Below are 57,671 nucleotides of genomic sequence, written 5' to 3'. Positions count from 1 at the left end.
ACGGCGCGCCGCGCGGGTGACCACTGTCAGGTGAAGCTGGTCACGGGGGCCGGTTCAGACGCGGGCCGGAGGGTTACCCTCGCGCCGTCGTCTGGTACCCGCGACCGCAGAGCGGGACTGGAACGAGTTGAGGAGTTTTCGACCATGAGCGTCCACTGGCGCACGCCATGATGAGGCCCGCTCGCTTGGCCGTCGGCGTCGTTTCCGCGGGGCGCGTCGGCAGCGTCGTCGGCGCCGCGCTCACCCGGGCCGGGCACACGGTCGTCGCCGCTTCGGGCCTTTCCGACGCCTCGGTGCGCCGGGCGGAGCAACTGCTCCCCGACGTGCCCCTCCTGCCTCCTGACGAGGTCGCCCGCCGTGCCGACCTGGTTCTGCTTGCCCTTCCGGACGACGCGCTCGCCGGGATGGTGCGCGGTTTCGTCGCCACCGGATCCCTCCGGCCGGGGCAGATCGTCGTGCACACCTCCGGCGCGCACGGTATCGACGTCCTCGCGCCCGCCGCCGAGGCCGGGGCGCTGCCGCTGGCGCTGCACCCCGTGATGACCTTCACCGGCCGCGCCGAAGACCTCGACAGGCTGGCCACCTGCAGTATCGGCGTCACGGCGACAGAAGGTGACGAAGCGGCGTGGAACGTCGGCGAGGCGCTGACCGTGGAGATGGGCGCGGAGCCCGTCCGGGTCCCTGACGGGGCGCGGGCGCTCTATCACGCGGCGTTGGCACACGGCGCGAACCACCTGATGACACTGGTCGCCGACTGCGCGGAACTGTTGCGGGAGGCGGGAATCGCCCAGCCCGAACGCCTGGTGGCTCCGTTGTTGTCGGCGGCGTTGGATAATGTTCTGCGACACGGGGACCGGGCGCTCACCGGGCCGGTGGCCCGTGGTGATCTCGGCACCGTGCGCAAGCATCTCGCGGTGCTGGCCGAACGTGGCCCCGACATCGCCCCGAGCTACCGCGCGCTGGCCAAGCGCACGCTGGCGCGTGGCGACGCCGCCGGGCTCCTGGACGCTTCGGCCGCCGCCGAGCTCACCGAACTCCTCAGTGATCCAGCAGATCCCGCCGAAGGGCAGCAAAACCAGTGACCACACCGAAATTCGCCCGAGGCACGCTGCACACCTTCCAGCCGCCCGAGCAGGTCAGCCAGGTGACGCGTGCCCTGCACGGCGTCGGCCGCAAGGTCGCGCTCGTGCCCACGATGGGCGCCCTGCACGCGGGGCACCGCGAGCTGATCCGCCGGGCGAAGCGGCTGCCGAACACGGTCGTCGCGACGTCGATCTTCGTGAACCCCCTGCAGTTCGGGGAGGGCGAGGACTTCGAGGCGTACCCGCGTCCGCTGGACAAGGACCTCGAGGTGCTGAAGGAGGACGGCGTCGAGCTGGGCTTCCTGCCCAAGGCGTCGGATCTGTATCCCGACGGGGCCACCATCACGGTGCATCCCGGCGCGCTCGGCGACGAGCTGGAAGGCGCGGTGCGGCCGGGGCATTTCGCCGGCGTGCTGACCGTGGTGGCGAAACTGTTCAACATCGTGCGGCCGGACTACGCCTTCTTCGGGGAGAAGGACTACCAGCAGCTGGTGCTGATCAAGAAGATGGTGCGTGACCTGAACTTCGACACCCGCGTCATCGGGGTGCCGACGGTCCGGGAACGCGACGGGCTGGCGTTGTCCTCGCGCAACGTCTACCTGACTCCGGAACAGCGCGAGGACGCGATCGTGTTGTCGGCGGCACTCACGGCGGGTGCCTTCGTCGGACGCGACGGCGCGGAAGCCGTGCTGGCGACCGCCAGGCAGACCCTCGCCGCGCGGCCCGCGGTCGAGGTCGATTATCTGGAATTGAGGGGAACCGACCTCGGGCCCGCGCCCGTGGACGGTGAGGCGCGGTTGCTGATCGCGGCCAGGGTGGGGAGTACCCGGCTGATCGACAACGTCCCGGTGGTGCTCGGCGCCGCCGCGGACCATCCGGAACACGCGCTGGACGCAGGGGAATAGGGAGAGTCCACGATGTACCGCACGATGCTGAAATCGAAGATCCACCGGGCGACGGTCACCCAGGCCGACCTCCACTACGTCGGCTCGGTGACCGTCGACGAGGACCTGATGGACGCGGCGGATCTGCTGCCGGGCGAACAGGTGTCCATTGTGGACGTCACGAACGGCGCGCGGCTCGAAACGTACGTGATCGCGGGCGAACGCGGCAGCGGGGTGCTCGGCATCAACGGCGCCGCGGCGCATCTGGTGCACCCCGGCGATCTGGTGATCCTCATTTCGTACGCGCAGATGGAGAACGCCGAGGCGGCCGCGTTCCGGCCGCGGGTCGTCTTCGTCGACGCGGACAACCGGATCGTCGAGAAGGGCGCCAACCCCGGGCACGCGCCGGAGGGCTCCGGTCTGTTGAGCGGCACCGTGACACTGGCCGACGACGACACGATGACCTTCCCGGTCGCCGAAACCGCCGACGCCCGCCGTCTCGACGCGCTGCTGCACGCCGAAAGCTGAGCCCTTGCTGCTCACGGTCGACGTCGGCAACACCAACATCGTGCTCGGGCTGTACGACGGCCGAGAGCTGATCGGTGACTGGCGCATGCGCACCGACGCGCGAATGACCGCCGACGAACTCGCGTTGACCATGCGCGGCCTCCTCGGCTCACACGCGGACGCGATCACCGGGATCAGCGCGCTGTCCACGGTTCCCGCCGTGCTGCGGGAGCTGCGCGTCATGCTTTCGCGGTACTACGCCAAAGTGCCGAAGATCGTCGTCGAGCCGGGGGTGCGCACCGGCGTGCCGCTCCTGGTCGACAACCCCAAGGAGGTGGGCGCGGACAGGCTGGTGAACACCCTCGCCGCGCACCATCTGCACCCGGACACCGCTTGCGTGGTGGTGGATTTCGGGACTTCGACCAATGTGGACGCCATCTCCGCCAAGGGCGAGTTCCTCGGTGGCGCCTTCGCGCCCGGCATCGAGATCTCGGTCGACGCGCTGGCCGCGCGGGCCGCGGCGCTGCGCAAGGTGGAGCTGGTGCCGCCGCGGTCGGTGATCGGGAAGAACACCGTGGAATGCCTGCAATCCGGCATCCTCTACGGTTTCGCCGGCCAGGTCGACGGCCTGGTGAAGCGGATCAAACGCGAGCTCTCGCCCGGCGGGGCGGATCCGGTCGCGGTGATCGCGACGGGCGGCCTCGCGCCCCTGGTGCTCGGCGAGTCCGAGACGATCTCCGAGCACGTCCCGGACCTGACGTTGCTGGGCCTGCGGCTGGTCTACGACCGCAACCGCCGCGTTTAGTCCTCTGAATGGGGTCCCTGCGTGTGCAACTACAGCATTCAGAGGACTAAACGCGGCGGCGGGAAGCGATCATCAGGACCCGCCGCGTCATCAGGTCCTGGTTCCGCAGCGTCTGCTCGAGGCTCGCCCGCAGCCGCGCCGGTTCCTGCCCCGATTCCGCGGCCAGTTCCTCCAGCCGTTCGAGCGACAGCTCCACGGTCCGCCGCTGCCGCGCCCGCCAGCCGGGCGTCTCCTCGTAGGAGAGGACGTCGAATCCCGCCGCTTCCAGTAGTGGCCGGTGGTCGGCCACCTGGGGCGGCCGGTTCACCGGTTGCCCGTCGAAGTCCCAGGTCGTGACGAGCAGGCGCCCGCCAGGCACGAGGATCCGCGCGAACTCCGCGCAGGCACGCCGCTTGTCGGGCGCGAACAGCAGCGCGTCGACGCTCATCACCGCCTCGAACGACGCGTCGTCCAGTCCCGTGTCCTGGAAATCGCCGACCAGGAACTCGGTCGCTTCGATGTCCATCGCCTCCGCGCGACGCCGCGCCGACGCCAGCGCCGTCTCCGCGATGTCGACGCCGGTGAGCGTCGCGTAGGTCCGCGCGGCGACCCACAGCCCGGGACCGCCGCGCCCGCAGCCGATGTCGGCGAGCCGCCCGCCCGGTTCGAGTCGCGCTTCGGCCGCGATACGGCGCAGGTCCGTCCGGGTCACGAAGCTGTAGGTGTCCAGCTCGGCGGGGTACTCGTCGCCGTACACCTCGGCCCAGATCCGCGCGGACATCGCCGACGCGGGAGCGCCGAACGTCGCGGTGAACGCCGCCTTCCAGTCGGTCATCGCTTACGCGCCCGGAAGACGGTGGTGGTGATCGGCAGGTCGAATTCCCCCGAGGCGGTTTCCGGGTTCCGGTCGAGGAATTCCCGCGCCGTGCGAAGTTTGGCTTCGCGCTCCTCCGCCGGGGCCACCAGCATGTGCGAATGGGTGGCGAGAGTCGCCACCAGGGTCTCCGCGGTCCTCGGCTGTTTGTGGCCGAACGTCTTCTTCTCGAACGGCTCGAAGGCCTCGTGTTCAGGCAACGATTCGTAGTCGCTCAGCCAGCGCCGGCTCATCGAGGTCTTGATCAACGTGTTCAACTCGGCGAGCCAGCCCGCCGACTCGTCGTCGTGGTTCCACAGCGCGGCCACGACACCTCCCGGTTTCAGCACCCTGGCCATCTCCGGATACGCCCGGTCGAGGTCGAACCAGTGGACGGCCTGGCCGACGACCACGGCGTCCACGGAACCGCCGGGCAGCGGGATCTCCTCGGCCGTCCCGATGAGCGGGGTCACGGAGGGGAGCGCCTTCTTCAGTTCCGCGAGCATCTGGTCGTCCGGCTCCACCGCGGTGACCTCGACACCCAGCGCGAGCAGCCCTTCGCTGACCTTGCCGGTGCCGGCCGCGAGGTCCAGTACCCGTTCCGGCGCGTGCCGGACGCCGGCGAGCCCCCAGGCCAGTGCCTTTTCCGGATAGTCGGGCCGATGCGCGGCATAGGCGGCGGCCCTCGCGCCGAACGAAGCGGCGCGGCGCGCGTGCAGTTCGGGTTCGATGCCGGGACTGGATGAGTTCACGCGCTCAAGGTTAAAGGACAGAAAACCAGTCGGTCCGGAGTCGGAAAAGGTAATCCGGTTGGCGTAGGGAAGCGGCGGGTTCGTACGCTGTGCGCCATGACTGAAATCCCCGCATCCGAGGGCGTGAGCCCCGACGAAGACCTGCCGGAACAGATGCGGGTGCGCCGGGACAAGCGCGACCGGATAATCGCGGAGGGTATCGATCCGTATCCGGTAGAGGTGCCCCGGACGCACTCGCTGGCCGAAGTGCGCGAGAAGCATTCCGGTCTTCCTGCCGACACCGCCACCGGTGAGATCGTCGGCGTCACCGGCCGGGTCATGTTCATGCGCAATACCGGCAAACTGTGTTTCGCGAGTCTTCGTGAAGGCGACGGTACCGAGTTGCAGGCGATGCTCAGCCTCGCGAAGGTGGGTGAGGACGCGCTCGCGTCGTGGAAGTCCGACGTCGATCTCGGTGATCACGTATTCGTCTCCGGCGAGGTCATCACCTCCAAGCGCGGTGAGCTTTCCGTGATGGCTGACTCCTGGCGCATCACGTCGAAAGCATTGCGCCCGTTGCCCGTGGCGCACAAAGACCTGGCCGAGGAAACGCGGATCCGGCAGCGTTATGTCGATCTGATCGTGCGTCCCAAGGCTCGGGACGTGGTCCGCACCCGCGCCGGTGTGCTGCGTTCCCTGCGTGACTCGTTTCACGGCCGGGGATTCCTCGAGGTCGAGACCCCGATGCTGCAAACGCTGCACGGCGGCGCGGCGGCCAGGCCATTCGTAACGCATTCGAATGCCTTCGACCTCGACCTCTACTTGAGGATCGCGCCGGAGCTGTACCTCAAGCGTTGTGTGGTCGGCGGTATCGAGAAGGTCTTCGAGATCAACCGGAACTTCCGGAACGAGGGCAGCGACTCGTCGCACTCGCCCGAGTTCGCCATGCTCGAGTACTACGAAGCGTATGCGACCTATGACTCCAACGCGGTGATGACGCGCCAGCTCATCCAGGAGGCGGCGCAGAACGTTCTCGGTACTCAGGTGGTCACTCTCGCCGACGGTTCGGAGTACGACCTGTCCGGCGAGTGGACCACACTCGGAATGTACGAGTCGTTGTCCGAGGCGTTGTCGGAAGAGGTCACTCCCGAGACATCGGCGGACAAGCTGCGTTCCTATGCCGAAGCGCGAGAGCTGGAGCTCGACCCAAAGTTAGGCCACGGCAAACTCGTCGAAGAACTTTGGGAACATCTCGTCGGCGATCATCTCCACGAACCTACTTTTGTCCGTGATTTTCCGGTCGAGACATCCCCGCTGACCAGGCAACATCGCAGCAAGCCGGGGGTCGCCGAGAAGTGGGATCTGTACGTGCGCGGATTCGAACTGGCCACCGGATACTCCGAGCTGGTCGATCCCGTCGTGGAGCGTCAGCGGCTGGTGGAACAGGCCCGGCTGGGTGCGCAGGGCGATAGTGAGGCCATGAACCTGGATGAGGATTTCCTCCGTGCGCTGGAGTACGGAATGCCGCCGAGCGGTGGTGTCGGAATGGGGATCGACAGGTTGCTGATGGCGCTGACCGGCCTTGGTATCCGGGAGACCATCCTGTTCCCGCTCGTCCGACCTGAATAACCCGTCCGCGTGACAGATACCTCGATCGTTCTCGTAAACAAGATTTGCGTTATGTCTCGGTAGCGGGTATTAATGTCGCTAGACAAAGTCTTCTGTCCGGGGCATGCCCCGTACCAGATCATTCGTGTAAGCCCCCAGCAGGAGGAAACAGATGGCACAGAAGGTGCTCGTCTCGCTCGTCGACGACCTCGACGGCACTGAGGCGGAAGAGACCGTCGAGTTCGGTTTGGACGGTGTGAGCTACCAGATCGACCTTTCCGCGGAAAACGCGGAAGAGCTTCGTGACGCGCTGGCCCAGTATGTGGAGCACGCCCGTCGTGCGGGTGGCCGTAAGCGCACCGCCATTCGTCCGGTCGCCGGTGTGAAGGCCGCCGCCCGTCCCGCCACCGTGGACCGCGAGCAGAACCAGGCCATTCGCGCCTGGGCCCGCAAGAACGGCTTCCAGGTTTCCGACCGCGGACGTATCCCGTCCGAGGTCGTGGAGGCCTACCACAAGAAGAACTGAGGTCTTTCAGACTCGCACGCCGCCGGGAATCCGTTCCCGGCGGCTTTCTTGTTCTTGTACACGGTTCAAGCGGGCGTACTCGGTGGGCGCCCATCCGGTCACGGAGCGGAAATCCCGGATGAAGTGCGCTTGGTCGCTATAGCCCAGCGTGGTCGCCAGTTCCGCGTAGTCCGGCCGTTCCTCGGCGGCGATCCGTGCCGCCGCTTCGTTCAAGCGGTATACCTGAATCGCCCATTTGGGGGCGGCGCCGACATGTTCGGCGAACAGGCGTTGCAGGCTCCGGCGAGACAGGCCCGTCCGGCTTGACAGCTCGCCGACTCTGGTAATGGCCGGATCGGCCGCGATTGTTTCGGCCGCTTCGACGGCCGTCCTGGCCGCGGCGGTGAGCACGGGATCTTTCGCGAGGAGCAGTTCCTCGCACCGGCGGACCATTTCGAAGTCATCCGTCGCATTCCGTACCGATTCCGTCACCGATCCGGCACCGGGGAAGAGGTCGGTGAGTGGAACGGAACCGCCGGAGATCATCGAGACCGGACCGGTGAGGAATGCCCGGAAAGCCCCCGGCCGGAATCGCACGCCGATACCGTGGTCCGTGCCCGCGACGGTGTAGCGGAAAGGTCGTTTTCCCGGGCCGAACGCGCCCGCCGCGTCGCGGAAGAACGTGACGTTCACCGCGAGATTGGGCAGAACCACCTGTTCATGGGGCGGACGGCCGCTCAGGTCCCAGCGCAGCACCCAGTGGTGGTCGACGAACGGGCGCAGCTCCGGCGCGGGGCGATGCCGGACCAGGCTGAACTTCGCCTCCCGCATGGTGACGATCCCGGCCGGGACCCGGTGCCTGCTCACCGGAACAACCTAGGCCACGGCCTGACCCTGTCGCGTTTCTTCAAGACAGCGCGCCGGGTTCCGTGAACTCATGCCCTCATGTCCGAACACGCTGCCCTGATCGCTCCCGCCGCGGCGGAATTCGCCGGAATCCTGCGCGGGATCGGCGAGTCCGACCTCTCCGCGCGAACCCCGTGCGCCGAATACGACGTCCGCGCGTTGCTGAACCACCTTCTCTACTGGGGCCCCTGGCTCGAAGCCGCCGGGCGCAAGGCGCCACCGCCCGAGGTGTCCTCCGGCGAGGCCGAGGCGGATCTCGTCGGCGACGGATGGCTCGACGGCATCGAAAAGCAGACCGCGCGGCTCGTGGACGTCTTCGGGGCGCCGGAGGCATGGCGGGGGCAGACCACTTTCGGCGGCAACCCGATGCCCGCGTCGATGGCGGGGTACATGGTGCTGGACGAGTTCGTCTTCCACGGCTGGGACCTCGCCAGGGCGACCGGCGCGGAGTTCACCGTTCTCCCCGAAGTCGCCGACGCCGTGTACGCCATCGCACTGGAGATCGGTGACCAGGCGCGCGCGATGAAGGTGTACGGCGAAGAAGTGACCGTCGCGGATGACGCGACGGCGTTCGAGCGCGCCTTGGGCGTGACGGGACGTAATCCCGGCTGGACGCCTTAACGAACTCTCGGGCAGCCGCCGCATTCCGATTCCGCGGGAAGCAGATAGTTGAAGCAGCAGCTTTCGCGGGTTCTCGCCCACTCGCGGCGTCCGTCGGCTCCCGTGGTCAGCGTCAGCTTCGACGGCGATGTCAGTGGCGGGAACCGGGCTTCGAGGACCAAGGCGGCGTCCGCGACGCCGGCGCCCTCGGTTTCCGGGGTCCCGCCCAGCCGTCCCGCCGACCACAGCGCGTTGTCGAGCGCGTCCGTGGCCGCCGCCCACAACTGCCGTCGCCCGAGCCTCGTCAGCGGGCCGTAGACGTCGATGAACCGGCTCGCGTGGGCGACGAACCTGCCCCGCAGCACCGTCGCCAGTGCCCGCTCGTCCGGGACCATGACGGCACTCGGATGCGCCGAGCCCGGGTCGGTCGGCAGGCAGTGGAAGCCGTCACCGAGGACGGCGACGGAGTCCGGGTGCGGCCGTCCGGCGCCGATATGGAACGCCAGCGCGGACGGCGCCAGCGACGGGACGCGGCGTCCGTGGTGGAGCAGCATCGCGCCGGCGAGGGCCGGAACGTGCAGGTACCAGGACAGGATCCAGCTCGCCGGGGTCCGTTCGGGGATCACAGGGGCGTCCCGATACGTCTCGGCCAGCCAGCAGGCGAGCCGCTCCCGCCACCGCACGAGCCGGGCCGGTTCGCCGAGCAGGTCGCCGCAGAGGACCCAGTCCGGCTCGCCCGCCGGGACGTCCGCGCGGAGCCGGGCGTCCTCGGGCATCCTGGAGAGTGAGGCCCGCAGTCCGCCTTCGGGTGACGCCAGCGTCCGAGGATATGACACGCCGCCCTCCCGTCCTTAGGTACGGCTAACCTTACATACGATCCGTGGCTACTCCGGACGGGTGCCCATTCACCGGGCAGGCCCGTGTTCGCGCTCAGCGGACAACCCTCGTCCGGCGGAATCCGGGCGCGCGTTCGCACGTTGGGCTTGACGTAAAGGTGCAGGGCAACCGGAAGATGAAAGAGCGCACGGCCGGAGAACGGCCGGGGCGCGAACGGGCCGCAATCAGCCGTAGTGGTACGCCAGCGCGACCACATGGCTACTAGAGTGGTCTCACGGTGCTGAATCCATCGCGGTGAAAGCACGATGGAAACGGGCCGCCGTCGCAGCAGTCGAGGGAGTGCACATGTTTGAGAGGTTCACCGACCGCGCGAGGCGGGTGGTCGTCCTGGCCCAAGAAGAGGCCAGGATGCTCAACCACAACTACATCGGCACCGAGCACATCCTCCTGGGTCTGATCCACGAGGGTGAAGGTGTCGCCGCCAAGGCGCTGGAATCGCTGGGCATCGCGCTGGAGGGCGTCCGCCAGCAGGTCGAGGAGATCATCGGCCAGGGGCAGCAGGCCCCGAGCGGGCACATCCCCTTCACCCCGCGGGCCAAGAAGGTGCTTGAGCTGTCCCTGCGCGAAGCGCTGCAGCTCGGCCACAACTACATCGGCACCGAGCACATCCTGCTCGGGCTGATCCGCGAGGGTGAGGGCGTCGCCGCGCAGGTGCTCGTCAAGCTCGGCGCGGACCTCAACCGGGTGCGTCAGCAGGTCCTGCAGCTGCTGTCGGGCTACCAGGGTGGCAAGGAGTCGGCCGAGACCGGTTCCGGACGCGGTGAAGGCACCCCGTCGTCGTCGCTGGTGCTCGACCAGTTCGGCCGCAACCTGACCGTGCAGGCCCGCGAAGGCAAGCTCGACCCGGTCATCGGCCGGGGCAAAGAGATCGAGCGGGTCATGCAGGTGCTGTCGCGGCGCACCAAGAACAACCCGGTCCTGATCGGTGAGCCCGGCGTCGGCAAGACCGCCGTCGTCGAAGGGCTCGCGCAGAACATCGTCAAGGGCGAGGTCCCCGAGACGCTGAAGGACAAGCAGCTCTACACCCTCGACCTCGGCTCGCTGGTCGCCGGTTCCCGGTACCGCGGTGACTTCGAAGAGCGCCTCAAGAAGGTGCTCAAGGAGATCAAGACCCGCGGCGACATCATCCTGTTCATCGACGAGCTGCACACGCTCGTCGGCGCGGGTGCCGCCGAGGGCGCGATCGACGCCGCGTCGATCCTGAAGCCGATGCTGGCCCGTGGTGAGCTGCAGACGATCGGCGCGACCACGCTCGAGGAGTACCGCAAGTACATCGAGAAGGACGCCGCGCTGGAGCGCCGCTTCCAGCCGATCCAGGTCGGCGAGCCGTCGCTCGAGCACACGATCGAGATCCTGAAGGGTCTCCGTGACCGGTACGAGGCGCACCACCGCGTCTCGATCACCGACGGCGCCCTGGTGCAGGCGGCGACCCTCGCGGACCGCTACATCAACGACCGCTTCCTCCCGGACAAGGCGATCGACCTGATCGACGAGGCAGGCGCCCGGATGCGCATCCGCCGCATGACCGCGCCGCCGGACCTGCGCGAGTTCGACGAGAAGATCGCCGACGTGCGCAGGGACAAGGAGTCCGCGATAGACGCGCAGGACTTCGAGCGCGCCGCTCGCCTCCGCGACGAGGAGAAGACCCTCCTCGGCCAGAAGGGCGAGCGGGAGAAGCAGTGGAAGGACGGCGACCTCGACGTCGTCGCCGAGGTCGACGAGGAGCAGATCGCCGAGGTCCTCGCCAACTGGACCGGCATCCCGGTGTTCAAGCTCACCGAGGAGGAGACCACGCGTCTGCTCCGCATGGAGGACGAGCTGCACAAGCGGATCATCGGCCAGGAGGACGCGGTCAAGGCCGTCTCCCAGGCGATCCGCCGCACCCGTGCCGGCCTGAAGGACCCGAAGCGCCCCTCCGGCTCGTTCATCTTCGCCGGCCCGTCCGGTGTCGGTAAGACCGAGCTGTCCAAGGCGCTCGCGGCGTTCCTGTTCGGCGAGGACGACGCGCTCATCCAGATCGACATGGGTGAGTTCCACGACCGCTACACCGCTTCGCGGCTCTTCGGTGCCCCTCCGGGCTACGTCGGCTACGAAGAGGGCGGCCAGCTGACCGAGAAGGTGCGGCGCAAGCCGTTCTCGGTGGTGCTGTTCGACGAGATCGAGAAGGCCCACCAGGAGATCTACAACACGCTCCTGCAGGTCCTCGAAGACGGCCGTCTCACCGACGGTCAGGGTCGTACGGTCGACTTCAAGAACACCGTGCTCATCTTCACCTCGAACCTGGGTACCTCGGACATCTCGAAGTCCGTTTCGCTCGGGTTCTCGTCCGGCGGTGACAGCACCAACCGGTACGAGAAGATGAAGCAAAAGGTCAACGAGGAAATGAAGAAGCATTTCCGGCCCGAGTTCCTGAACCGGATCGACGACATCATCGTCTTCCACCAGCTGACCAAGGAACAGATCATCCAGATGGTCGATCTGATGATCGCCCGGGTCGAGACGCAGCTCAAGGCCAAGGACATGGAGCTCGAGCTCACGCCCAAGGCCAAGTCGCTGCTCGCCAAGCGCGGCTTTGACCCGGTGCTGGGCGCGCGGCCGCTGCGCCGCACGATCCAGCGCGAGATCGAGGACCAGCTGTCGGAGAAGATCCTGTTCGGCGAGGTCCAGCCCGGCCAGATCATCCTGGTCGACGTCGAAGGCTGGAACGACGAAGAGGGCGAGAAGGACGACAAGGCGCACTTCGTCTTCCGCGGCGAAGCCCGGCCCTCGTCGGTCCCGGACGCCCCGCCGGTGAGCATCGGTGCCGGCTCGACCGAAGAGAACGGTGAAACCGAGGGCGAGTAAGTCCTCTCGGTTCCGGAAGTGCCCGTCGCGGGTTCGCCGCGGCGGGCACTTTCGCGTGTTCGCCCTCCAATCACGCGAGTTACGCCTCTGATCACGCGAGTTACGTGTCCACACACGTGAGTTACGTGTCCAAGCACGCGAGTTGCGTGCCCAAGCACGTGAGTTCGACCTTCCGGACCGAGCGCCTGCGTGCGTGGAGGGCGAACTCGCGTGATCAGGCACGTAACTCGCGTGATCAGAGGCGGAACTCGCGTGATCAAGGGGCGTGAGACGATGCCCTCGGGTCCGGGAGGGGGTCAGGTGGACGTTCTGGCGATCGATTTCGGTACCTCCAGCACGGTGGGGGTGCTTTCGATCCACGGCAGGGGGACGCAGGTCGTCGAGATCGACGGGTCGGTGACGATGTCGTCCGCGATCTACGCAGACAAGGACGGCACGGTCTTCGTCGGTCGTGACGCCGAACGCCGGGCCCGGCTGGATCCGAGCCGGTTCGAGGCGAATCCGAAGCGGCGCATCGACGAGGGTGCCCTCCAGCTCGGTGACGTCTCGCTCCCCATCGCCGACGCCTTCGCCGCGGTCCTGCGCCGGGTCGGCGAAGAGGCCGAGCTGCTCCTCCAGCGTCCGCCCGCGCAGGTGCGCATCTCGCATCCCGCGGGCTGGGGCCCGGATCGCAAGCAGATCCTCCGCGACGCCGCGCTCAAGGCCGGTTTCGGTACGACGACGCTCATTCCCGAGCCGGTCGCCGCCGCCGCGCACTACGCCTCACTTGGCAACGGTCACCGGCCGCCCGGTCCGATCGCGGTGTACGACCTCGGGGCGGGCACCTTCGACTGCGCGGTGGTCGGTGTCAGCGCACAGGGGTTCGCCGTGCTGGCCGAGGACGGTCTGCCCGATCTCGGCAGTCTCGACATCGACCAGGCGCTGCTGGTGCACATCGGCCGCGAGGTTTCGCATTCCGAACCCGCGCGCTGGCAACGGATCCTGCGCCCGCAGTCGGTCAGCGACCGCCGGACGCGCCGGTCGTTGCTGCAGGACGTCCGTGACGCCAAGGAAAGCCTGTCCCGCCACCAGCAGACCGAGATACCGATGCCGGAGCCGTTCGGCGACGTGCGGGTGACGCGGACGGAGCTCGAGGCGCTCGTCCGGCCGAGTTTCCTCCGCAGCGCCGAGCTGCTGGCCACCACGATCCGCCGTGCCGGGCTGTCCCCGGACCGCCTCGGTGGCGTCTACCTCGTCGGCGGGCCGAGCCGGATGCCGTTGCTGGCGAGCCTGCTGGCGAATCAGCTCAGGATCGCGCCGACGACGCAGGACCAGCCGGAGACGGCGGTCGCGTTCGGGCTGCTCCACGTGCCGGCCGGTGGCGAGGATTCCCAGCTGACCGTGCCCGCCTTCGCGCCGGTCGCGCCGCCAGTGCGGCAGCAGCCCGTGCAGCAACAGCCGCCGCGGCGCCCGCAGCCGCCGCGCTGGACACCGCCCGCGCCCCCACCGGGCCGGAACTGGCGGAAGCCCACGGCCTACGGCGTCATCGTGCTCGCTCTCGCGGCGATCGTGACGACGATCGTCCTGCTCAGCGGCGGCGGAGACGAGCCGGTCGCTGGACCGGCGCCGGCGAAACCGGTCAGCTGTGCTCAGCCGGGGGACAAGGACGCGCAGGGGTTCACGGACTGTCTCCGCCGGATCGCCGCCGTCATCCCGCGGCGGGACGACTGCCGGGACGCGCCGGACGCGGCCGCCACGGTGGGCGCGGCGTCGGCGGTCACCTGCGTGTTCAAGGACGGCAAGGGGTCGAACGCGATCAACTACTACCAGGGCATCGCGATGACCGGCCTGGAGGACGGCGTCCGGCAGCGCATGACCAAGGGCAAGCCCGCGGAGGGCACCTGGGCGGCAGACGGGCTCCGGGGGCGCTACTTGGCGGGCGTGGGGCAGCGAAGCGGCATCGTGCTCTTCGGGACCGAAGACGCGCCGTTGAGCGCGATGCTCGTCTCGACCCGCAGCGACGGCTCCGCGCGGACGACCGCGGAGATGGTCGAGTTCTTCACGGCGCAGCTCAAGCCTTGATCAGTGCAGGGTGCCCGCCGGGGTCGAAAGATCCTCGGTCACCGAAAGCGCGGTCTCCACGATGATCTCCAGCGCCTCGGCGGCGCGGTGCACGGCCAGGCTCGGCGCGGTCGTCCGCGCGGCCTGCTCCGGCGTGTACGGCACGTGCACGAAACCGCCGCGCACGCCGGGAAAGTCGTTGTCCAGCAAGTGCATCAGGCCGTAGAAGACCTGGTTGCACACGTAGGTCCCGGCGGTGTGCGAGACGGACGCCGGAAGCCCCGCGGCCTTGATCCCCGTGACACAGGCCTTCACCGGCAGTGTGGTGAAGTACGCGTTGGGCCCGCCGGGGATCACCGGAACGTCGACGGGCTGCGAGCCCGCGTTGTCCGGGATACGGGCGTCGATCAGGTTGATCGCGACCCGCTCCGGGGTGACGTCGGGCCGCCCGCCCGCCTGCCCGACGCAGATCACCAGTTCCGGCCGGTATTCGTCGATCGCGTCGCGCAAGGTGACCAGCGAACGCGAGAAGACGCACGGCAGTTCGACGGCGACGGTGTCGTGCCGACGGCCGGTGAGCAGGGAAACCGCCTGCCACGACGGGTTCACCCGCTCACCGCCGAACGGTTCGAAACCGGTGAGGAGCACTGACGTCATGCCCTCACCCTAACGTGTGACGCCGGTCAGGCGGCCGGCTTGAGGTCCCCCGGGTAGAGGAACTCGGGCGCCGGTTTGGTGTTGCCGTAGAACCACGCGTCGAAGAAGCCCTGGAGGTTCTTGTGCGCGACGCGTTCGGCGAACTTCTGGAACTCCGGCAGGCTCGCGTTGCCGTCGCGGTGGAGGGCGGGCCACGTCTTCAGGATGCGGTCGAACGGCGCCGCGCCGATGTAGTTCTTCAGCGCGTGCAGCGCCACCGGGCCCTTCGAGTACACGGACGTGAACTCGTTGCCGGGCCCCATGTCGTACAGCTTCCCCGCCCAGAACCGATCAGTCGCCTTCTGCACGGCGGTCAGGTAACGCGCCTTGAGGTCCTGGCCCGACTTCGCCTCCGACCACAGCCATTCCGCGTACGAGGCGAAGCATTCGTTGAGGCAGACGTCCTTCCACTTGTCGACGGCGACCGAGTCGCCCCACCACTGGTGGGCGTTCTCGTGCACGATCGTCGGGACGTTGCCCGCCGCGCCCGAGTAGATCGGCCTGCTCAGCGTCTCCAGCGAGAACCCGATCGGCTCGGCGAGGAAGATGCCGCCCGCCGCGTCCACCGGGTAGCGCCCGAACTTCGACGCCAGGAAGTCGATGATCTCCGGCAGCCGCGCCTCGGCCTGCTTGGTCGACGCCGGGGTACCGGGGGCGTAGGCGTTGACGACCGGGGTGCCGTCGGACAGCTTCGTCCGCTCGAACTCCCATTTGTCGATCGCGACCGTCGTCATGTACGGCACGGCCGGGGTCTCTTCGGCCCAGACGAAGGTGGTGTTCTTCCCCGAAGCGAACTTCCCGCGTTCGCGGCCGTTCGAGATGACGCCCCATTCCGACGGCACGGTGACGGCGAGGTGGAAGGTCGCCTTGTCCCGCGGGGTGTCGTTGACCGGGTACCAGGTGGTCGCGGACCTCGGCTCGCCCGCGACGAACGCGCCGCCGGATTTCGCGTACTGCCAGCCGTTCTCGCCCAGCGCCGGATCCTCGATCGGCTGCGGGACACCGTGGTAGGCGATCTCGGCGGTGAACCGCTCGTGGTTCCGCAGCGGACGCGCCGGGGTGATGACGAGTTCGTGGTCACCGGTCCGGGTGAAGGTCGCCTTCCGCCCGTCGACCTTGACCGAGTCGACGGTCAGCCCGTGCAGGTCGAGGTTGAACGAGCTCAGCGCCTGGGTGGCGCGGCCGGTGATCGTCTGGAGGCCGGTGAGCTGCTTGGTGGCGGGCTCGTAGCCGATTTTCAGGTCGTAGTCGGCGACGTCGTAGCCGCCGTTGCCGTCCTGCGGGTAGTAACTGTCGCCCGCGCCGTCGGCGCCGGGTTTCCCGGTGTCGGCGAGGGCGGTCCCGCCGCCGAGGACACTCGCGGCCAGAACGGCGGCGATGACGGCCGTACTCCGGTACCTCATTCACACTCCCAGTCGATCGGCTGTGACTCGATCACGAACGTAACGCCGTGACCTCGGCCGCCCGCCCGGAAAGATCCTTCGTGCCCGGATAATCCCCACTTCAGTCGCCTATGGGGCTATCCGTTTGCGCGTTCTGGAAAGCTGGGGGTCGTGCGTGTGACGCTGCTGGGCCCGGTCGGAGCGGAGGCCGGTGACGGCACCCCGGTCGACATCGGCGGTGCCCGCCTCCGCATGCTCCTGGCCAGGCTCGCGCTGGACCCCGGCCGCGCGGTCCCGGCGGCGGCCCTCGTCGACGGTCTCTGGGGCGCGGAACCGCCCGCCGACGCGGCGAACGCCCTGCAGTCACTGGTCTCGCGGTTGCGCAAGGTCCTGCGTGCCGAAGACGTCGCCCTCGACTCCGGCCCCGGTGGTTACCGCCTCGACGTCGCTCGCGAGGACGTCGACGTCTTCCGCTTCGAACGGCTGGCGGCCGAGGGCCGCGCGGAACTGGCGGCCGGACGGGACGCCGGTGCGGCCGCCATTCTCGACGAAGCGCTCGGCCTCTGGCGTGGTCAGGCCCTGTCCGACGTGCTCGATGCCCCGTTCGCGCAGGCGCCGGCGACCCGGCTGGAGGACCTGCGCCTGGAAGCCGCCGAAGATCGTTTCGAGGCGGAGATCCGGCTGGGCGGGCACGACCGCGTGCTCGCGGATCTCAAGGAGGCCGCCACGCGGCACCCGTTGCGCGAACGGCTTGCCGGGCTGTGGATCCGGGCACTGTGCGCGGCCGATCGCCAGTCCGACGCCCTCGCCGTCTACGAGGAGGTCCGGGCGGCGCTGGCCGATCAGCTCGGCGTCGACCCGTCGGCCGAACTCCGGGAGATCCATCTCGCCGCGTTGCGCGGTGAGCTCGGCCCGCCGCCCGCGGCCACCGATCATCTCCCGGTCCGGCTCACCAGTTTCGTCGGCCGTGACGACGAGTTGAAGCTGGTCGCCGAGCTTCTCGCGGGTGCGCGGCTGGTGACGCTCGTCGGGCCGGGCGGCGCCGGGAAGACGCGGCTGGCCACCGAGGTCGCGACGCGGCATCCGGCGCACGCACGCGGACGCGTCTGGTTCGTGCCGCTCGCCGGCGTTCGCGACCCGGGTGACCTGCCCGGCGCGGTCTTCGCCGCGCTGGAGCTGTGGGATCTCGGTCTTTCGCACGGCGGCGATCCGATGCGCCGCCCGGTGGACGCGCTGGCCAGGGCCGTGGAGACGCTCGGCGCCGGTGAATCGGTGTTGGTGCTGGACAACTGCGAGCATCTGGTCGACGCGGCCGCGGAGCTGGCGAACACCCTGTTGCGCCGCGTGCCGGCTCTGCGCATCCTCGCGACGAGCCGTGAGGCGCTGGCCATCGACGGCGAGACGCTGTGCCCGCTCGGCCCGCTTTCCGTCCCGGAAGGCACGCCGACCGTTTCCCAGGCGGCCGAGGCGGGCGCGATCCGGCTGTTCGTCGACCGGGCGGTGGCCGTGCGCCCGGACTTCGTGCTCGACGAGTCCACTGTGGACGAGGTCGCGCAGATCTGCCGCAGGCTGGACGGGATGCCGCTGGCGCTGGAACTGGCCGCCGCGCGGCTGCGGTCGATGACCGTCGGGCAGATTTCGCGGCGGCTCGACGACCGGTTCCGCCTGCTGACCTCCGGCAGCCGGACCGCGTTGCCGAGGCAGCGCACGCTGCGGGCCGTCGTCGAGTGGAGCTGGGACCTGCTCGACGACGCCGAACGCGTGCTCGCCAGGCGGCTTTCGGTCTTCGGGGCAGGCACCGAGGTCGAAGCGGTCGAAAGCGTCTGCGCCGGTGACGGCCTGCCCGCCGAAGACGCCCTGTACGTCCTCGGCTCGCTTGTCGAGAAGTCCATTGTGGACGCCATCGCCGGAGACCACGGCGAGCCGCGGTACCGCATGCTGGAGACCATCCGGGCGTACGCCGCGGAACGGCTCGACGAAGCCCAAGAGCGAGAGCAGCTCACGAAGGCCTATCACCGCTATTACGCCCAGCTCGTCGAACGGCTGGAGCCGATGCTGCGGACGGCGGATCAGCTCGTCGCCATCTCACGGTACGACGCGGAGCACGGCAACATCGTGACGGCGCTCCGGCAAGCCATCGACGCCGGCGACGCGGAAATGGCGACTCGGCTGTTCGGCGGCACCTTCTGGTACTGGATGGTCAAGGGGGACAGCGACCGGGGCGAGGCCTTCGTCGACGAAGTGCTCACCTTCGGAGAACGCCTGGAGGACGACTTCGCGGCCGCGTTCCGGGCGATGCGTGCGATCACCGGCATGGTGCCGGGCGTCGGCGATCCCGAGGCCGTGCGGGAACTCATCGACGACTGTGTGCGGACGAACGCGCACACCCGGTTCGCCGGGCTGGCGATCGGCCTGCCCATGCTGGCCTTCTTCAGCCAGAACAAGGAACTGGCGCACCGTGAGGTCGAGCGGGCGCTGGCGAGCCCGGATCCGTGGGCCAGGTCGGCGGGGTCGTGGGCGCAGAGTTTCCTTCTCGTCGACGACGGAGACCCCGAGGGCGCGGACAGGGCCAGGGACAAGGCGTACGAAGGGTTCACGGCCGTGGGCGACCGCTGGGGCACCGCGATGGCCGTGGGCATGAAGGCGAGCGACATCTCGATGTCGGGTGATCACGAGGCCGCGATCACGCTGTACCGGCGAGGTCTCGCCCTCGCGCTCGAGCTGGGATCGCAGGACGATGTGATCCAGCAGCGCTGGCGGCTCGCGACGGAGTACGCGCGGGCCGGGGACCTCGAGACGGCGATGCGCGAGATGCGCGACGCGGAGCGCTACGCGATCGACACGGGCAACGACCAGCTCGCGGTGATGGTGCTGGTGGGCAAGGCCGATCTGCTCAGTCGCGCCGGACGGATCGACGAGGCGCGCGCGGTCGGCGCCCGGTTCCGGGAGCGGATGGCGACGGTGCCGATGCCGGGCCTCTTCGGCGACGAATTCGGCGGGTACATCGACACCGAGATCGCGCTGGCCGCCGGAGAGCCGGCCGAGGCCGCGCGCGGTGCCGCGATCGTCGTGAAATCCACCGCGGAACGCGGCGACATGGCCGACCTGGGCCGGATCGTGGAGGTCTGCGGCCTGATCCGGTTCCGGCAGGGGAAGCCCGAGACGGCCGTCCGGCTGCTCGGCGCGGCGAAGCTGCTGCGCGGCAGGCTGGACCTCGGGGAACCCGGTATCCGGCAGCTCATCGACGACCTTCGCGAGCATTTCGGCGAGGAGCGTTACGAAGAGCTCCTCGTCCAGGACGCCGGTCTGTCGCGTCCGGACCTGGTCGCCTGGATCTGTCAGGAAACGAGCGCGTGAAGAAGGGCTCCTCGCCCGGCAGAGGCGAGGAGCCCTTCACGCGCGTTCCCCCTGACCCCCGTCAGACGCGCTTCCGGTAAGCCCACGTGGCGAGCGGGAAGAAGACCGCCAGCGCGGCCGCCATCCAGATCAGCGCCCCGGTCAGCGGCCCGGCGACCGGCCCGCCGTTCATCAGCCCGCGCAGGACGTCGGACATCTGCGTCACCGGGCTGATGTCGGCCCAGGCCTTCAGCCAGCCGGGCATGGTGTTCGTCTGCACGAACACGTTGCTGCCGAAGGTCAGCGGCATCAGCACCACGAACATCAGGCCCTGCACCGCGCCCGGGCTCTTCACCAGCATCCCGACGAACACCGACGCCCAGCAGAACGCCAGCGCGAACGCGATGACGAGCACGATCGCCAGCGCGAACTCGGCGGGCCCGGTCTGGATCCGGTAGCCCATGATCGTCGCGACGACCATCAGCACGACCAGGCACACCAGGTACCGCACGATGTCGGCCAGTACGGCGCCGATCAGCGGCGCGGACCGCGCGATCGGCATGGCCCGGAACCGGTCGAACACGCCCTTGGTGACGTCGGTGTTCAGCTGGACGCCGACGGTCATGCTGGCCTGCAGGATGTTGAACACCATGATGCCGGGCACGATCATCTGGAGGTAGCCCTCGGTGCTGCCCATGATCGCGCCACCGAACAGGTAGACGAACATGACCAGGAAGATGATCGGCGCGAGCGTGACGTCGGCCAGCTGCTCCGGGTTCTTGCGGATCTTCAGTACGCCGCGCCAGGCAAGGGAAAGCCCGTGCCGCACGCTGCTCGACGGGGAAACGCGCCGTGGTGGCGCGGGTACCGCGATGGTCGTCATACCAGGCTCCCTTCCGGAGTCGTGTCCTTTGTGGACTCGTCGGTCTTCTTGCCGGTGAGCGCGAGGAACACCTCGTCGAGGCTCGGCAGCCGCAGCGCCAGCTCGTCCGCGGTGATCCCGGCCTCGTCCAGTTTGCGGACCAAAGTGGACAGCAGGACCGGGTCGGCGACGGGCGCGGTGAGCAGCCCGGTGTCGTCGTCCCGGTGCGGCCGGGCGCCGGTGAGCCCGGCCAGGATGCGCTCGACGGCGTCGAGGTCGGCGAGCGCGGACGGCCGCACCTGCAACGTCTGGCCGCCGGTCCGGCGCTTGAGCTCGTCGGCCCGGCCGTTCGCCACGACGTGCCCGTGGTCGAACACGGTGATCGTGTCGGCCAGCTGGTCGGCCTCCTCCAGGTACTGCGTGGTGAGCAGCACCGTCGTGCCGTCGGCGACCAGCGTCCGGACCACGGCCCAGACCTCGTTGCGGGCGTGCGGGTCGAGCCCGGTGGTCGGCTCGTCCAGGTACAGCACCTTGGGACGGCCGACCAGGCTCGCGGCGAGGTCGAGCCGCCGCCGCATCCCGCCCGAGTAGGTCTTGATCGCGCGGCCCGCGGCGTCGGTCAGCTCGAACCGCTCCAGCAGTTCGGCCGCGCGCTTCTTCGCGTCCGCCCTCGAGAACTCCAGGAGCCTGCCGATCAGGACGAGGTTCTCCGTACCGGAAAGGTCCTCGTCGACCGACGCGTACTGCCCGGTCAGCCCGATCATGCTCCGGACCGCCATCGGGTTCTTGACGACGTCGTACCCGAAGACACTCGCGTGGCCGCGGTCCGGCCGGATCAAGGTGGCCAGGATCCGGACGGCGGTCGTCTTCCCCGCGCCGTTCGGCCCCAGCACCCCGACCACCTTGCCCGCGGGGACCTCCAGATCGACCCCGTCGAGCGCCTTCGTCTCCCCATAGTGTTTGACCAGGCCCTCGGCCCTGATCGCGTGAGTCATCGCTTTCCTCCTGTGGATCTCGCCCCGCGGACAAAGGTGCACCCGGCGCCTGGCAGACCGCGCACAGCGCGCTGGCAGCAGCTGACAGGACCTGATAAGGGCTGGTAGACGCGGTGTGAGGAGGTTGTGAAGGTGTTGTGGAGACGGCCGCCACGACGTCCTTGATCGGCATACTCGACGGCATGGTGATCGAAGAACGCGTGGTGCCCCACGGTGCCGGGCGGAAGCTGGTCAGCGGGCTGCTCGTCGCGGCGGTCGTGCCGTTCGCGGTGCTGACGGCGTTGCGGCTGGTGGGCTACGACGGCAACACGTACACGATCGCGGCGCTCGCGCTCACGCCGTACGCCGGGATCGCGACGCTGGTGCTCGGTGTCCTCGCGCTGGGGCTCCGCCGCTGGTGGACCGGGGTGGTCGCGCTGGTGCTGACCTGCACGATCGGCTCTCTGGTGCTTCCGCGAGCGTTCGCGAACGAGCAGAAGGCGCTCGACGGGAAGCACGTGCGCGTGCTGGCGTCGAACATGCTCGGCGGACAGGCCGATCCGGACCGGATCGTCGGCTACGTGAAGGAGCACCGGGTCGACGTCCTGAGCCTGACCGAGATGACGCCCGAGGCGATCGCCGGGCTCGAACGGGCCGGGTTGTTCCAGGTCCTGCCCTACCACGTGCTGCACCCGGCCGAGTGGGCGTCGGGTTCCGGGCTGGTGTCGCGGTATCCGCTCACGCCGCTGAGGCTGAGCGGTGATTCGGACTACAAGCAGCCCAGCGCGAGCGTGGACCTCGGCGACGGCGTCCGGATCGAGGTCGTCGCGGTCCATCCGGCGGCGCCGATGTGGGACCGGCACGCGTGGGTCGACGAGGCCAAGGACCTGCCCTACGCCGACGCCGAGCACGACATCCGGATCCTGGCGGGCGACTTCAACGCCGGCCTGGACCACGCGCTCTTTCGTGAGCTGCTGACCAGGGGATACGTGGACGCGGCCGATCAGCTGGGGAAGGCGTTGGAGGGGACCTGGACGAACGGGCTGGTGCCGCCGGTGCCGATCGACCACGTGCTGGCGGACAAGCGGACGGCCATCGCGGACTTCAAGGTGCTGGAAACGCCGGGCAGCGATCACGACGCCGTCTACGCGGAGGTCGTGCTGCCCGGAAAGTGACCTTCCGCTGGCAGGCTTCCCGCTCATGAAGAAGCTCTGGGGAGTGCTCGCGCTTTCGCTGGTCGCGGCGTGCGTCCCGGGGCAGTTGCCGCCGGCCGAGGCGAAGAGCGCGCTGGGCTTCGCCGCCCGGCCCGGTGAGGCACGGTCCGTCGGCCTCCAGGACCCGGTCGCCGAAGTCCAGCGGCTGTTCCGGCCGGGGCCCGGCAGGACCGGGGTCGCGCTGGCCCGCGCGGGCGGGAACGTGATCGGCATCGGCTTCCGGGAGCTCCCCGGTGAGAGCCGGTCGGAACCGATCGCGTGGGTGTCCGGGGACGAAGGTCGCAGCGTGCGGGAGATCGTGTTGCCGCAAGACAGGCCGGGGCATTGGGCGCCGACGGCGATCGCGGCCGACGGCGATCGGGTGCTCGTGGCCGGTGCCCTCGGCGGCGACGTACGGGTGTGGGCCTCCGGCGACGCGGGCGCGACCTGGACGGTGTCGCCGGTTCACGTGCGGGGAAGCGACCTCTGGCTTTCCACGGTGCTCCGGACGGGCGGGAAATGGCTGCTGGCCGGGGGTTCCGCGGCCGGGGCGCTGGTCGTGGCCGGCGAGCCCGGCGCCTGGGAGATCGTTTCCCTCGGGGATGGCCGGATCCTCGGCGGGACGGTCGACAAGGCGGGCGAAGCGGTGTTGTTCGGCGACCGCGTGGAGTGGAACCGGGCCCAGACCTCGAACCGGTCGTGCCTGGTGGTGTGGGTCGCGGAGGGAGGCTGGCAGCGGGGTGAGCTCGGCTGCCCCGCCGACCGGCTCATCGCCGCGGTGACCCTCGACGACGGGCGGGTGATGCTGAAGGGCGGCCGAGACCTGTGGATCCGCCCTAGCTGAGCAGGGCGTCCAGTGCCTTGAGCGTTTCGAGGCCGTTGCTCGCCAGGGAAACCCCGCGGCCGTGCCGGACCTGTGGCTCGCGCGGGTTGATCCGGACCAGCGCGCCGGTCGCGGCGCTGGCCAGCTCCGAGTACCGCCGCACCGTCGGCACGGCCTGTCCGGCGCCCAGTTCCACCACCACCAGGTCGCGATGCGCGCGACGCCACGCGTTCAGCTCGTCGAGCTGGGCCTGGCTGCGCTGACCGAGCCAGTCGTAGTCGCCGAACATCAGGATGTTGGGCCGGGCGAGGCCGCCACAGCGCGGACAGGACGGCAGTGGTTCGAGCGCGCGCATGCTGTCTTCGCCGACCGGCACCGCGACGTCGTCCGCGGGCCAGATCTCCTTGGTGCACCTGGCGAGGCACTGCAGATGGTGGATGGACCCGTGCGCCTCGGCGACGTGGGGGTAGCCCGCCTTCTGGAACTGTCCGTCCACATTGGACGTGAACGCGCGCGTGCCGCCCGGTTTGCGCGCTCCCCAGGACCGCAGGAGACGGAACCCGTCGTGCGGGACGGTAGCGCGGTACAGCGCGAGCCGGTGCCCGTAGAAACCCCAGGCCAGCTCGGGGTCTTCGGCGAAATGCCGCGGGTCGGCGAGCTCGACGAAGCTGATGCCCAGCCGTTCGTACGGCGGATACGCCTTCCAGAAACCTTCGTCGCCCCGGAAATCGGGCAGGCCGGAGTCGACACCCATCCCGGCACCGGCGCAGACGAGCAGCGCGCCGGCGCCGTCGATCAGTTCCGCGGCTCGTTCGAGCTCACTCACCCGGCTTCGAAGCCTGGACGACCTCGAATTCCAGCAGGTTCGCGCCGGTGGAAACCGGCTTCGCGCGCTCACCCGCGTGCGCCTCACGCGCTGGGCCGGACGCCCACGCCTGATACGCCTCTTCGGACTCCCACTTGGTGTAGACGAAGTAGCGCGACTCGCCGGAGACCGGGCGGAGCAGCTCGAAGCCGAGGAAGCCGGGCTGGTTGTCGACGGCGTGCAGCCGCGCGGCGAACCGCTTCTCCAGCTCGGGGCCTGCGCCTTCGGGGACCTCGATCGCGTTGATCTTCACGACAGCCATGCCGCCAGCCTACGACGAAACTCTTTTGCGCCGCGATGTGATGCGTGGGACCTTCCCAAGGTGGCCGACACCAAGATCCTCATCTCCGGGGCGAGCGTCGCCGGGCCGGCGCTGGCCTTCTGGCTCGCCCGGTACGGCTTCCAGGTGACCGTCGTGGAGCGCGCGCCTTCGCTGCGCCCCGGCGGCCAGGCCGTCGACCTGCGCGGAACGGCCAAGGAGGTCGCGCGCCGGATGGACCTGGACGAACGTATCCGCGCCGCCTGCACGGACACGAAGGGCGAGACGCTCGTCGACCGAAAGAACCGCACGAAGGCCACGATCCGCGCCGACGACTTCGACGGTGACGGCGTCGTCGCCGAGATCGAGATCCTCCGCGGCGACCTGACCGAAGTGCTCTACGAGGCGACCAAGGAGACGACGGAGTACGTCTTCGGTGACCGGATCACCGCGCTGGACGAGCGGGCCGACGGTGTCGACGTCACCTTCGCCGTCGGTGCCCGGCGGACGTACGACATGGTCATCGGGGCGGACGGGCTGCATTCGGGAGTGCGGGCGCTGGCCTTCGGCGAAGAGTCCCGGTTCGTCCGGCATCTGGGCTCTTACCTGGCGTTCTTCACCGTGCCGAATCGGCTGGGCCTGCGGAACTGGGCCGTCGGCTACGACGACGTCGGCCGGTCCGCCGGGATCCGCGGCATCCGCGACGGTGACGAGGCGATGGCCTACTTCGGGTTCGCCTCGGAGAAGATCGACTACGACTATCGCGACGTCGAGGCGCAGAAGGCGCTGGTGCGCGAGCTCGCGGCGGGGATGGAGTGGGAGGCGCCCTGGCTGCTGGACCGGATGGACGAGGCGTCCGACTTCTACTTCGATTCGTGCGCCCAGGTGATCATGGAGTCCTGGTCGCGCGGCCGCGTCGGGCTGCTGGGTGACGCCGCTTTCTGTCCCTCGCCGCTTTCCGGGCAGGGCACGAGCCTGGCGTTCGTCGGCGCGTACGTCCTCGCCGGAGAGCTCGCCGCCGGTCTCGATACCGGGCTCAAGCGCTACGAGGCGGTCATGCGCGAGTTCGTCGAGAAGACGCAGGAGATGGGCCGGGAGAACGCGGAGTCGATCTTCGCGAAGTCGCGTACCGCGCTGCGGATGCACTACGTGATGATGCGGGTGATGCGGCTCAAGCCGTTCGCCGCGCTGGCTTCGCGGAAGATGCGGGATGTGGTGAACGGCATCGACCTGCCGGACTACCCCGGCGCCTGACCGCATTTAGAGGACTAAATGCGGGGTGGTGGCCTCGCGGTAGGTAGCCTGGCGCGCTTTTGACCGTCCATAAGGGACGCCGGCCCGGTGACGGTGTCCTCTTTGCGCGGGGGTCGTGAGTGGTAATGAGCGTTCTAACCCTCATTACCACTCACGACCCCCGCACCGAACTGCGTATACAGGCATCAATCAGGCATTTCGCCGCCCGAATGGGTCCTTACGGACACTCAATGCGAGGTCGGCTCGCCGTGAAGGCCTCCTTCACTACCTTGAGGGTAGGGAAGGGGCCCTTCACGGACAGCCGCGTTGGCCTGGCACTCTGCATTCAGAGGACTAAATGCGGGAGTTGGGTGCCCACACAAGACCGCATTCAGAGGACTAAATGCGGGAGTTTCAGCCTCGCAGGGTGCCCGGCAGCAGCTCGGCGTCCGGCGGGATCGTCGTGCCGTGGAACCAAGCGTCGAAGAACGGCCGCAGGTTCTGCTCCGAAAGCCTGATCGTGAACGCCTCGAAATCCGCCCAGGAGGCGTTGGCGTTCCGGTACGCGGCAGGCCATTCCTTCAGCAGGCGCCCGAACGCTCCTTCGCCGATCTTCCGCCGCAGCGCGTGGATGGCCAGGATCCCCTTGTCGTAGACGCCGTGGAACTCCTGCCCGGCGCCCATGTCGACCAGTTTCGGTGTCCAGAAATCCTGGCTGCCGCGCATGATCTCGAGGGCGGCGCGGTAGCGGTCGTCCAGGTTCTCGTTGTCCCGCGACTCCTGCCACAGCCATTGCGCGTACGACGCGAGGCATTCGTTGAGGCAGATGTCGGACCACGATCTCAGGGTCACCGAATCGCCGAACCACTGATGCGCGGTTTCGTGCACCACGGTGATCAGGTCGGCCCATTTCGCGTAGGTCGGCCTGGTCTGGGTCTCCAGCGAGAAATGGATGTCCTCGTCGAGATAGATGCCGCCCGCCGCGTCCACCGGGTACGGCCCGAACTTCGAGCTCAGGAAAGCGATGATCTCCGGCAGCCGCCTGCCGGTGTCGCGCCGGTCCTCGGCGCCCGGCGCGTACGCGTTGACCACCGGGGTCCCGTCCGGAAGCGCCATCCGGTCGACGGTGAACTTGTCGATCGCCACCGTGGTCAGATAGGACGCCACGGGCGTGCGCTCCTGCCAGGACGCCGTGGTCCAGCCGTTCGTCGAGGACTTCTGGATCTCGCGCCCGTTCGAGATGACGGTCCAGCCGTCCGGCACACGCGCGGTGAGGGTGAACATCGCCTTGTCGCGCGGGGTCTCGTTGACGGGATACCAGAACGACGCCGAATGCGGCTCGCCGACGATGAACGCGCCGCCGTCCTTCGACTTCTGCCAGCCGTTCTCGCTGCCGCCCGCCTTGGGCGTCGCCGACGGGTCGCCGCCGTAGACCACCTTCGTGCGGAAGGCGGTCCCGTTCCGGATCGGTTCGGCGGGCGTCACCACCAGTTCGAATTCGCCCTCGCGCGCGAACTTCGCCGGTTTCCCGTCCACTTCGACGGATTGCACGGTCAGGCCGCGTAAGTCCAAGTTGTATCGATCGAGGTCCTGTGTCGCGTTCGCGATCACCGTGGTGTCGCCGTCGAGACGCCCTTTCGCGGGGTCGTACGTGATACCCACCTGGTATTCGGTCGCGTCGTAACCACCGTTCCCGTCCATCGGGTAGTACGGGTCGCCCGCGCCGGAAGCGCCAGGAGCCGGGTTCATCGGCGGCGGCGGGGGCGCGGCCGGAGGCGGATCGGCGGTGCAGCCGATAATCAGGGCGCAGACGGCCCCCAGTACCAGACCGGCGGCGGGGACACGGCTGCGCATGGAGGGGAGCTTAGTGGTGATCCAGCGCGACGGGTTGGTCACTTTCGGCGGTGACGGGCCGCCGATCGTCCTTCTGCACGGGCTGATGGGCAGGGCGACGACGTGGTGGCGGGTCGCGCGAAGGCTCCAGCCGTACGGGCGTGTCCACGGCCTCGACGCGCGAGGTCACGGACGCGGACCGCGTGGCGGGCCCTGGCGCACCGAGCGGTTCGCCGACGACGTCGCCGCGGTGCTGCGGACCTTCGACGAACCCGCGGTCCTGATCGGACATTCGATGGGCGGCCTGCACGCGTGGGTCACCGCGGCCACCCATCCCGAGCTCGTCCGCGCCGTGGTCTGCGAGGACTTCGCGCCGGACCAGCGCGGCCGGACCGTGGACACCTGGCGCGGGTACTTCGAATCGTGGCCGGTCCCGTTCCGCTCACTGGCCCACGTTCGCGAGTTCTTCGGCGACACCGGCGACTACTTCATCGAATGCGTCGAGGAGCGCGAAGACGGCTACCACCTGATCGCGTCCCTCCCGGACCTGTACGAGATCGCGGCCGAATGGGGCAGGCGTGACTTCTGGGAGTTCGTCGAACGCGTGAAATGCCCGTTGCTCGCGATCGAAGGCGAACGCACCGCGATGCCGCACGGCCAGCAGGCCGAGCTGGCCGCACGCGTGCCCGGCGGCCTCGGACGGCACATCGTCGTCCAAGGCGCCGGGCACGTGGTGCACGACGAAGCACCGGAGACCTACCTCGGTGCCGTCGAAGCTTTTCTCTCCGACGTCCTCGGTCAGCCCTTCGCGAGCTGAGCGTCGATCCAGGCGCGCAGCCGTGCTTCGCCCGGGTAGCCGATGTTCCGCGAGGACGGCAGCTCGGCGGCGTTCCGGACACCGACCAGCGTCGGGAGGTAGCGGATGTTGTACCGGCTGGACAGGTCCCGGCTCTGGTCGACGTCGACCTCGCCCAGGAGGAACCGGCCGCCGTATTCACCGGCGAGCCGTTCGATCACGGGCTTCATCTGGCGGCACGGCGGGCACCAGGTGGCGCCGAAGTCCATGATGACCAGCTTCTGCCGCGAGATGTTCATGACCTCGGCGTAGTTGGCCGAAGTCACCGTCATCACGTTCTCGGCCGTCGGCGCGGCCGAAGCCACGCCGCTGCCGAAGCCGGTGATGAGCGCCAGCACACCGGCCAGCACGCAGACGAACCGTTTGCACTTGGACAAGACGATCTCCTTTCAGGACGAAGACCAGGTCGGCAACCCGTTCGCGACCCAGTCTTCGATGCCTTCGCGGTATTTGCGGACGTTCGTGTACCCGAGCTCCAGCAGCCGCCGCCCGACGAATTCACTGTTGCGGCACGGCGTGTTCGCGCAATAGACGACGATCGCGGCGGCCTTGTCCGGAAGCACCATCGGTGCCAGGCGGTCGGTGAATTCGGCGGCCCGTTCGTACGGGAAACCCGGAATGTTGCGTGCTTCCGGAAGATGTTCCTTCGCGAAATAGGCGACCGGCATCGTGTCCACCACGACCACCGATCCGGACTCCATCCGGGAGAGCAGTTCCGTACGGGTGATCAACGGCAGCATGGTGCCCCTTCTTTCGGCGACCGTGATTGACGATTCCCATCGTCGGGCGCCTCGTGGGACACGCTCTAGTGCCGCCTCGGCATGCCGAAGGGTTATCCGGCGGCCGGCCTGCCGTGGCGGTGCAACCAGGCTCGGTACGGCGCCGTCCGCCCGGCGAGCCGCCAATATCCGGCCCTCGCCGAAGCGGCGAGTTCCGGGACGCCGGGCGCGCACCGGCCGTCCTCCCGCCAGGCCAGCACATGCCGCACGCACATCGGCGCGCCCACGAGCGGCCGGATGGCCAGCCCGTCCGCCGACGGCCGGGTCGGCTGGATCAGCCCGACGCCGTATCCGCCGCTGACCAGATCCTCGCGCGTGGTGTCGAGGTCGGCGTCGTGGGTGATCCGGGGGTCGAAACCGTGCGCGAGACACATTTCGCGGAACACCACCCGGCAGCCGTCGCCGCCACTCGACACGATCCAGTCCTCCCCGGCCAGCTCGGCGAGCTCGATCTCCTCTTCGGCGGCGAGCGGGTGTTCCGCGGGGACCGCCACGAACGACGGCTCCTCCACCAGGGTCAGGGTCCGCACTTCCGGCGGCACCGGGAGGCCGCGCCCGCCGCAGATCATGATCAGCGCGAGGTCGATGCCCCGGTTCGCGACCTGCGCGAGCAGCCGCGTGCGCGAGGTGTCCGCGCGTGTGCGGAACGGCTCGCCCGGGCGCAGGTCGCGCAGTCCGCCGAGCAGCGAACCCGTGATGGCGCTGTCGTTCCAGCCGATCCTGATCGATTCGCCCGTCTCCGGTTCCTGACGGTGGAAGTCGTGCTCCAGTTCGTCGAAGGTGAGCACGATCGCCCGCGCCCGCCGCAGGATCAGGGCGCCGAGTTCGGTGGGCCGCACCCCGTGCTGGTCGCGGTGGAACAACGGGCCGCCGACCATCCGCTCGATCCGGCGCAGCTGGTGGCTGAGCGCGGGCTGGCCGAGTCCCAGTCCGGCCGCGGCACGGTTGAGGCTGCCGGAGGCGGCTATCTCACAGATCACGCGAAGATGCCGAACCTGAATCTCCATGACTTCGTATACCGCGACCCGTTCGCGCCCGGCACCTCCGAAAGTCGAGACACCCGATTTCTCATAACCCGGTGACAACATTCGGTGGCAATACCCGTGCCATCCGGCCGTGGCTACGTTCGGTCGACGCCCCGCATATCACGCGAATCAGGAGCCGTCTTGCCGCGACCACTGCCGCTCACGGAGCATTGCGCTGATCCGCTGGCGCGAGCCGAACACGTTTGCCTGGGTGTCAGCCCGTTCAACAGCCATTTCACCGTGGACCGTATCGCCGATCTCGCCCGCTGGGCCATGTCGGCCTTTCACGGTTTCCATTTCTTCGTCCCCGACGGCCCGTCCGCGTTCACCCTCGAAGCGCTCGGCTACGACCCGGTCCGCGCCGCGCAGAAGGCGCAGCGGCAAGGAAATTACACGCGGAACAAGATCGTCCGCGCGCTGGAGCGGGTCTGTTCGCCGGATCCACGCACCTTGATCCTGGATTCCGCGGCGCTCGAAGCCGACAGCGCGTACCTCGCCCTGCTTTCCGAGGCACACCACCGGTTCGCCACCGATCCGGAGTTCGCCGAGCAGTGCCTCGGCGCCACGGGCTGGGTGCTGGACCGGCGGCTGCCCGAGGGCGAACATCCCACGCGCGACCAGTTGCGCAGCGCGGTCCGGTACTTCCTCGCCGAGTTGCCGATGTTCGTCGGCACCGTCGCGGTGGCCGGGGTCGAAAGCTCCGTGTTCGCCTATCATCAGCGGGTCGCCTTCCTCGAACGGCTCTACCGCGGCGAACTCTCGTGGCGGCCGCTGCCCGGCCAAGGTTTCGTCGTCCTCGAACAAGCCGTCCCGGAACGAGTGGAGTGACCGTGGAACACGACGACTTCTCCCTTCGCCGGGTGCCCGCCGACCGCCGCTACTCCTGGATTTCCGTCGCGTTGCAGCGGTTCGGTCAGGTGTCCTCGTTCCACCAGTTCCTGCTCGGCGCGGTGCTCGGCTTCGGCATGACGTTCTGGGAAGCGGTACTGGCCATCACGATCGGTTCGGTATTGCTGGAGGTCATCACCATCCTGATGGGCATCGCCGGCACCCGCGAGGGGCTTTCGACGTCGGTGCTCGCGCGCTGGACCGGATTCGGCACCGGCGGGTCCTCGCTGGTCGGTCTCCTGATGACCTTGAGCCTGGCAGGCTGGTTCGGGGTGCAGAACGACGTGTTCGCCCACGGCCTCCACGCCCTGATGGGCGGCCCGCCGGTGTGGGTGTGGGCGCTCGCGGGCGGCGCGCTGGTCACCGCGATCGTCGTGTTCGGCTTCCACGCGATGGCCTGGACGGCGTATCTGACCGTGCCCGCTTTCCTCGCGCTGGCGGGGTTTTCGATCATCTCGGCGCTCGGCGACCATTCCCTGCCGGCACTGATGGCCGAGCCGCCGCCGGGACCGTCGATGTCGCTGGCACAGGGCACCACGCTGGTGGCGGGCGCGTTCATCATGGGCGCGATCATGACGCCGGACATGACCCGGTTCAACCGGACCGCGTCCGACGTGGTGAAGCAGACCCTGGTCAGCGTCACCCTCGGCCAGTACCTCATCGGCCTGATCGGGGTCCTGCTCGCGCACGCGGCGAAAAGCGCCGACGTGGTCGGGATCATCACCTCGTCGTCCGGTGTGCTCGGCACGCTGATCCTGGTCACCGCGATCCTGAAGATCAACGACTGGAACCTGTATTCGTCCTCGCTCGGGCTGGTGAACACCGTGCAGGTGCTGCTGTCCCGGCGGCTGGATCGCACCACCGCGACCCTGCTGCTCGGCGGTCTCGGCACGGTGCTCTCCGCGATCGGCGTCCTCGACCACTTCACCACCTTCCTGACCTGGGTCGGCGTGCTCACGCCACCGGTGGCCGGGGTGGTGATCGCCGAGTACTACGTGGTCCGGCGCTGGAAACCGGAGCTGGACGCCACCCGCGCGTCCGGGGAGCTGCCGTCCACCTGCCCGTCCTGGGTTCCTTCCGCGCTGATCTGCTGGGCGGCCGGAGCGGCGGTGGGGGCCTGGCTGCCGTGGGGAATCCCCACCGTGAACTCCGTTCTTGGTGCTTTTCTCCTGTATATTCTTCTCGGCAGACGGACCGCGGCCGCGGTGTCCTCCACGGCCATGACTTCTTCCGGCGGGTCGAAAACCCGTTCGTGACAAAGGAGTTCGACGTCGTACAGCTGGATGTCCACCACCTGCGGGTGATCAGGGCGATCGCGGACACGGGAAGCCTTTCCCGGGCCGCGATCGCTCTCGGTGTCACCCAGCCCGCGGTTTCCGCGCAACTCAAACGGCTGGAGAACATGCTGGGCTACCGGTTGTTCGACCGGTGCGAGGGCGGTGTGACCCCGACGCCGATGGGCGAACTGCTCTTGCGCCGCACCGCCGCTTTGTTGCCACAGCTGGACAAACTGCTCGAAGACATCGAGCAGCGCGGCTGCCCCAGCGGCCCGCCCGACGTGGTCCGGGTGGTGGCGGTGGCCAGCGCGCTGGTGGCGCATCTGCCCTCACTGGTGACGGGATTGTGGCCCGAGGTCTCCGAAGTGCAGGTCGTGCACGACGACCACCCCGAACGGCTGCTGCCACTGCTGGCCCAGCGGCGCGCGGAATTGGGGCTGGTCAAGGACTATCCGGGATACGAGCTCGAACTCCCCGCGAACGTGGACACCGCGGTGGTGGTGACCGAGCCGACCTTCGTCCTGCTGCCGGAGTTCCATCCGCTGGCGCGCGAGAAGGTCGTCGACCTGCGCGACCTGCGGGACGAATCGTGGGTGATGGTGTCCGATTCGTCGGCGGCCACGTTCACCAAGTACTTCGCCGACACCTGCGCGCGGCACGGTTTCAGCCCGTCGTTCACCCATCAGGTGACTTCGCAGCAGGTGGCGCTGTTGGTGGTCAAGGCGGGCGCGGTCGGGCTGTCGCAACCGATCTGCGATCCGGGGAACCACGGCATCGTGCCCCGGCCGCTGCGCGGGGATGTGTTGCCGCGCAGGCACATTCTCGCGTGGAACAAGGAGACCTTCGTGGCGGGGCGGCGGGAGGAGCTGATCTCCGCCGTGGTCGAAGCGTACTGGGCCGAAGCGAGGATGGCACCCGTCTACGCCGAGTACCTGGACTCGTGAGTGGTAAGGACGGCTTAGGTACGTACTGCCGGTGCGCGGACGGCGGTTTCGCGTGATTGGACGGACGACACGCGTGTTCAGGCGGACGACTCGCGGCGGAACCCGGCCGCGGTCGTGTCGTCCATCCAGTCACGCGTGTCGTCCGGTCAATCACGCGAACTCGCCGCATCGGTACGGAGACTCACGAGTCTTGACGTCAGGTGCCAGTGTCATCGCCCGCCCGGAATCCACGGAGGTACCAAAGACGCGGACGGTTCGTACGAGGCCCTACGTCCCGGGAAAGAGGAGTTCGTCCGGCGGCCGCACCGTGCCGTCCAGCCAGGCCTGGTTGAACTCGCCGAGGTCGCGCTGGGTCATCGCGGAGACGTAGAGCTCGAAGTCGTGCCAGTTCTGATTTCCCTGCGGGTTGATCATCGGGAAGCCCGCCATGATCTGGAAGAACGCTTCGTCGCCGATGTGACGGCGCAGCGCGTGCACCATCAGCACCGCCTTGGTCGTCGGCGCGAATTCGGTGCCCTTGCCCGGATCGGTGAGCTTGGGCGCCCAGAAAGCCGGGTCGTCGCGCACCGCGGCCACCATCTCCCGGTAGCGACGGTCCAGGTCGGCACCGTTCTTGGTCTCGTCCCACAACCAGACTGCGTACCGCGCGACGGACTCGGGCATCAGCGCGTCGCGCCACATCTTGCCGCTCACTCCGGCTCCCCACCATTGGTACGCGACGGCGTACACCAGATCGGCGATGGTGGCGGTGCGGCCGTACACCGGCCGGGTCTGCGCTCCGTGCGTGTAGCCGAGGGAGCGGTCGAGGAACAGCCCGCCCGCCGCCGATTGCGGGTAGTCGCCGAACTTCCCGGTGAGGAATTCCAGGACCTCGGGCAGCCGCCCGCCGATCTGCCGCTTGTCCACGGCGCACGGGTGGTAGGCGTTGACCGCCGTCCGTCCACCGGGAAGAGCGATCCGCTCGACCTCCCAGCGCCCGATGCCGAGCATCGCCGTGCTCGGCGCGAGGGCGGTTTCCTCCGACCAGGTGACAGTGTGCCGTCCCGGGCCCGCGGGCACGTCGGAGACCTGGAAACCGTTGCCCAGTACGGAGAACTCGTCTTGGACGGTGACGGAGACCTGCAGCGCCGCCTTGTCGGCTTCGGTGCCGTTGACGGGGAACCAGGTCATCGCCGAACGCGGCTGCCCGGTGGCCACGGCCGAATCGCCGTAAGCGGCGAGCCAGCCGACCCGGCCCCGCGCGGTGGGAATCGGTTCCGGGCGGCCGTCGTAATCGACCACCACGGTGAATGTCCTGCCTTCGGCCACCGGGGTCCGCGGGGTGATCACCAGCTCGTGTTCACCCGCCCGCCGGAACGTGGCGGCCACCCCGTCGACGGTGACCGACCGGACGGTGAGCCCGCGCAGGTCGAGGTCGAACCGGCTCAGGTCCTGAGTCGCCGTCGCGGTGATCGTCGCCCTGCCGCTCAGCAGCATCGAGTACGGCGCGTAACGCAGCGCGAGTGAGTACTTGCCGACGTCGTAACCGCCGTTTCCGTCCTTCGGGTAGTAAGGATCGGGTCCGAGGACGGTCCCGTCGGGCGAGACGTGCACGTATCCGTCGCTGCCGGGTGCCGGCTGGGCCGCCGCCGAAGCCGGGCAGGTGCCGATCATCGTGGTGGCGAGCAACGCGGTGCACAGTGGCTCCTGCCACCGAAGCCGCACGGTCATGAACGAGCCTTCTCTCTCAAGGGGAGGATGTCCGGTCATCGTGCGTACGTGCGCGCCGCGCGCGGCACTGCCAGCCGGTCATGCCGCCGGGTTATCCCCGGCCGATAACCCCTCGGCATACCCGCCAGGGACTATCGCGCGCCGCTAGGGAGAGGAGATCGTCGAGGCATGCTGCCTCTCCCGGCGCTGCTCGCGCTGACGACGACGGTCTTCCTCGGCTGCCTCACCGAAGTGCTGCCCGCCGGGCTGCTGCTGGGCATGTCCGAGGAGCTGGGCGTTTCCCCGTCGGCCACCGGGCAGCTGGTGACGGTCTACGCGATCACCACCGCGCTGACCGCCGTCCCGCTCACCGGCGCGACCCTCCGGGTGCCGCGCAAACGCCTGCTGCTGGCGCTGATCGCGGGCTTCCTGGTCACCAACCTGGTGATCGCCGTGGCCTCGTCGTACCCGCTGATCCTGGCCGCGCGGGTCGTTTCCGGGGCGCTGACCGGGGTGATGTGGTCACTCGTGGCCGGCTACGCGATGCGTCTCGCCCCGCCGGGGCTCACCGGGCGGGCGCTGGCGGTGGCCATGTCCGGCACACCGATCGGCTTCGCGCTGGGCGTGCCCGCCGGTACCGCGCTCGGCGAACTCGCCGACTGGCGCTGGGCGTTCGCCGTGATGGCGCTGATCACCGTGCCGTTGCTGGTTTGGGTGCTCGTCGCGGTGCCCGCCGTGCTCGCGGATCCGGCGGGCCCCACCCGGCCGCTGGCCGCGTCACGGCTGCCCGGGATGCGTCCCATGCTCGCGACGGTGGCGCTGTTCTCGTTGGGGCACAACGTGGCCTACACCTACGTCGGTCCGGTGCTCGCCGGTCTGGAGGCGGAAACGTTGCTGGGCGCGGCGTTGCTGGTGTTCGGCTGCGCCGCGGTGGGCGGGATGGCCGCGGTCGGCTCCGCCCTCGACAGCCGTCCGCGCGCCGTGCTGCTGTCCTGCACCGCCGTGACCGCCGCCGCCATCGTCCTGCTGGGGATCAGCGACGGTGTCCACGGTCTGGTGCTCGCGGCCGCCGGACTGTGGGGCCTGGGGTTCGGCGGCGCGCCGACCGCTTTCCAGGCCGTCACCGCCTTGCTGGCGGGCCCCACGGCCGACGCCGCCCAGTCGCTCACGATCGCGGCCTGGAACGGCGCCGTCGCCGGGGGCGCGCTCATCGGCGGACTGCTGCTGCCGCTGGGAACGGGTCTGCTCCCTTGGTGCGCCGCCTTGGTGATCCTGTCGCCGCTGCTGTTCAGCCGGCGAGTCGTGCTTTCAGCGCCCGGAGATCGGTGCCGGACCCGGCGATGAGCGGCCAGACGTCGGAGCCGAGGAAGCCGGTCTCGTCGGTCGCCGCGGTCGCGCCGCAGGCGTCGCGTTCCAGCCCGTGCCGGGCCGCCACCGCGGCGACGGCGTCCTTTGTGGACTGTCCGAAGAGTCCGTCGGCGGGTACGGCGAAACCGCGTGCCCGCAGGAGTTCCTGTGCCATCCGCACCCGCGGCCCGCTGTCGCCGGGTTTGAGCAGCGGCCACTCCGGCAGCTCCACCTTCGGCGACGCGGATCCCAGCAGCTTGCCGACCTCGGTGCGCAGCTCCGGAAGCCGGTTGTACAACACGGTTCCCGGGCATTCGGTCGAGTTGAAGTCCCGGTGTCCCTTGATGAACTCCGGCGAGATCCCGTACTGCGAAGCGATGTACGCGACCAGCTTCACCAGCGAGTCCCAGAGCGCCGCCGTGACGTCCTCTTCGCTGTAGAGGCCTTCGTTCTCGATCCCGATGCAGGTGCTGTTGTTGTTGCCCACGTTCGCGCCCAGCACGTGCTGGGTACCGCCGCGCAGGATCTCCAGGCTGCGATGCCGGCCTTCGGTGATGTGCCCGCCGCGGCTGTTCGTGAACTGCTGGCCGGTGTCGATCCAGCCACGGGTGTCCATATGGAAATTCTGGATGGAGCGCGACGCCCAGAAGGCGTGTTCGAGCGTGTAGTCGGTGACGTTCCCCGGCTCGACCGTGTGGTGCACGACGATGTACGTCGGCTTGTGGTTCTGCACCTCGATCGCGCCGTTCGGCGGCCGCGCGCTCCACGCCGCGGTGCCGTAGATCTTCGGTTCTGTCACCCCGGACGCCGCGTCGGCGGCGGAAATCGTTGCTGTCCCCAGTAGCCCGACGGCGCTTACCGTCAGGCCGCCCTTGAGCGCGGTACGTCGGTCGAAGTCGGCCACGGGCGAAACTCCCATCATGCGCGTTGGCCGGAAAACTAACCCGCCATCGCGCCGATGACAACCATTGACCAACTTTTGTCGTAATGCGTTAGTGTTCGCCAGGGAGTGCGAACAGGCCGTCCCCGGTCTGTTCGAGCAGCCCGTCCACCAGCAGGGAGTCGAGACAGCGGTCGCGCTGCCCGGATTCGTGCCAGACGAGATCGAGCCGCGCCTTCTCGACCGGGCCTTCGCTGCCACGCAGGACGTCGAGCAGCAGCCCGCGCACTTGGCGGTCGGTGCCGGCGAACTTCTGGACCTGCTTCGCGGGCCCGGCGTATGCGGGCCTTCCCGCGTGCTGCCACGCGCAGTCGTCGTAGATCGGGCAGTCCGCGCATCGCGGCGAACGCGCGGTGCAGACGAGCGCGCCGAGTTCCATCAGCGCGGCCGAGAGTTTCGCGGCGGGCGCGTCGTCCGGCGGCAGCAGCGCTTCGACGTCGGCCATGTCGCGGGTATTCGACGGCGGCCCGGCGTCACCGGCGCCGTGCACGGCCCTGGCCACCACGCGCCGGACGTTCGTGTCCACCACCGGTGCCCGTTTGCCGTAGGCGAAGGCCGCGACGGCGCGCGCGGTGTACGCGCCGATGCCAGGCAACGCGAGCAGTGTGTCCACATCGGACGGAACGACGTCGCCGTGTTCGGCGGCGATGACGGCCGCCGCGGCGTGCAGCCGCAACGCGCGCCGCGGGTAGCCGAGTTTGCCCCAGGCGCGCACGACCTCGCCCTGCGACGACGCCGCCAGCGCCGACGGCACCGGCCAGCGCGCCATCCAGTCGAGCCAGATCGGCTGGACCCGCGCGACCGGTGTCTGCTGCAACATGATCTCGCTGACGAGCACACCCCACGCGGTGCATTCCGGCTCACGCCAAGGGAGGTCGCGCCCCACTTCGTCGAACCACCCGGTCAGCACATCCGCGTCGACGCCCACCGAGCCAAGCTTAAAGGTGCGACCCATCGGGCCCAAAGGCGTCTCCCCAAGGGCGCTCCGCGCCCGACGGAGACTTCACCCGTCGCGCACGCTCTTTTGGCCGGAGGCCCACGGAAACACGATGAAGGGGCGCCTCCTTGCTCAACGTGACGTTCAGCGGGATCGGCGCCCCTTCGGCGGGTTTCCGTCAGTGCGCGACCTCATGCAGCTGCCCCAGCTTCACGTCGTAGACGAACCCGCGCACGTTGTCGGTGTGCGGCAGGAAGTCGCTGCGCCGGACGCGCTGCACCGACCGGCGCACGCTGTCCTCGACCTCCCGGAACGCCTCGACCGACCACGTCGGGCGCAGCCCGCTGGCGGCTTCGAGTTCGTCCTTGAAATCGTCTTCGGTGACCATGGAGAGGCCACAGTCGGTGTGCTGCACGATCAGCACCTCGCGCGTGCCGAGCTTCCGCTGGCTGAGCGCGAGCGAGCGGATCATGTCGTCGGTGACGACCCCGCCCGCGTTACGCAGGATGTGGGACTCGCCCTGGATCAGGCCGAAGATCTCGAACACCCGGATACGGGCGTCCATGCAGGTCAGAATAGCCACCTGGAGTGATGGCCTCGGAGACGACCGGTCACCAGGAGTGGCATCGCCCAGCTCCTGGTTGCGCTTGAGCAGTACGTCGATTGAGGTCACACGCTCATTGGAACCGACACGCCGGGGGAGAGCAACGTGTGCGGGCGCAGATCACGGCCCGAACCAGCGTTCTTCCGCCGTTCGTGGCGGCGCCGACGTGCGGCCGACCCGTAGTTCCGTCCGCAGGGTGATCACCTTCGGCCCGACCCGGTCGGCCGAGCTGAGCAGCAGCTTGCCCGCCGCCTTGCCCTTCTCGAGCACCGGCTGGTGGACCGTGGTGAGGCCGGAGCGCTCGGCCTCGGTGATGCCGTCGAACCCGGTGACCGTCAGGTCCTGCGGTACGCGCAGGCCCCGGCGTTCCGCCTCGGCCAGAGCGCCGAGAGCGAGGATGTCCGAGGTGCAGATCACGGCCGTGACCTGCGGATACGCGTCGAGCAGCTGGCGTGCGGCCGACGCGCCGTCGTCCACGGTGTGGTCGAAGCGCTCGACCACCGGCACCGTCGCCCAGTCGACCCCGGCCGCCGAGAACGCGGCGGCCAGCGCCTCCAGCCGGATGCGCTGGACGTGGAAGTGCGCGGTGCTCTGCCGCTGGATGGAGACGAAGTCGTCGTTGCGCTCGCGGGCCAGCCGCATGCACAGCACGCCGATCTGCCGGTGGCCCAGCGAGATGAGGTGTTCGGCCATGGCGGTGACCGCGGCCGCGTCGTCCGGGCCGACCCGGTCGACCCCGTCCACCCGGGGCTGGTCGACGATCACCGTCGGCACCGGGCGTTCCAGCACGGCACCGAGATGCGGGTCGTCGTCGGGCACCGAGTAGACGACGAAGCCGTCGACGCCGGCGCGGTGCACGGCCGCGACGTCCTCCCTGCCCGGGCTCGCCGGGACCAGGTGCAGGCCGACGCCCGCGTCCTCGCAGGCCAGCGCCAGCCCTTCGAGCACGCCGACGGCGGCGGGGTCGCGGAAGGCGTAGGAGAGGTTCTCGGTGAGCAAAAGACCGACAGCGCCGGCTTTGCGCGTCCGCAGTGAACGGGCCACCGGGTCCGGGCCCGGGTAGCCGAGGCGGCGTGCGGTCTCGAGGACGCGACGGCGCAGCTCAGGGGACAACTGGTCCGGTCGGTTGTAGGCGTTCGAGACGGTGGTCCTCGACACACCGAGCTCTGCGGCCAACGACGCCAGTGTCGCCTGCCTCCTGGTGCGGATAGGACGGCCCATCCGCAAACCGTAACGGTTCAGAACGTTTTGCAGAAGCATCACCCGACGTGTGGCAGGTCTCGATTCAGAGTGACCCTGGGTACAGCTCGGACCTGGACCGGAGGCGTCGTCATCCTGATGGGGTACAGTTGAATCTGACAACGGTTTCCATTACCCGGCATTGGGGACACCTGGCCAGGGCATCCGCAGGAGTGCAGTAGATGAATTCCCGCCGTACCAAGAGTGTTTTCGCGGCCGTGTCGGCCCTGGCCGTCCTCGCGCTCGGCGCGACGGCCTGCGCGTCGAGCGACAAGGCGTCGACGGGCTCCGGTTCGCAGAACGCGTCCGCCGCGAACCCGGGCGGCGGCGAAAAGATCAAGGTCGTCGCCTCGACCGACGTCTGGGGCAGTGTCGTGACCGCCGTCGGCGGCGACAAGGTCGAGGTCACCTCGATCATCCACGACCCCTCGGCCGACCCGCACTCCTACGAGACCACCGCGAGCGACGCCGTCGCCGCGAAGAACGCGAAGCTGACGCTGTCCAACGGCGGCGGCTACGACGACTTCTTCTCCAAGGTCGCCGACCAGGCCGCCGGCGCGCAGAAGCTGGTCGCCGTCGACATCGCCGCGACCGGCAACGAGAACGAGCACGTCTGGTACAGCCTGCCCGGCGTCGAGAAGGTCGCCGACCAGGTCGCCGCGAAGCTCGGCGAGATCCAGCCCGCCTCGAAGGACGCCTTCACCGCCAACGCGACCGCGTTCAAGGGCAAGACCCAGGAACTCCTGAAGAAGGTCTCGGGGCTGGGCGCCTCGGGCGCGAAGGTCGTCGCGACCGAGCCTGTCGCGCACTACCTGCTCGACAGCGCGAAGGTCACCGACGCGACGCCGCCGGCCTTCGCCGAGGCCGTGGAAGCGGAGCAGGACGTGCCCGCCGCCGCGCTCAACGAGGTCAAGCAGCTGATCTCCGGCAAGCAGGTCAAGGCGCTGGTCAACAACGCGCAGACCACCACCCCGGTCACGCAGCAGGTCGTCGGCGACGCCAAGAACGCCGGTATCGCGGTCATCGACGTCACCGAAACGCTGCCCCAGGGTGTGACGGACTACATTGCATGGATGACCAAGGAAGTGGACGCGCTGGCCGGAGCACTGAAGTAGTGACCTCCGTACCCGCCGAAGCTCGCCCCGCGGTCCGTGTCCGCGGGGCGAGCCTCGCGTTCGGCCCCAGGACCCTCTGGTCCGGGCTCGACCTCGACGTCGAACCCGGCGAGTTCCTCGCGATCCTCGGGCCGAACGGCTCCGGGAAGAGCAGCCTGCTCAAGGTGCTGCTCGGCCAGCAGGGGCTGCCCGAGGGCACGGTCGAGATCGCGGGGCGGCGCCCCGGCGGGACGAACCGGCGGATCGGCTACATCCCGCAGCAGCGCGCCCTCGACGAGGGCCTGACGATGCGCGGCGTGGACCTGGTCGGCCTCGGCCTGGACGGGCACCGGTGGGGCACCGGTCTCTTCGGGATCTCGAAGCGGCGTCAGCTCGTCGCGCGGGCGATCGAGTCCGTCGGCGCGCAGGCGTACGCGAAGCAGCCGGTGGGGCGGCTTTCCGGTGGCGAGCAGCAGCGGCTCCGTGTCGCGCAGTCCCTGGTCGGTGACCCCGAAGTCCTGCTCTGCGACGAGCCGCTGCTCTCGCTCGACCTCGCGCACCAGCGCGCGGTCAGCGAACTGATCGACGAGCGGCGGCGCTCCGCCGAGACGGCCGTCCTGTTCGTCACCCACGAGATCAACCCGATCCTGTCCTATGTGGACCGGGTGCTGTATCTGGTGAACGGCCAGTTCCGGGTCGGCAAGCCGGACGAGGTGATGAACTCGGAGACCCTGTCCGAGCTGTACGGCACCCGCATCGAGGTGCTGAAGGTCGGCGGGCAGATCCACGTCGCCGGTGCGCAGAGCGCGCTGTGCGAGGACGAACCCCACCACATCGACGAACAGGCTTGTTAGCGCCGTGGTAGACGAAGTGAGGTCATTCGTGCGGTCCGGACCACACGCGGAACCCGCCCTGGCGACGCGATCCCGGTCGCGGGTTCTTGGATAGACACCGTGGACAAGATGTTCGACTTCGCCCTGACCGGTGAACTCCTCGGTCTCGACTTCGTTCAGACGGCGCTGCTCGCGGCCGCCGTTCTCGGCCTGGTCGCCGGGATGCTCGGCCCGCTGGTCGTCATGCGGCGGATGTCGTTCGCCGTGCACGGCACGGCCGAACTGGCCTTCACCGGCGCGGCGGGCGCGCTGCTGCTGGGAGTCGGCGTCGAACTCGGCGGCCTCGCGGGCGCCGTCATCGCCGCCCTGCTGATCGGGCTCCTCGGCGGCCGCGAGTCCGAACGCGACTCCGTGATCGGCGTGATCCTCGCCTTCGGTCTCGGCATGGGCGTCCTGCTGCTGTCGTTCTACGAAGGCCGCAGCGCCAACAAGTTCGGCATTCTGGTCGGGCAGATCATCACCATCGACTCGACCAACCTGAACCTGCTCGTCGGCGCCTCGGTCGTCGTGCTGGTGGTGCTCGCGGTGATCTACCGGCCGCTGCTGTTCGCCACGGTCGACCCTGCGGTAGCGACGGCGCGCGGCGTCCCGGTGCGGCTGCTGTCGCTGATCTTCGCGGTGCTGGTCGGGATTTCGAGCGCGCTCGGGGTGCAGATCGTCGGCGCCCTGCTGGTGGTCTCGCTGATGGTGACCCCGGCCGCGGCCGCCGCGCGGGTCACGGCGAGCCCGTGGAAGGCGACCGTGCTGTCGATCGTGTTCGCGGAGATCGCCGCGCTCGGCGGGATCGTCCTTTCGCTGGCGCCGGGCAAGCCGGTGAGCGCGTTCGTCACGACGATCTCGTTCGTGATCTACCTCGTCTGCCGTCTCATCGCGTGGCTGCGCGGCCGGAGCTCACGGGTCCGCGTCGAGCCGACGGCACGGCCGGCTCTGCGCTAGTTTCCCGAGTCGCTTTCGGCGGCGATTTCATTCGACGAGGTCAATCCGGCCGTAACCGGATATTCCGCGCGCCCGCCTTTGTATCATCGCCCTTGAAAAGGGGGCTTTTGGTGCAAGCATTGAACGCCGGGGAATCCGCTCAGGTGGGTCGCTACCGGGTGTTCGCCGTGCTCGGCGAGGGTGGAATGGGCCGGGTGCTGCTGGGGCGTTCGTTCGACGGGCGGCTGGTCGCCCTCAAGCAGGTGCGTCCGGCCTTCGCCAACGACCCCGGATTCCGGGAGCGGTTCCGCCGCGAGGTCATCACTTCGCGCATGGTGTCGGGCGCCTTCACCGCCGCGGTGATGGACGCCGATCCGGACGCCCCGACACCCTGGCTGGCGTCGGTGTTCGTACCGGGCCCGTCGTTGTCGGAGGCGGTGGCCGCCGGCGGGCCGCTGCCTCCGCCGTCGCTGCGGTACCTGGCCGCCGGGCTGGCGCTGGCGCTGGGGGAGATTCACCGGGCCGGTCTGGTCCACCGCGATCTCAAGCCGGGCAACGTCATCCTCGCCGCCGACGGCCCACGGGTGATCGATTTCGGCATCGCGCGCGCGATCGAGGGCGACTCGGAACTCACCCACACCGGATCGATCATCGGCTCACCCGCGTTCATGTCGCCGGAGCAGGCGGAGGGGAAGCCGCCGACTCCGGCAGGCGACATGTTCTCCTTCGGGGCGTTGCTGGTGATGGCGGCGACCGGGCAGAGCCCGTTCACCGGATCGTCCACCCCGCACACCCTCTACAACGTCGTGCACGCCCGGCCGGACCTGAGCCGGCTGCCGGAGGACCTGCGAACGATCGTCGAGCCCTGCCTGGCGAAGGATCCCGAGGACCGGCCGACCCCGGCATGGGTCATGCGGCAGCTCGGTCCCGTCGCGCCGGCTTCCTCGCCCTGGCCTCCTCCGGTGCCGCAGCTGACCGAGACGCAGCAGGCCGAGGTGTGGGGGCTGCTGAACCCGGTCCCGCCCAAGCGGTCCCGGCGCCGCCTCCGCGCGGGGCTCGCCGCGGCGGCCGTGGTGCTGCTGGCCGTCTCCGGGGTGGTGGTGGTCAAGCTGCTGACCCGGCCGGACGCGGCACCCGAGATCGCGTCGGCGCCGCAGTCCGGGGTGCCACCGACCACGCCGGTCAACCCGGACCCGCTCGGCCCGGACAACCTGCGCCGCGTGGACCTGTGCGAAGTACTGGCCGGCTGGACGGCGCCCGTGCTCGGCACCCTCGCCGCGACGTCGCCCGGACGGCGGCTGGACTGTCTTTACAACGCGCTGACCCTCGCCGTCGGGCCACGGCTGCTCGACGGGGTACCGGCCGGGGAACTGGAAGGGCTGCCGATGAACACCAAAGCCGTCGGTGGTTCGTGCTCGGCGGCCGTGCCCGTCGCCGGCCTCCAGAACGTCGTGCTCTTCACCAAGGTCGGCGCCATGGTCTCGTCGGACGAGGAGTGCGTGGTGGCGAAAGCCGGGCTCGGTGAGGCGGTGCGGCGGATCCGCGCCGGCGGCCACGCACGCGACCTGCCGCCGGGCTCACTGATCGGGCTTGATCCCTGCGCGCTGCTCCCGCCCGACAAGGTCGACCGGTCGATCGGCCCGGTACGGGCCACCGCTCTCGAGGACCTGCACCACTGTGTCCACCAGGGCGACGGCACCTTCGAGCTGCTCGTGGAGCACGGATATCCGCCTCACGGGCCGGAGCAGGTCAAGGCAGGAGGCTTCCTGCCGGTGGAGGTCGGGGGCACCACGGTGTATCGGGAGGAAAACCCGCCGGCGGGTGTCCGCGGTTGCGTGCTGACCTGGCAGCACCGGGCGATGAGCGAGAACGTCGGCGAAAACGTCAAAGTGACGTACGAGCCCCAGGGCGCCAAGACCATACAGCAGGCCTGCGCCAAGGCCGAGGAGCTCGTCAGGGCGCTTCTGCCCGCGCTCCCGAAACCCTAGGACAGACCAGTGAAGCCGTTGAATTCCGGCGAACCCCGGCAGGTCGGGCCCCACCGGATCATCGCCGCCCTCGGGGAAGGCGGCATGGGCCGGGTCGTTCTCGGGCTCGCACCCGACGGACGGCTCGTGGCCGTCAAACAGATCCATGCCCAGTTCGCCCACGATCCCCGCTTTCGTGAACGGTTCCGCCGCGAGGTCACCACCTCGCGCATGGTCTCCGGCGCGTACACCGCCGCCGTCATGGACGCCGATCCCGAAGCCGAAACCCCTTGGCTCGCCTCGGTTTTCGTCACCGGTCCCGATCTGCGCGAAGCCGTCGACGAGTTCGGCCCGCTCCCGATGGCAGCGGTGCGCCTGCTCGCCTCCGGACTGGCCGCGGCCCTCACCGAGCTGCACCGTGCCGGGCTGATCCACCGGGATCTCAAGCCCGGCAACATCATCCTCGCCGCCGACGGCCCCCGCGTCATCGACTTCGGCATCGCCCGTGCCGTCGAAGAGGCCCAGCACCTCACCGGCACCGGCTCCATCATCGGTTCACCCGCGTTCATGTCGCCGGAACAGGCCGGAAGCGGCCTCGTCGGCACAGCCTCCGACGTGTTCTCGCTCGGTGCCATCCTGGTCATGGCGTCCACCGGACGCGGACCTTTCAGTGGCACTTCGGCGCCTCAGACGCTCTACAACGTGGTCCACGCCGAACCTGATCTGTCAGCCGTGCCGGCGGAAATCCGGCCGCTCGTCGAAGGGTGCCTCGCCAAGGACCCGGCTCGACGGCCCACACCCGAGCAGATCCTGGACTTCTTCGGCCCCGTGCCGCCGGGGATCGCGCCCTGGCCGGACGTCGTGCACGCCCGCATTCAGCGGCAGGACGCCGAAGTACGTGCGGCGCTCTCCTTGCCGATTCCGGCGTGGCGGCCACCGGCCCGGCCCGAGCCGGAACGGAAAAGCCGTACCGGGCTGGTGATCGCGGGGGCGCTGGCGGCGGTGGCCGCGCTGATCGGAACGCTGGTCGTCGTCATCCAGGACGCGACTTCACCACAGGACATCGGGCCCGCCACCATACCGGTGGCGGAGGCGTTGACCTTGGAGCGGCTCCGCCGCGTCGACGCGTGCACGGTGCTCGCCGGCCGGTTCACCGAGGACCTCGGCACACTCGAGCCGGACTCGAACCCGTTGTCCCCGGACAGGTGCACCTACAGTGGCTCCAACGGCCTCCGCTTCGACGTCCGGCTCGGGGAACCCGTGGTCAACGGTGGTATCGGCGCGACGAACCGCACCGCCGAAGGGCTGCCGCTGCTGCGCGCCTCCTTCAGCGGAGGCTGCCACGCCCTCATCCCGGTGACCGGTGTCCCGGAGCTCTACGTGATGCTCTACAACGACACCGACGTGGGTGACGAATGCGCCGTCGCCGACAGCGCGCTCACCGTCGTGCTCGCCCGCCTGCGTACCCACGAGGTCGATCGTGCGGACGATCCGGCGGGCTTGCTCCCGCTGGACCCCTGCGTCCTCCCGGATGCCGCCGTGGTCGCGGCGAACATGAACGGAGCACCGGTCCGCCTGATCAGCCTGCGGAACTGCAGGTGGATGGGCGACGGCGAAAGCCTGGACGTCAAAGTCCAACGGAGTCTCTACGTCGACAACGGTCGTTCGGTCGACCTGGGCAACGGGGTCACCGGGTACGTGAGCAAGAGCAGCGATTCCGTCTGCCTTCTCTCCTGGCCGCACCGCACGCTCCCCGACGGCGACGCCGAGTACGTCTCGGTGTGGCTGCAGGGATACAGCGGCGACCGGGCCTGCGACCGGGCGCGCGCGGTCGCCGTCTCCGTGCTGGCCCGGCTGCCGAAGCGCTAGCGGATCGGGTGCTCGGCGAGCGCCTTCTTGACCGCTCCGAGGAAATCGGGGGCGATGAACGCGAGCTGGCCGGCGGCCACACTGCGTTCCACGACTTCGACGACCACGACGTCCGCGTTCACGAAAGCGTCGACGGCCTCGGCCTGTGACGTCTTCTGGGTGAAGTGCGCCAGCATCGTCAGGTTCGTGAAAGCGCCGGAGAGATACCGCGAAGACGCTTTCGTGAACGAGTCGCCGTAGACCAGCACCTTCTCGTCGACGGTCCCGATCAGCGGGCTGGCGGTGCGGTACACCGGCCTGTCGATGTCGCCGTTCGACTCGCCCGCGCGCTCGACGACGCCGTCCGGACGGAGGCTGTACACCGTGTTCGTCTTCGTGCCCTGCTTGTTGATCAGCGGCGGCAGGTCGGCGGAGGATTCGTACTGGCCGACGGGAACGCTCACCCAGGTCTGCGTGACGCCCGGTTTGATCGCGTTCGCGATGGCGCGCGTCATCACCAGCGCGCCCTCGTCGGCCCAGTGGGTGTCGTTCGGCGGGTAGATCGGCCGCTGCACCCTGCCCTCGGACGCGCGAAGCTCGGGCCGCAGGTCGATCGCGCGCGCGTCCTTGAGCATCCGGTGCCAGGTGGACGCTTCGGCCGACCGCGAGCAGTCCTTGCCCGGGTAGGTGTCGGGCAGGAACTGAGGGACCATCGTCGACTTGTCCGGCGCGACGACGAACTCGAACCGCCTACCGGACTGTTCGACCGCGCGCCGCAGCTCGTTGATCTTGGCGATGGTCTCGCTCAGCGGACGGGACGGATCGCATTTCGCGTCGGCGTCGTAGCCGTAGTACAGCCAGCCGTCGCGGCCCTGCACGACGCGGCGGTACCCGGAGGCGGCGTTCGGCGCCGGCCCCTGGGTCGGCGCGGTCTTGGGCTGTGACGGCGACGGCTGGGCGGGGATCGGGCCCGCCTGCTGCTGCGGTGCCGGCTGGTCGAGCGGGGCGCTCTCGCCGAAGACGCCGCGGCTGATCGCGTCGGCGGCGGCGATCGCGCCCGGCCGGAACGACAGCTGGTCGATCGCCCAGGTCGGCATGTCGGTGAAGAAACCCCAGCCCCGGTCCAGGCCGGGGAAGCTCGCGAGCTTGTGGTTCTCGATCTCGCCAGGCCGGACACCGAACACCCACAGCAGCGCGGGGGTGGTGAAGAACAGGAGCGCGCTGATCAGCGCGGTCAGCTGCCTGCCACCGTGACGGGGACGATGCAACGCGTGCTCACGCGGTAGCCACGCCTCGTGGACGGCTGGCAGCTGCTGGGGTTCGGACGCCACCCCTTTACCGTAATCATCCCGTGTCGCGCGCACGTGAGAACGCCTCACTTCCGCGCCCCGGATCGCGTTCAGCAGGCTAAACGCAGGTCCACCGGGCCACCCTGGCTCCGGGACCGATGTCCCCAATGCCATATTGGAGCCCCTCAGCGTCCCCGATGTGGCATTGGGGACATGGCGCTCGTCGGGCGGTGGCCGCCGACACTCCATCACGCGTCTCCCGCACCTGATCGCGTTCAGCGGGCTGAACGCGATCAGTGGAGCATCAGGAGGACCTGCAGCTCACCGACCAGGAAGCCGATGAGCCCGCCCACCGCGATGAGCTTCCACTCGTCCTGCCGGAACGCGGGCCTCAGCAGCCCCTCGAACTCCAGCGGCGTCAGCCCGAGCATCCGCCGCTCGACGATCTTCGCGACGTCCATCGCCTCGGTCAGGTAGCCCTCGGCGTGGCGGATCGTCGGCGGGAGCCGCTCCAGCGCCTTCCGAGCGGCCGCCTGTTTGATCTCGTTCAGCCGCTGTCCGCCGACGGCCATCGCGACCATCGGTTTCGCGACGCTCGCCTGCTCGTCGACGGCCCGTGCCACGAGCCGCTCGACCAGCGCGTACAGCCGATCCGACCGCGGTCCGCGCAGGACGGCGTCGAGCAGGTTCGGCACGGTGAGGATCTCGTTCGCGATCATCTCGCCGTACTGGTGTGCGACGTCGGCCCGCCGCCGCTGGAACTTGCCCTGCAGGATCACCCGCCCCACCCGCACCGGCTCGCGCGGCACGAAGATCAGCTTGATCGCGAGCCAGTCGGTGAACAGCCCGATGCAGCCGCCGAAGATCGGCAGCACCCACGGTTCCTTGGTCGCCGCCCAGACGATCGCCTGCACGATGCCGAGCCCGAAGCCGAAGTAGATCCCCGTGCGCGCGATGAACGCCATCTCCGGCCGCGACGTCTCGCGGATCAGCCGGACGAGCAGCTTCTTGTCCCTGGTGAGCCGCTGCACGGTCATATGCTGGAAGTCGAGCACCTCGTCGAGGTTCTCGGTCACCTCCGCCATGAACTCGCGCACCAGCCGCGGCGTCGACGACTGGACCTGCTTGATCAGCAGCTCCTGCGCCATCGTCGGCATGACCTCCCAGAGCCTGGGGTGGTGCTTTTCGAGCACTTCGCGGGCGACCTCGTCCACGGCCCGCAGCAGCGGCTGCTCGATCTCGCGCGTGATGATCGCCGGATCGATCCGCCGGAAGACCTCTTTGACGTCCAGCAGATTCGACGTCAGCAGCTCGGTCGCGACGGCGGCCATTCGCCCGCCGTGTTTGGGCACCACGCCCTGCCAGCCGAGGAACGGTTTGATCCCGACGAACTCGAGCGGTTTGAACATCATCTCGATGGCGACGCGTTTGGTGACGTAGCCGATCAGCGCGGCGACGAACGGGATCGCGGCGTACAGCCACCAGTGCCGGGCGAGGTCGTCCAGGACGGCGTCCACACGACCTCCTCGCTTCGCTCAGGGAAGGGGGAAACCGTATCGGTTGGGCCTCAGTGAAGCAGCAGAAGCACCTGAAGTTCACCGACAAGGCCGCCGATCACCGCGCCGACGGCGATCAGCTTCCACTCGTCCTGCCGGAACGCCGGGCGCAGCAGCTGCTCGAATTCGAGCGGGTTCAGCCGCCGCATTCTGTCCACAATGGTGTTCCGGACGTCGAGTGCGTTGACCGCGTAGCTCTCGGCGTGGCGGATCGTCTCCGGGATCCGTGCCGCCGCCTTCGCCGCCGCCGTCTGCTTCATCTCCTGGAACCGCCTGCTCCCGACGGCCAGCGCGACGAACGGCTTCACGACGCTCGCCTGCGCGTCGATCGTCCGCTGCACCTCGCGCGTGATCATCGTGAACAGCTTGTCCGACTTCGGCCCGCTCAACACGGCTTCGAGCAGGTTGGGGATGGTGATGATCTCGCGCGCGATCATGTCGCCGTAGTCGGCGGAGACCTGGTCCTTGCGTTTCTGGAACACGCCTTGCCAGGTGTAGAAGCCGAAGAACCGCTTCGGCTCCCGCGGCAGGAAGATCATCTTCAGGGCGATCCAGTCGGTGAACCAGCCGATGCCGATACCGAACAGCGGCAGCACGATCGGCGACTTCGTCAGCGCCCACACCAGCAGCTGCACGCAGCCGAGCGAGAACCCGAACACGATCCCCGACCGCGCGATGAACCGCATCTCCGGCCGCGAGATGTCGCGGATCAGCCGGTTCAGCAAGGCCTTGTCGCGCACCAGGTTCGTCACGACCATGTGCTTGAGGTCGAGCACGTCCTCGATGTTCTCCGCGATCTCGCCCATGATCTTCGTGATCGCGCGCGGCGCCTCGGCCTGCACCCGTTTGAGCAGCAACTGCTGGGCGGTGTTCGGGAGTACTTCCCAGAGTCTGGGCTGGTACTGCTCCATCACCTCGCGCGTGACGTCCTCGACGATCCGCAGAAGCGGCTGCTCGATCTCCTTGGCCACCTGGGCCGGGTCGAGCCTGGCGAAGATCTCCTTCGGGTCGACGAGGTTGGTCGTCAGCATCTCGGTGGCGGTCGCGGCCATCCGCTCGGCGTTGGCCGGCAGCACTCCCTGCCAGCCGAGGAACGGCTTCACACCGACGAATTCCACCGGTTTGAACATCATCTCGATGGCGACGCGTTTGGTGACGTAGCCGATCAGCGCGGCGATGAACGGCATGCTGACGTACACCGGCCAGTGCTCGCCGAGATCGGCGATGACGGCGTCCACTTTCCTGCCCCTCCCGCGTCGCGCTTGAGGGGCAACCTAGCCGCCTGTCCTCAGTGGAGGAGTAGCAGGACCTGAAGTTCACCCACGAGCCCGCCGATCACCGCGCCGACCGCGATCAGCTTCCATTCGTCCTGCTGGAAGGCGGGTCGCAGGATCCCCTCGAACTCGAGCGGGGTCAGTTGCTGCATCTTCGTGACGATGGTGTTGCGGACGTCGAGCGCGTCAGTGGCGTAGCTCTCCACGTGTTTCACCGTTTCGGGGAGATACGCGATCGCCTTCTCCGCCGCGGCCTTCTTCATCTCCTGGTACTGGACCCCTCCGACGGTCAGCGCCACCAAGGGTTTCGCGATGCTCGCCTGCGCGTCGATGGTGCGCTGCACCTCGCGGGTGATCATCGCGAACAGCTTGTCCGACTTGGGCCCGGTGAGCACGGCCTCCATCACGTTCCGCACGGTGAGCACCTCGTCCGCGATCAGCGCGCCGTAGTCCTTGGCGACCGCCTGGCGGCGTTTCTGGAACATGCCCTGCCAGCTGAAGAACAGGAACCGGCGCGGCTCGCGCGGGTAGAAGATCATTTTCAGCGCCAGCCAGTCCGTGACGAAGCCGGTGACGAAACCGAAGATCGGCATGATCAACGGCTGCTTCGTCAGCGCCCACGCGACGAACTGGATCAGGCCGATGACGAAGCCGAACCAGATGCCGGACCGGGCGATGAAGCGGAGCTCCGGGGTCGCGACCTCCTTGATCAGGCGGCAGGTCAGCGATTTGTCGCGGACCATCGCGTTGATCAGCATCTCGTTGACGTCGAGGACCTCGTCGATGTTCGTCGACACCTCGCGCATCAGCTTCGCGACGACCTTCGGCGCCTGCGCCCGGACCTGGTCGACCAGCATGCGCTGCGCCCGGGTCGGCAGCAGTTCCCACAGTCTGGGCTGGTACTGCTCCATGACCTCGCGGGTGACGTCCTCGACGGCCTTGAGGAGCGGCTCCTCGAGTTCCTTGACCACCTCCTCGGGATCGAGCCGGGAGAAGATCTCCTGCGGATCGACGAGGTTCTTGGTCAGCAGGTCGACGGCGGTGGTCGCCATCCGGCGCGAGTTGGCCGGGATGACCCCCTGCCAGCCGAGGAAGGGTTTGATCCCGACGAACTCCAGCGGCCGGAACATCATCTCGATGGCGACGCGTTTCGTGATGTACCCGATGAGCGCGGCGATGAAGGGCATCGTGGCGTAGACGTGCCAATGCTCGCGGATGTCTTCGAGGATCGCCGAGATGTCCAACCGGGCCTCCCTGCTTACGAGCTGTCAACAAAGCAGGATGCCATGTGATCGCCCTGCCGCACGCCGAGTGCAGCCGTTTGGCGGTACTGCCCCACGGGTCCCCGCTCATTAAGGTGGCCGCCATGGTCGCTCCTGAGAAGACGGCGCCTCAGGCGCCCTCAGCGAAATCGCCCCAGTTCGCGGGCGCTGTCCGCGGTTACGACAAGCGCCAGGTCGACGAGCGTCTCGCCGAGCTGGCCGCCGAAATCAAGCAGGCCTCACGCAGCCGCGACGAGGCCGTGGCGACCGCCGGTGAGCTCACCAAGGCGCTCGGCCACGCCCAGAAGGAACTGGACGAGACGAAGGCCGCCCTCGTACGGATGAGTGCGAGCCCGTCCGGCGCCGGCGCGATGGCCGAACGCGTCCGCATGATGATGCAGCTCGCCGAGGAGGAGATCACCGACCTCAAGGTCGCCGCCGAAGCCGACGCCAAGTCGACACGTGCCGAAGCGGACAGGTACGCCCACGAAACGCAGCGCGCGAGTGACAAGGCGGCCAAGGACGCGCAGGCGGAGCGGGAGAAACTGCTCGCGGACGCCAAGGCCGAGATCGAGCGGCTGAACTCCGAGGCGGCACAGAAGCGCAAGGAGTTGGACCTGGAGAGCGTCCGGGCCCGTGCCGCGGCGGACAAGAAGGCCGAGGAGGCATCGGCCGCTCGTCGCGCGGAGGCGGAGAAGGCGTCCGCGGACAAGATCGCGGAAGCCGACCGGGTGTCCGCGGCCAAGCGTGCCGAAGCCGAACGGATCTCGGCGGAGAAGATCGCCAAGGCGGAGAAGTCTTCGGCGGAGGACATCGCCGCGAAGCAGGAGCAGGTCGCGGAGGCACTCGCCGACGCGAAGACCCAGCAGACCGAAGCTCAGCAGGCTCGGAAGCTCTCGCTGGAACTCCGGTCGAAGGTCGCCGAGCGGCTTTCCGCCACGGACGCCGCCGTCCAGGAGGCCATCCGGCTGCTGGCTCCCGCCCCGGACGCCGCCGAGGCGCCCAAACCGGAAGCGGCCAGTCCGGCTACGCCGAAGCCGGCTCCTACCAAGACCAACGGCCCACGCCCTTCCTGATTTCTCACCGCTGGGCGACGGCGAACAGCTCGTCGTCGATCCAGCCCCTGGTGTGCAGCTCGGTGCAGAACCGCCGGTAGGACTCGGCGAGCGCGGCGCTTTCGCGCTCGTCGGGTTCGACCAGCGTTCCCTTGCCGAGCCCTGCGGACGCCTCCGTGAGCCCGCCCGGCAGGACACCCGCCGCGGCGAGCAGTGCGGCGCCGTATCCCGTTTCGGCCCGTGGGGACACCCGCAGGCCGAGCCCGGTGACGGTCGCCCGGATCCGCGTCCACAAAGGACTCTTGCTGCCGCCGCCCGCCGCCAGCAGCGGATCGGTGATCGTGACGCCGAGGCGGCGGAGGTGATCCAACGCCAGCCGCTCGAGGAAGGCGACTCCCTCCAGCCTGGCCCGGTGCAGCTCGACCTCGTCGGCTTCGCCGGACACGAAGCCCTCGGCGTCCGCGCTGGCGAACGGAAAGCGTTCGCCTTTGCGCCGCAACGGATACGCGACGATCTCGGCCGGGCCCAGCGCGGCCGCCGCCGCGTCGAGTTCGGGAAGACACTCCTGTCCGGCGACGGCCTCGCCGCCGGTGTTCGACGCGCCGCCCGGGAGCCACCAGCCATCCGGATGACGGTGGCTGTACATCGCCCCCGTCGGATCCGGGACCAGTTCTTCGGTGACTCCCTTGAGTACATAGGTCGTGCCGAGGATCCCGACGAAGCTCCCGGGGGTGACCGCCCCGGCCGCGAGCTGGCCCGCGCAGCCGTCGGTCATCCCGGCCACGACGAGGCAGCCTGCCGGGAGCCCGGCGACCGGACGGGCCACCTCGCCCAGCACGGTGGCCGGCGCGACCACCGAGGGAAGCAGGCTCGCCGGTACCCCCAAGGCATCGAACACCTCGCCCGGCCATTCGAGGGCGAGCGGGTCGTAGCCGCTCTTCAGCGCATGCGACCAGTCGGCCGCCACCGGCCCACCGGTGAGTTCCGCGGCGATCAGCTCGGGCGTGTGCCGGATCCCCGCGACGCCGGGGACGTGCTCGGCCAGCCAGGCGACGCGGCCGAGCGCGGCCGTGGCGGACACGCCGAAACCGAGCCGCCGCCAGCGATCCGCGCCGAGTTCGGTGGCCTTGAGGTTGAGCTCCGCGCCCCGCCTGTCGTCGTACATCAGCGCGGGCGTGACCGGCTCGCCCGAGGCATCGACCCCGACGATCGTCCCCGACGTCGCGGCGACGGCCACCGCGGCGACCTCGCCGCCCCTGCCCGGCAGCTCGCCGGTGACCTTCGCCAGCACCGTCTTCACCGCGGGCAACCAGGACCGGGCGTCCTGCTCGCTGCGCCCGCGGCCATCGCGGACCGGAGCGGGCAGCGGCGCGGCGGCCGAAGCGAGGACGGTGCCGCCGCGTACCGCGAGGGCGCGGACCCCCGCGGTGGCGACGTCGATGCCGATCGTGACGGGTTGGTTCACGTGATGACGACCTTCTCTCCGGCTTCTTGCAGACTCTTGTCCTCTTCGATCGCCTTCGCCGTCTCATCGGGCAATTTCAGGTAGCGCACCATGACCGCCGCGACCAGATACAGCGCGGCGAAGACGATCACCACTCCGGCCGCTCCCAGCGGGCCGAGGAACACGCTGACGATCGCCGGCCCGGCGAACGCCGCCGCGCCCGCGCCCAGGTTCAGCAGTGCCATCGCACCGCCCTTGTTCTCCGGGGCGAGGGAGGGGAGCAGCGCCGAGATCGGCACGAACCCGGCGAGCGTGGCGCCGTACAGCGCGCCGACGAGCAGCGCGAGCCAGTAGTACTCGGCGCCCATGGCGATCGGGACGAAGTACAGCAACAGGATCGAGATCGCGCAGCCGATCGCGCCGAACCAGAAGATCGTGGTGCGCCAGCCGATCCGGTCGCTCAGCACACCGAAGATCAGGTTGAAGAAGATGTTCGTGCCGTAGATGACCGAGACCAGGAGGAGCCAGCGGCTCTCCCCGAAGCCGATTTCCTCGATGAAGATCGTCGGGAAGAACACCAGCATCCCGAACTCGGGTGCCGTGTTGATGACGCGGACGAGCATCCCGACGCCGACACGCGGCTTCTTCCACGCGATCGACACGCTGGACACCAGGCTCTGCACCGGTTTCACGTCCGGCGGCGCGAGCCGCGTGTACCCGGTCCGCTGGCGGACCCCGAAGATCGCCAGCACTCCGCCGGCCGCCAGCAGGGCCACCGACACCCAGAGCGTGCCGTACTGGCCCAGCACCGGGTTCGTGAAGCTCGCGACCAGGGCGCCCAGCGTCGGCAACCCGCCGGTGAACGCGAAGTAGAACCAGCCCACGGCCGCGCCGAGCCTGGCGACCGGCGCCACCGCGGTGATCCAGACCAGGAAACCGAACGCGAACATCGGATAGCCGAAACCGCGGAGACCGTAGAACACCAGCATCAACGGGTAGTTCTCGCCTGACACCGCGACCGCGAGGAACAGCACGTCGAACACCAGCCAGATGGCCAGGCCGATCATCATCACGCGCCGCGGCCCCCACAGGTCCGACAGCGCGCCCGACAACCACGACGCCAGCATCACGGCGACGCCGTACACGGTGATGACGTACGAGGCCTTGATCTCGGTGCCCGCGCCGTTGTCCGCCATGAACGGCGCGATGAAGCCCGATTCGACTCCGTCGCCGATCATGAACAGCAGCAGCCCGGCGTAGCCGAGGAACAGCGGGGCGGGCAGGCCCCAACGGTTCAGTACGCGGGCGAACCCGCTCCCGGATCGCGATAACGGCGGTGTTACCTGGTTCATGCACGCCTCCATGACGTCGTGTCCAGCGTATCATGGATCGTGTTAACTTAACTTTCAAGATGTTACATCGATGGGTTTTCGTGTTAGCCTCGCGCGCCTGGGCGGGCCTCGGCCGCGCGTGTGTCGTCCCGTCAATCGCACGAAACGGCCTGCTCGGGCGGTCGTGAGTGGCGAGAGGCGCCTTCGGCCCTGGTCGTGGGTCGGGTTGGTCGTGAGTGGCGTTTCGGGTTCTAACCCGAAACGCCACTCACGACCCCCTCGTGCAATCGCCCACCCGGGCATCAGTCGGACATTGAGTCAGCGAAAAGTGTCCTTGGTGGACGCTCAGGGGCGCGGTCGGCTCCTGTCGGCCAGGGCAACCGAGCGCGTGACCTGCGGCAATCCTCACCGCTTACGATCAAGACCCCCATCCAAGATCAATGGGGTTCTAACCGCATTCCTCACTCACGACCACCCGTCAGGCACGCCTCAGTGCTCGCCCCATCGGCCCGCGAACCGGCAGACCTGACGCCGGGCCGAAGTCTTCAGAGCTCCGCGATGTCCACTTCCACCTGGCTTCGCATCTCCTCGGCCAGGTGGTCTTCCACCCCGTCGTCGACGATCAGCACGTCGAAGTCGCTCAACGGTGCCAGCCGGTGCAGTGCCGCGCGTTCGGTCTTGCTGTGGTCCATCAGCAGCACCTTCGTCCGGGCGCTGGCCAGCATCGCGCGTTTCAGCATCACGATCTCCGGCTCCTGGTGGAACGTCATCCGCGTGTTCATCGCCGAGGTCGAAACGAAGGTCGCGTCGACGTTGATCCGCTCGATCGCCTCGAGGCTCTGCATGCCGAGGAACGAGTCGTGGGTCGCCGAGTAGTCGCCGCCGATGCAGATGAGCCGCAGGTCGGGGACGCCTTTGAGCAGTTCGATGGCGCCGAGGTAGTTCGTCGCGACGGTCAGCGGGGTGACCCGGTGCAGCATCTTCGCCAGCGCTAGGGCGCTCGTGGAGTCGTCGAGCAGGATCGACATCCCCGGTTCGACGCGGGCGAGCGCGTGCGCGGCGATGGCCATCTTCTCCTCCGAATGCACGTTCATCCGGTAGTCGGCGTTGCTTTCGAAGACCGTCGACGGCATGGCCGACACGCCGCCCCGGTACTTCCGGAGCAGGCCGCGCCGTGCCAGTTCGTCGACGTCGCGGTGCACCGTCATGGTGCTTACGCCGGTGAGTTCCACCAGTTCGGCGATGCTCGCGGAGCCGGTCGTGAAGACGTGTTCGGTGATCAGCTGCTGACGCGTGTTACGAGAGTGTGCGCTCGCACCGGCCGTCTTCTCATCGCTCATACCGTTCAGTATCGCGTGTGCGCCGGCTGGTTGAGGCGCAGCAGGCCGGTGCGCGTGCCGTCGATCGCGATCTCGGTGACGGCCGCGTTGTCCAGCCGCGGGAACACCGTGCGGTAGGTCTCGAGCGGGATGCCGAGCAGTGCGCACAGGGTCAGCCTGATCAGCGTGTTGTGCGCGACGA

General features: G+C 68.9%; 52 protein-coding genes (2 of these 52 only partly in view). 25 read left to right on the top strand and 27 right to left on the bottom strand.

Going from position 1 to position 57,671, the window contains the following annotated elements; all coding sequences use genetic code 11:
- From AC069H_RS26520 to AC069H_RS26500, 5 genes are all read left to right on the top strand, one after another.
- Window positions 1-20: the 3' portion of a PrsW family intramembrane metalloprotease gene (locus AC069H_RS26520; protein ID WP_478229254.1), read on the top strand. It extends 1,150 nt beyond the left edge of the window; the window shows 20 of its 1,170 coding nt (coding positions 1,151-1,170); the start codon falls outside the window, past its left edge; it ends in the stop codon at window positions 18-20.
- A 135-nt stretch (window positions 21-155) separates the two neighbouring features.
- Entirely contained in the window at window positions 156-1,082 is a 927-nt protein-coding gene (locus AC069H_RS26515; RefSeq protein ID WP_478234279.1) for a Rossmann-like and DUF2520 domain-containing protein, read from the top strand.
- The gene (gene panC, locus AC069H_RS26510) at window positions 1,079-1,987 is read left to right on the top strand and encodes a pantoate--beta-alanine ligase (protein WP_378442294.1); all 909 of its coding nucleotides are present in this window, start codon (window positions 1,079-1,081) and stop codon (window positions 1,985-1,987) included. Before AC069H_RS26515 ends, panC begins: the two co-directional genes overlap by 4 nt.
- A 12-nt stretch (window positions 1,988-1,999) precedes the next feature.
- Complete coding sequence (panD, locus tag AC069H_RS26505; protein WP_016337767.1) at window positions 2,000-2,494, top strand: aspartate 1-decarboxylase; 495 nt, start codon at window positions 2,000-2,002, stop codon at window positions 2,492-2,494.
- A gap of 4 nt (window positions 2,495-2,498) precedes the next feature.
- Window positions 2,499-3,278 (top strand): type III pantothenate kinase, encoded by a 780-nt coding sequence (locus tag AC069H_RS26500; RefSeq protein WP_478234166.1) that lies wholly within the window; start codon window positions 2,499-2,501, stop codon window positions 3,276-3,278.
- Window positions 3,279-3,324: 46 nt separating this feature from the next.
- Here the strand turns inward: AC069H_RS26500 and AC069H_RS26495 are convergent, their stop codons facing one another.
- Together AC069H_RS26495 and AC069H_RS26490 are read right to left on the bottom strand one after the other, a co-directional pair.
- A complete protein-coding gene (locus AC069H_RS26495; protein WP_478234165.1) occupies window positions 3,325-4,092 on the bottom strand; it encodes a class I SAM-dependent methyltransferase in 768 nt (255 codons plus the stop codon).
- Window positions 4,089-4,862 carry a class I SAM-dependent methyltransferase gene (locus AC069H_RS26490; RefSeq protein WP_478234164.1) on the bottom strand — a complete coding sequence of 258 codons (774 nt, stop codon included), beginning with the start codon at window positions 4,860-4,862 and terminating at the stop codon, window positions 4,089-4,091. The genes AC069H_RS26495 and AC069H_RS26490 overlap by 4 nt, the downstream gene beginning before the upstream one ends.
- Window positions 4,863-4,958: 96 nt before the next feature.
- Here AC069H_RS26490 and lysS point away from each other — a divergent pair, with 96 nt between their 5' ends.
- Both lysS and AC069H_RS26480 read left to right on the top strand, forming a co-directional pair.
- Window positions 4,959-6,470, top strand: coding sequence for a lysine--tRNA ligase (gene lysS / locus AC069H_RS26485; RefSeq protein WP_478234163.1), 1,512 nt, complete (start codon window positions 4,959-4,961; stop codon window positions 6,468-6,470).
- Between the two features lie 151 nt (window positions 6,471-6,621).
- Window positions 6,622-6,975 (top strand): histone-like nucleoid-structuring protein Lsr2, encoded by a 354-nt coding sequence (locus AC069H_RS26480; protein ID WP_005165380.1) that lies wholly within the window; start codon window positions 6,622-6,624, stop codon window positions 6,973-6,975.
- 6 nt (window positions 6,976-6,981) lie between these two features.
- Here AC069H_RS26480 and AC069H_RS26475 read toward each other — a convergent pair whose 3' ends face one another.
- Window positions 6,982-7,821, bottom strand: coding sequence for an AraC family transcriptional regulator (locus AC069H_RS26475; RefSeq protein WP_478234162.1), 840 nt, complete (start codon window positions 7,819-7,821; stop codon window positions 6,982-6,984).
- A 78-nt stretch (window positions 7,822-7,899) separates the two neighbouring features.
- Here AC069H_RS26475 and AC069H_RS26470 point away from each other — a divergent pair, with 78 nt between their 5' ends.
- Window positions 7,900-8,481: a TIGR03086 family metal-binding protein gene (locus AC069H_RS26470; protein WP_478234161.1), complete on the top strand. Its 582-nt coding sequence runs from the start codon at window positions 7,900-7,902 to the stop codon at window positions 8,479-8,481.
- On the opposite strand, the gene AC069H_RS26465 is transcribed toward AC069H_RS26470, so the two are convergent.
- Window positions 8,478-9,236, bottom strand: coding sequence for a (2Fe-2S)-binding protein (locus AC069H_RS26465; protein ID WP_478234278.1), 759 nt, complete (start codon window positions 9,234-9,236; stop codon window positions 8,478-8,480). The two genes, AC069H_RS26470 and AC069H_RS26465, sit on opposite strands and share 4 nt — an antisense overlap.
- A 406-nt stretch (window positions 9,237-9,642) precedes the next feature.
- Here AC069H_RS26465 and AC069H_RS26460 point away from each other — a divergent pair, with 406 nt between their 5' ends.
- Together AC069H_RS26460 and AC069H_RS26455 are read left to right on the top strand one after the other, a co-directional pair.
- Complete coding sequence (locus tag AC069H_RS26460) at window positions 9,643-12,201, top strand: ATP-dependent Clp protease ATP-binding subunit (protein WP_478229261.1); 2,559 nt, start codon at window positions 9,643-9,645, stop codon at window positions 12,199-12,201.
- A gap of 300 nt (window positions 12,202-12,501) precedes the next feature.
- A complete protein-coding gene (locus tag AC069H_RS26455) occupies window positions 12,502-14,262 on the top strand; it encodes an Hsp70 family protein (protein ID WP_478234160.1) in 1,761 nt (586 codons plus the stop codon).
- On the opposite strand, the gene pcp is transcribed toward AC069H_RS26455, so the two are convergent.
- Together pcp and AC069H_RS26445 are read right to left on the bottom strand one after the other, a co-directional pair.
- Window positions 14,263-14,898: a pyroglutamyl-peptidase I gene (gene pcp, locus AC069H_RS26450; protein WP_034310097.1), complete on the bottom strand. Its 636-nt coding sequence runs from the start codon at window positions 14,896-14,898 to the stop codon at window positions 14,263-14,265.
- A gap of 26 nt (window positions 14,899-14,924) precedes the next feature.
- The gene (locus AC069H_RS26445) at window positions 14,925-16,340 is read right to left on the bottom strand and encodes a M1 family metallopeptidase (protein ID WP_478234159.1); all 1,416 of its coding nucleotides are present in this window, start codon (window positions 16,338-16,340) and stop codon (window positions 14,925-14,927) included.
- Window positions 16,341-16,490: 150 nt separating this feature from the next.
- Here AC069H_RS26445 and AC069H_RS26440 point away from each other — a divergent pair, with 150 nt between their 5' ends.
- On the top strand, window positions 16,491-19,676 hold the full coding sequence (locus tag AC069H_RS26440; RefSeq protein ID WP_478234158.1) for an AfsR/SARP family transcriptional regulator: 3,186 nt from the start codon (window positions 16,491-16,493) through the stop codon (window positions 19,674-19,676).
- Window positions 19,677-19,737: 61 nt separating this feature from the next.
- Here AC069H_RS26440 and AC069H_RS26435 read toward each other — a convergent pair whose 3' ends face one another.
- Both AC069H_RS26435 and AC069H_RS26430 read right to left on the bottom strand, forming a co-directional pair.
- Window positions 19,738-20,538 carry an ABC transporter permease gene (locus tag AC069H_RS26435; RefSeq protein WP_478229265.1) on the bottom strand — a complete coding sequence of 267 codons (801 nt, stop codon included), beginning with the start codon at window positions 20,536-20,538 and terminating at the stop codon, window positions 19,738-19,740.
- Window positions 20,535-21,512, bottom strand: a complete 978-nt coding sequence (locus AC069H_RS26430; protein ID WP_478234157.1) for an ATP-binding cassette domain-containing protein — start codon at window positions 21,510-21,512, stop codon at window positions 20,535-20,537. Before AC069H_RS26430 ends, AC069H_RS26435 begins: the two co-directional genes overlap by 4 nt.
- Before the next feature lie 137 nt (window positions 21,513-21,649).
- Between AC069H_RS26430 and AC069H_RS26425 the strand changes: the two genes are divergently transcribed.
- The gene (locus AC069H_RS26425; protein ID WP_478234156.1) at window positions 21,650-22,666 is read left to right on the top strand and encodes an endonuclease/exonuclease/phosphatase family protein; all 1,017 of its coding nucleotides are present in this window, start codon (window positions 21,650-21,652) and stop codon (window positions 22,664-22,666) included.
- Window positions 22,667-22,691: 25 nt separating this feature from the next.
- Window positions 22,692-23,528 (top strand): hypothetical protein, encoded by an 837-nt coding sequence (locus tag AC069H_RS26420; RefSeq protein WP_478229268.1) that lies wholly within the window; start codon window positions 22,692-22,694, stop codon window positions 23,526-23,528.
- Here AC069H_RS26420 and AC069H_RS26415 read toward each other — a convergent pair.
- Together AC069H_RS26415 and AC069H_RS26410 are read right to left on the bottom strand one after the other, a co-directional pair.
- Complete coding sequence (locus AC069H_RS26415) at window positions 23,521-24,333, bottom strand: SIR2 family NAD-dependent protein deacylase (protein ID WP_478234155.1); 813 nt, start codon at window positions 24,331-24,333, stop codon at window positions 23,521-23,523. The genes AC069H_RS26420 and AC069H_RS26415 overlap by 8 nt on opposite strands.
- Window positions 24,326-24,634: an antibiotic biosynthesis monooxygenase family protein gene (locus tag AC069H_RS26410; RefSeq protein WP_016337748.1), complete on the bottom strand. Its 309-nt coding sequence runs from the start codon at window positions 24,632-24,634 to the stop codon at window positions 24,326-24,328. Before AC069H_RS26410 ends, AC069H_RS26415 begins: the two co-directional genes overlap by 8 nt.
- 60 nt (window positions 24,635-24,694) lie before the next feature.
- Between AC069H_RS26410 and AC069H_RS26405 the strand changes: the two genes are divergently transcribed.
- Complete coding sequence (locus tag AC069H_RS26405) at window positions 24,695-25,885, top strand: FAD-dependent monooxygenase (RefSeq protein WP_478234154.1); 1,191 nt, start codon at window positions 24,695-24,697, stop codon at window positions 25,883-25,885.
- Between the two features lie 393 nt (window positions 25,886-26,278).
- Here AC069H_RS26405 and AC069H_RS26400 read toward each other — a convergent pair whose 3' ends face one another.
- Window positions 26,279-27,718: a M1 family metallopeptidase gene (locus AC069H_RS26400; RefSeq protein WP_478234153.1), complete on the bottom strand. Its 1,440-nt coding sequence runs from the start codon at window positions 27,716-27,718 to the stop codon at window positions 26,279-26,281.
- Between AC069H_RS26400 and AC069H_RS26395 the strand changes: the two genes are divergently transcribed.
- On the top strand, window positions 27,717-28,514 hold the full coding sequence (locus tag AC069H_RS26395; protein ID WP_478234152.1) for an alpha/beta fold hydrolase: 798 nt from the start codon (window positions 27,717-27,719) through the stop codon (window positions 28,512-28,514). The genes AC069H_RS26400 and AC069H_RS26395 overlap by 2 nt on opposite strands.
- On the opposite strand, the gene AC069H_RS26390 is transcribed toward AC069H_RS26395, so the two are convergent.
- The 3 genes from AC069H_RS26390 to AC069H_RS26380 form a co-directional block, all read right to left on the bottom strand.
- A complete protein-coding gene (locus AC069H_RS26390; RefSeq protein ID WP_478234151.1) occupies window positions 28,496-28,930 on the bottom strand; it encodes a thioredoxin family protein in 435 nt (144 codons plus the stop codon). The two genes, AC069H_RS26395 and AC069H_RS26390, sit on opposite strands and share 19 nt — an antisense overlap.
- A 12-nt stretch (window positions 28,931-28,942) precedes the next feature.
- Complete coding sequence (locus AC069H_RS26385) at window positions 28,943-29,293, bottom strand: rhodanese-like domain-containing protein (protein WP_478229274.1); 351 nt, start codon at window positions 29,291-29,293, stop codon at window positions 28,943-28,945.
- A 92-nt stretch (window positions 29,294-29,385) separates the two neighbouring features.
- Window positions 29,386-30,312, bottom strand: a complete 927-nt coding sequence (locus AC069H_RS26380; protein ID WP_478229275.1) for a LysR family transcriptional regulator — start codon at window positions 30,310-30,312, stop codon at window positions 29,386-29,388.
- 186 nt (window positions 30,313-30,498) lie between these two features.
- Here AC069H_RS26380 and AC069H_RS26375 point away from each other — a divergent pair, with 186 nt between their 5' ends.
- From AC069H_RS26375 to AC069H_RS26365, 3 genes are read left to right on the top strand one after another with little or no spacing between them, the layout of a single operon-like run.
- Complete coding sequence (locus AC069H_RS26375; RefSeq protein WP_478234150.1) at window positions 30,499-31,185, top strand: tRNA-dependent cyclodipeptide synthase; 687 nt, start codon at window positions 30,499-30,501, stop codon at window positions 31,183-31,185.
- A 2-nt stretch (window positions 31,186-31,187) separates the two neighbouring features.
- Window positions 31,188-32,501 carry a purine-cytosine permease family protein gene (locus AC069H_RS26370; RefSeq protein ID WP_478234149.1) on the top strand — a complete coding sequence of 438 codons (1,314 nt, stop codon included), beginning with the start codon at window positions 31,188-31,190 and terminating at the stop codon, window positions 32,499-32,501.
- Entirely contained in the window at window positions 32,498-33,466 is a 969-nt protein-coding gene (locus AC069H_RS26365) for a LysR family transcriptional regulator (RefSeq protein WP_478229278.1), read from the top strand. The genes AC069H_RS26370 and AC069H_RS26365 overlap by 4 nt, the downstream gene beginning before the upstream one ends.
- A 267-nt stretch (window positions 33,467-33,733) precedes the next feature.
- Here AC069H_RS26365 and AC069H_RS26360 read toward each other — a convergent pair whose 3' ends face one another.
- Window positions 33,734-35,176 carry a M1 family metallopeptidase gene (locus tag AC069H_RS26360; RefSeq protein ID WP_478234148.1) on the bottom strand — a complete coding sequence of 481 codons (1,443 nt, stop codon included), beginning with the start codon at window positions 35,174-35,176 and terminating at the stop codon, window positions 33,734-33,736.
- A gap of 168 nt (window positions 35,177-35,344) precedes the next feature.
- On the opposite strand from AC069H_RS26360, the gene AC069H_RS26355 reads away from it, so the two are divergent.
- Entirely contained in the window at window positions 35,345-36,499 is a 1,155-nt protein-coding gene (locus tag AC069H_RS26355; RefSeq protein WP_478234147.1) for an MFS transporter, read from the top strand.
- On the opposite strand, the gene AC069H_RS26350 is transcribed toward AC069H_RS26355, so the two are convergent.
- The 4 genes from AC069H_RS26350 to AC069H_RS26335 form a co-directional block, all read right to left on the bottom strand.
- Entirely contained in the window at window positions 36,444-37,406 is a 963-nt protein-coding gene (locus AC069H_RS26350; protein WP_478234146.1) for a peptidoglycan recognition protein family protein, read from the bottom strand. The genes AC069H_RS26355 and AC069H_RS26350 overlap by 56 nt on opposite strands.
- A gap of 88 nt (window positions 37,407-37,494) precedes the next feature.
- On the bottom strand, window positions 37,495-38,370 hold the full coding sequence (locus AC069H_RS26345) for an HhH-GPD family protein (RefSeq protein WP_478234145.1): 876 nt from the start codon (window positions 38,368-38,370) through the stop codon (window positions 37,495-37,497).
- Between the two features lie 187 nt (window positions 38,371-38,557).
- Complete coding sequence (locus AC069H_RS26340) at window positions 38,558-39,052, bottom strand: beta-class carbonic anhydrase (protein ID WP_478234144.1); 495 nt, start codon at window positions 39,050-39,052, stop codon at window positions 38,558-38,560.
- 51 nt (window positions 39,053-39,103) lie between these two features.
- Window positions 39,104-40,204 (bottom strand): LacI family DNA-binding transcriptional regulator, encoded by a 1,101-nt coding sequence (locus AC069H_RS26335; protein ID WP_478234143.1) that lies wholly within the window; start codon window positions 40,202-40,204, stop codon window positions 39,104-39,106.
- A 200-nt stretch (window positions 40,205-40,404) separates the two neighbouring features.
- Between AC069H_RS26335 and AC069H_RS26330 the strand changes: the two genes are divergently transcribed.
- The 5 genes from AC069H_RS26330 (at window position 40,405) to AC069H_RS26310 (ending at window position 46,960) form a co-directional block, all read left to right on the top strand.
- Entirely contained in the window at window positions 40,405-41,337 is a 933-nt protein-coding gene (locus AC069H_RS26330) for a metal ABC transporter solute-binding protein, Zn/Mn family (RefSeq protein ID WP_478234142.1), read from the top strand.
- The gene (locus AC069H_RS26325; RefSeq protein ID WP_340685392.1) at window positions 41,337-42,170 is read left to right on the top strand and encodes a metal ABC transporter ATP-binding protein; all 834 of its coding nucleotides are present in this window, start codon (window positions 41,337-41,339) and stop codon (window positions 42,168-42,170) included. Before AC069H_RS26330 ends, AC069H_RS26325 begins: the two co-directional genes overlap by 1 nt.
- A gap of 99 nt (window positions 42,171-42,269) precedes the next feature.
- On the top strand, window positions 42,270-43,145 hold the full coding sequence (locus AC069H_RS26320) for a metal ABC transporter permease (RefSeq protein WP_478234141.1): 876 nt from the start codon (window positions 42,270-42,272) through the stop codon (window positions 43,143-43,145).
- Between the two features lie 110 nt (window positions 43,146-43,255).
- Window positions 43,256-45,112, top strand: a complete 1,857-nt coding sequence (locus AC069H_RS26315) for a serine/threonine-protein kinase (protein ID WP_478234140.1) — start codon at window positions 43,256-43,258, stop codon at window positions 45,110-45,112.
- A gap of 9 nt (window positions 45,113-45,121) precedes the next feature.
- Window positions 45,122-46,960, top strand: a complete 1,839-nt coding sequence (locus AC069H_RS26310) for a serine/threonine-protein kinase (protein WP_478234139.1) — start codon at window positions 45,122-45,124, stop codon at window positions 46,958-46,960.
- Here AC069H_RS26310 and AC069H_RS26305 read toward each other — a convergent pair.
- From AC069H_RS26305 to AC069H_RS26290, 4 genes are all read right to left on the bottom strand, one after another.
- Entirely contained in the window at window positions 46,957-48,270 is a 1,314-nt protein-coding gene (locus AC069H_RS26305) for an alginate O-acetyltransferase AlgX-related protein (protein WP_478234138.1), read from the bottom strand. The two genes, AC069H_RS26310 and AC069H_RS26305, sit on opposite strands and share 4 nt — an antisense overlap.
- Before the next feature lie 251 nt (window positions 48,271-48,521).
- A complete protein-coding gene (locus tag AC069H_RS26300) occupies window positions 48,522-49,745 on the bottom strand; it encodes a DUF445 domain-containing protein (RefSeq protein WP_478234137.1) in 1,224 nt (407 codons plus the stop codon).
- Window positions 49,746-49,795: 50 nt separating this feature from the next.
- Window positions 49,796-51,022 (bottom strand): DUF445 domain-containing protein, encoded by a 1,227-nt coding sequence (locus AC069H_RS26295; protein WP_126730196.1) that lies wholly within the window; start codon window positions 51,020-51,022, stop codon window positions 49,796-49,798.
- Window positions 51,023-51,072: 50 nt separating this feature from the next.
- Window positions 51,073-52,302, bottom strand: coding sequence for a DUF445 domain-containing protein (locus tag AC069H_RS26290; RefSeq protein WP_478234136.1), 1,230 nt, complete (start codon window positions 52,300-52,302; stop codon window positions 51,073-51,075).
- A gap of 122 nt (window positions 52,303-52,424) precedes the next feature.
- Between AC069H_RS26290 and AC069H_RS26285 the strand changes: the two genes are divergently transcribed.
- Complete coding sequence (locus AC069H_RS26285) at window positions 52,425-53,396, top strand: coiled-coil domain-containing protein (RefSeq protein ID WP_478234135.1); 972 nt, start codon at window positions 52,425-52,427, stop codon at window positions 53,394-53,396.
- A 4-nt stretch (window positions 53,397-53,400) separates the two neighbouring features.
- Here the strand turns inward: AC069H_RS26285 and AC069H_RS26280 are convergent, their stop codons facing one another.
- The 4 genes from AC069H_RS26280 to AC069H_RS26265 all read right to left on the bottom strand — a co-directional run.
- Window positions 53,401-54,840, bottom strand: a complete 1,440-nt coding sequence (locus tag AC069H_RS26280) for an FGGY-family carbohydrate kinase (RefSeq protein ID WP_478229292.1) — start codon at window positions 54,838-54,840, stop codon at window positions 53,401-53,403.
- Window positions 54,837-56,171: an MFS transporter gene (locus tag AC069H_RS26275; protein ID WP_478234134.1), complete on the bottom strand. Its 1,335-nt coding sequence runs from the start codon at window positions 56,169-56,171 to the stop codon at window positions 54,837-54,839. The genes AC069H_RS26280 and AC069H_RS26275 overlap by 4 nt, the downstream gene beginning before the upstream one ends.
- A gap of 524 nt (window positions 56,172-56,695) precedes the next feature.
- Entirely contained in the window at window positions 56,696-57,490 is a 795-nt protein-coding gene (locus AC069H_RS26270; protein WP_340686328.1) for a DeoR/GlpR family DNA-binding transcription regulator, read from the bottom strand.
- A gap of 5 nt (window positions 57,491-57,495) precedes the next feature.
- Window positions 57,496-57,671, bottom strand: the end of a protein-coding gene (locus tag AC069H_RS26265; protein ID WP_478234133.1) for a histidine phosphatase family protein. 442 nt of this gene lie beyond the right edge of the window; the window shows 176 of its 618 coding nt (coding positions 443-618); its start codon lies beyond the right edge, outside the window — the gene reads right to left on this strand; the stop codon is at window positions 57,496-57,498.

Source organism: Amycolatopsis sp. NPDC043887 (genome assembly GCF_056435665.1).
Note: the sequence above shows the minus strand (reverse complement) of the source record. Positions and strands in the feature narration are given on the sequence as shown.

Bases quoted from the DNA above. Each gene is read 5' to 3' on its own strand.
- panD (WP_016337767.1), top strand. From the start codon at position 2,000: ATGTACCGCACGATGCTGAAATCGAAGATCCACCGGGCGACGGTCACC.
- AC069H_RS26495 (WP_478234165.1), bottom strand. From the start codon at position 4,092: ATGACCGACTGGAAGGCGGCGTTCACCGCGACGTTCGGCGCTCCCGCG.
- lysS (WP_478234163.1), top strand. From the start codon at position 4,959: ATGACTGAAATCCCCGCATCCGAGGGCGTGAGCCCCGACGAAGACCTG.
- AC069H_RS26480 (WP_005165380.1), top strand. From the start codon at position 6,622: ATGGCACAGAAGGTGCTCGTCTCGCTCGTCGACGACCTCGACGGCACT.
- AC069H_RS26470 (WP_478234161.1), top strand. From the start codon at position 7,900: ATGTCCGAACACGCTGCCCTGATCGCTCCCGCCGCGGCGGAATTCGCC.
- AC069H_RS26465 (WP_478234278.1), bottom strand. From the start codon at position 9,236: ATGCCCGAGGACGCCCGGCTCCGCGCGGACGTCCCGGCGGGCGAGCCG.
- AC069H_RS26460 (WP_478229261.1), top strand. From the start codon at position 9,643: ATGTTTGAGAGGTTCACCGACCGCGCGAGGCGGGTGGTCGTCCTGGCC.
- pcp (WP_034310097.1), bottom strand. From the start codon at position 14,898: ATGACGTCAGTGCTCCTCACCGGTTTCGAACCGTTCGGCGGTGAGCGG.
- AC069H_RS26445 (WP_478234159.1), bottom strand. From the start codon at position 16,340: ATGAGGTACCGGAGTACGGCCGTCATCGCCGCCGTTCTGGCCGCGAGT.
- AC069H_RS26435 (WP_478229265.1), bottom strand. From the start codon at position 20,538: ATGACGACCATCGCGGTACCCGCGCCACCACGGCGCGTTTCCCCGTCG.
- AC069H_RS26430 (WP_478234157.1), bottom strand. From the start codon at position 21,512: ATGACTCACGCGATCAGGGCCGAGGGCCTGGTCAAACACTATGGGGAG.
- AC069H_RS26420 (WP_478229268.1), top strand. From the start codon at position 22,692: ATGAAGAAGCTCTGGGGAGTGCTCGCGCTTTCGCTGGTCGCGGCGTGC.
- AC069H_RS26410 (WP_016337748.1), bottom strand. From the start codon at position 24,634: ATGGCTGTCGTGAAGATCAACGCGATCGAGGTCCCCGAAGGCGCAGGC.
- AC069H_RS26395 (WP_478234152.1), top strand. From the start codon at position 27,717: ATGGAGGGGAGCTTAGTGGTGATCCAGCGCGACGGGTTGGTCACTTTC.
- AC069H_RS26400 (WP_478234153.1), bottom strand. From the start codon at position 27,718: ATGCGCAGCCGTGTCCCCGCCGCCGGTCTGGTACTGGGGGCCGTCTGC.
- AC069H_RS26385 (WP_478229274.1), bottom strand. From the start codon at position 29,293: ATGCTGCCGTTGATCACCCGTACGGAACTGCTCTCCCGGATGGAGTCC.
- AC069H_RS26360 (WP_478234148.1), bottom strand. From the start codon at position 35,176: ATGACCGTGCGGCTTCGGTGGCAGGAGCCACTGTGCACCGCGTTGCTC.
- AC069H_RS26355 (WP_478234147.1), top strand. From the start codon at position 35,345: ATGCTGCCTCTCCCGGCGCTGCTCGCGCTGACGACGACGGTCTTCCTC.
- AC069H_RS26335 (WP_478234143.1), bottom strand. From the start codon at position 40,204: ATGGGCCGTCCTATCCGCACCAGGAGGCAGGCGACACTGGCGTCGTTG.
- AC069H_RS26330 (WP_478234142.1), top strand. From the start codon at position 40,405: ATGAATTCCCGCCGTACCAAGAGTGTTTTCGCGGCCGTGTCGGCCCTG.
- AC069H_RS26285 (WP_478234135.1), top strand. From the start codon at position 52,425: ATGGTCGCTCCTGAGAAGACGGCGCCTCAGGCGCCCTCAGCGAAATCG.
- AC069H_RS26275 (WP_478234134.1), bottom strand. From the start codon at position 56,171: ATGAACCAGGTAACACCGCCGTTATCGCGATCCGGGAGCGGGTTCGCC.
- AC069H_RS26270 (WP_340686328.1), bottom strand. From the start codon at position 57,490: ATGAGCGATGAGAAGACGGCCGGTGCGAGCGCACACTCTCGTAACACG.